Below are 57671 nucleotides of genomic sequence, written 5' to 3'. Positions count from 1 at the left end.
CTTCACGTCATCAGGAATCGGGATCGATTCCACCACCGACCAGGTCAGTGGCGAGCGGCCCGGTTGCGAGTTCTCGATCAGGTTCTTCCGCTCCTCAATGGCTGAGCGCGTCCAGGCCTCGCCGATCGGAACCTGATGCAGCGCCGTTACCACGTCGGTCGCGCCGGCCTGACGGATATCGTCGAGCGATACGGGATCGTTGGGTCCGTACCACCGCCATCCCTGCAGCATCATGCGGAAGCTCCTGAAGTGAGAACGGCCATCAAGCGGTCAGCACGACCTTGACGCTCTGCGAGCGGTCGAGCGCGAGCCGCACCGCATCAGGCGCGACCGCGAGCGGGCGTTGCGCCGTCACCAGCGAAAGCACGTCCACGCTGCCGTCGGCGATCAGTTCGACCGCCGTGAAGAATTCCGTCCCGAAGCGGAACGAGCCGCGAAGGTCGATCTCCTTGGCCATCACCGCGTTCGCCGGCACCGGAATCTGTCCGCCCGGCAGGTTGCCGACCTGAACCACGACGCCGCCGCGCCTGACCGCACTGATCGCGCTGGCCAAGCCCGCGCCGCGGTGCCCGAGACTTCGAACGCGACATCGAACGGCTGCGCGGCAGCCTGCGCTTTCAGGGCCTCTCCGCCGCCGGAGATATCGACGACATGATTGGCCCCCAATCTCGTGGCGAACGCCAACGGCGCCGCCGCGATATCGACGACGGTTGTCTCTGCGATCCCGGCGCGCTGCGCCGCCAGCATGGTCAACAGACCGATCGGGCCGGCGCCGAACAGCACCGCGCGCTTGCCGGTCACGTCCCCGGCGCGGGCGACGGCATGCAGGCAGACTGCGAGCGGCTCGGCGAGCGCCGCCGCCTGATAGGTCACGTGGTCCGGAATCTTCACGCATTGCGCCGGGATGGCGTCGAAGTAAGAGGCAAAGCCGCCCTGCATATGCGGGGTCTTCGAGGCCGATCCCATGAAGAAGATGTTTTCGCAGAGATTGGGCCGATTCTCGCGGCACGGCTTGCAATGGCCGCACCAGCGCGACGGGTTGACGGCGACGCGATCGCCGACCTTCACGTCGGGCGCCGAGCCTGCGATCTCGACCACCTCACCCGCAATCTCATGGCCGAGCACCAGCGGCGAGGTCACGACAAAATCGCCGGTGCGGGCATGGCGATAGTAATGCATGTCCGAGCCACAGATGCCGCCGGCGCCGAAACGAATGCGCACCATGCCGGAGGGAAGCGGATCGAGCGGCCGCTCGATCATACGCAGATCTTCCGGGCCGAACAGCGTTGCAGCCAAAGCCATCGATGTCATTTTGAGAGTCCCATGTATTTAGGCAGCCAGAGCGTCAGCTCCGGGATGTAGGTGATGGCGACGAGCGCCAACAGGAGCGGCACCAGCCACGGCAGGATCGCCATGGTGGTGCGCTCGACGGACAATTTCGCCACGCGGGCCAGCACGAACAGCACCATGCCGAGCGGCGGGTGCAACAGACCGATCATCAGGTTCAGCGTCATGATCAGGCCGAAATGAATGGGGTCGATGCCAAGCTTCAGCACGATCGGCAAAAGGATCGGCACCAGAATGGTGATCGCGGCGATGGTGTCGATGAAGCAGCCGACGAACAGGATCAGGATGTTCGCCAGCAGCAGGAACACCCACTTGTTCTGGGTGATGCCGAGCATCGCATCCGTCAGCGTCTGCGCCGCCTGCGACACCGTCAAGAGCCAGGCAAAGATCGACGCCGCGGTCACGATGAACAGCACGGATGCCGTGGTCTCGATGGTGTCGAACGTCGCCTTGGCAACGGTCTGCAGCGTCATCGAGCGGTAACGCACGAGCCCGAGGAACAGCGACCAGATCACGGCAGCGACTGCGGCCTCGGTCGGCGTGAACCAGCCGAGCGTCATGCCGCCGATCAGGATCACCGGCGCCATCAGCGCCATCACCGCGGAGAAATCGAAATACCAGTCGAGCGCCAGCAGCGCCACGAGACCGATTCCGACAGCCATGTTCACCGAGAGCCCGGCGACGACCAGCAGCCAAACGACCACCGGGAACGCCAGCACGATGAGGATTTCGATCGCGGCCGAGCCGAGTTGCGGCCAGGAGAACGGCGTATCGCTGCCCCAGCCGTTCTTGTGGGCGAAATAAGCCACGGTCGCCATCATGGCCAACGTCATGAACACGCCCGGAATCACGCCCCCCAGAAACAGCGCGCCGATCGAGACGTTCGCCATCATGCCGTAGATCACGAATGGCAGCGACGGCGGGATGATCGGGCCGAGCGTGGCGGACGCCGCGGTCACGCCGACCGCGAACTCGGTCGAGTAGCCGTGATCCTTCATCGCCTTGATCTCGATGGTGCCGAGCCCCGCGGCGTCCGCAATCGCGGTGCCGGACATGCCGGAAAAGATCACGGAGCCAACGATGTTGACGTGGCCGAGGCCGCCGCGCATCCAGCCCACCAGCGCGACCGCGAATTTGTAGATGCGGCCGGTCACGCCCGCGATGTTCATGAGATTGCCGGCCAGGATGAAGAACGGCACCGCGAGCAGCGGAAAGCTTTCGACACCGGCAATCATGCGCTGCGCCAGCGTGACATCCGGCGTGATGCCTGTGACGAGAATGTAGACCAGCGACGACACCGCCATCGAAAGCGCGACCGGCAGGCCGACCAGCATCAGCAGCAGAAATCCCCCAAGCAGCAGCAGCATGGCGTCAGCCTTCCGTTCCGTCGAATGCGCCGGGTCGCTCCAGGATGGAGTAACCACGCCGCCAGTTCTCGACCGCGATCTGGATCGAGCGCGCGAACATCAGCACGAAGCCGAGCAGCACGGCGTAATACACAAATCCCTTTTGAAACTTGATCGTGGTCATCCGCTCGTCGCCGATGATCTGGATGAACTGCCAGACCAACTTGATCGCATAGCCGAAGAACGCGATCCGGATCAGGTCGATGACCGTCGAGAGCGCGCGCGCCGGCAGATGCGGCAGATAACGAAACAGCAGATCGACCTGGATGTGCCGCGACAGTCGCACGCACATCGCCGAGCCGATAAAGACCACGCCGATCAGGCAATAGGTCGCGATCTCCTCGGTCCAGGCGTAACTGTCGTTGAGCACGTAGCGGGTGAAGAATTGCAGAAACACGGACAGCGCCATGATCCAGAAGATCGCGAGCGCCAGCCAGTCCTCGGCGGCGTATTGGCCGAGATCGGCGCCCTTGGGGACCTCGTCCTCGAAGGTATGGGCGATCTCGTCCGCCGTGATCTGCTTGTGCACTTCAACCATCGACAAGCGCCCTCCCCGAGCTGGCGTATTCGAGGCTTCCGCCGTGCCTGCCGCCGAAATCGCGGCAAGCACGGACGAAGGCCTAGGCGTTTACTTCACCGCTTGGATGCGATCCCAGTCGGACTTGCGGTAGTCGAAGGTCTCGAACTTCGTGGTCTTGATCACGGTGTCGCGGAACTCGTCCTTGTTGACCTCGGTGACCGTCAGCCCCTTCTGCTTGAAGAAGTCGACCAACTTGGCCTCGTTGGCCTTGATCTCCGCCGTAGCCTTTGCCGCCGCTTCCTGGGCGACGTCGGTGAAGATTTTGCGGTCTTCTTCCGAGAGCTTCTTCCAGAGCGCGCCGGCAACAACCGTATTGAGGTGATCGACAATGTGACCAGTCAGCACGATGTGCTTCTGCACCTCGTAGAACTTCTTGGCCTCGATCGTGGTGAGCGGATTTTCCTGGGCTTCCACGGTGCCGTTCTGCAGGGCGAGATAGACCTCGGCAAAGGCGATCGGCGCGGTGTTGGCGCCGCAGGCGCGCGGCATTGCGAGATAGGCCGGCACGTCAGGCACACGCATCTTGAGGCCCTTCATGTCGGCGCAGGCCTTGATCGGCTTGTTCGAAGAGGTGTGACGCACGCCGTAATAGGTCACCGCCACGATGTGATGGCCGCTCTTGTCCTCGTAGCCCTTGGCGAGTTCCTTGAAGACGTCGCTCTTGGTGTAGGCCAGGAGATGATCGGCATCGCGGAAGGTGTAGGGATAATAAGTCACGCCGATCGGGGGAAAGCTCTTGGCCGCAAAGCTCGAGCCGGAAATGATGATGTCGACGGAGCCAAGCGCAAGCCCCTGGTTGATGTCGGTTTCCTTGCCGAGCTGCGAAGCCGGATAGACATCGATCTGGTAGCGCCCGTTGGTCCGCTTGTTGATCTCGCCCGCGGCCCAGACCGACGCGGTGTGGAACGGCTCCGAGGTTTCGTAAACATGGGCCCACTTCAGCTTGGTCTGTGCCAGGCCTGATGTGGTCGCGGCCAGCAGCGCCGCAGCAGACGCCGCGAATGCAATCGTCAATTTTTTCAACACGTGAATTTCCTCCGTCGTTACAATTTGCTTTTGTTACCCAACCGGACCGACATTCTCTCGCCGAACCGTTCGAATTCTCGTTGTTCAGCCGCTGCTTGAGCGGATGCGCGAGGCGGACGAAGCTTCCGCTCCGAAATTTTGCGCAAAGCGGGCCTGCGAACGCGCCAAGTGCTCGCGCATCGCCACGCGGGCAGCATCGGAATCGTGCGCGGCGATGGCATCGCGGATCGCGCGGTGCTCGGCCAGCGCCGCATTCCAGGATTCCGGATTTTCGAAATAATGCGCGAGCTTGGCGAAATACGGATTGAGCCGCTGGTCGAACAGCTCGCCTACCACGCGGACCAGCACAGCGTTGTCGAGACAGCCGGCGACCGCGACATGAAACGCGCGGTCATGGATCATCGAGGCTTCGCCGGGATGCTGCACGGTGGCCATCGCCTCCAGCGAAGCGTCGATGCGCGCGATATCTTCGGCTGTCGCCACCCGCGCCGCCTGTTCGGCGATCGCGCCTTCGAGGAATTCGCGGGCGCGCAAGAGTTCGAATGGACCTTCGATCTCGGCCGCCAATGGCAAAGGCGATGCGAGCGCCGCCGGCTCACTGACATATATTCCGGAGCCGACGCGAATCCGAACCCTGCCCTCGACTTCCAGAGCAATCAGGGCTTCGCGCACCGTCGGCCGCGACACTTTCAACTGTTCGGCAAGATCGCGTTCGGTCGGAAGCCGGCTGCCCACGCGGTATTCGCCGCTGTCGATCAAGGCGCGAAGCTGATCGGCAACCTGGCGATAAAGGCGTCGTGCTTCCACGGCTTCGAGCGGCACGCTCGGCTCTCCCTGACGATCCCCCGAAGTGAATCGAATTTTTCTTGCTTGGTCGGGATAAGGCCAATAAATCGGGACATTGGCCTTACCAATTGACCAAAGATTGATAGATCGAGCCTTCCATGTCAAGCGACACGGCGAAAATCCCGGTTTTCAGCCCGAAAGACGGCAATTTCCGCCTTTCGAACGCCAACCTTCCTCGGCTTCCCGGCCACATCCGGCAACCGGCATATGACCGCTCGCTGATCTCACCAGGCATCGTTCATCTCGGAATTGGCGCGTTCCACCGGGCCCACCAGGCCGTGGTGATCGACGACCTCCTGGCAGGCGGCGCTATGGATTGGGGAATCATCGGAGCCAGCTTGCGCAGCCCGGCGACACGCGATGCCCTCGCCCCGCAGGACGGCCTTTACACGCTGGCCGTTCGCTCCGGCGCGGGCATCGATCACCGCATCATCGGCTCGGTGCTCGCTGTCGACGTCGCCACCGAGAAACCCGACCAGTTGATCGCGCGCCTGGCCAACCCGGCCACGCGTATCGTCTCGCTGACGGTTACCGAGAAGGGCTATTGCCATACGCCGCAGACCGGCGATTTGGACGAGCGTCATCCCGATATCGTTCATGACCTGCAGAATCCGGGCACGCCGCGTTCGGCCATCGGATACCTGGTGGCCGCGCTCGCGCGCAGGCGGATCGCGGGCGAAGCCCCCTTCACTGTTCTTTCCTGTGACAATCTCTCCGCCAATGGCCAAACAGTTGAACGGATCGTGACGCAGTTCGCCGCCTTGCGATCGCGCAATCTCGCGAAATGGATTGAAGCCGAGGTGGCCTTCCCTTCGACCATGGTGGACCGGATCGTGCCGGAGACCACGGAGCTCGACCGGGCGGAGATTTCTTCAGCGCTCGGCATGATCGACGCATGGCCCATTATCACAGAACCGTTCACGCAATGGATCGTTGAAGACCGTTTTCCGGCCGGACGGCCGGACTTTGCGGCTGCGGGCGTGCAACTGGTCTCGGATGTAACGCCGTTCGAACATATGAAGCTGCGGCTGCTCAATGCCAGCCACTCGGCGCTCGCCTATCTCGGATATCTCGCAGGCTTTGAGACCATCGCCGCAACCATGGCCGACCATCGCTTTGTGGCGTTTGTCCGACAGGTGATGCAAGACGCCGCGCCGACGCTGGCGATGCCTGCAGGAACTGATCTGGCAGCCTATAGCGCATCGCTGCTGCAGCGCTTCTCCAATCCCGCCCTGCATCACCGCACCTGGCAGATTGCGATGGACGGATCGCAGAAGCTGCCGCAACGGCTGCTCGCGACCATGCAGGACCGGCTGCGGCTGGGGCTGCCGATCGATACCCACGCGCTCGCGGTGGCCGGCTGGATGCGTTACGTCACCGGCACCGACGAGCGAGGCCGCGCCATCGACGTGCGCGATCCCCTCGCGCGAGAGTTGGCTGATATCGCCGAGCGTGCCGGTCCGGTCGCAGAGCGGCTTGCTCCCGCGCTGTTGGAGGTAAGCTCCATCTTCGGCACGCTCGGGAACGATCCCCGCATGCGCAGCGCCGTCACCGGGGCGCTCGCAAAACTTTACGCACTCGGTGCACGTCAGGCCGTACAGACGTTTCAAGCAGCATGATTGGCAGGTCAGAGCCACCGGATGGCAAGGCCACACCGCGACCGCCGTTCATTTCACAAATTCAGCAGGCTGCGGCGACAACAAGGCCCTGGTGAGTTGGTGACAGGGATCGGCGAGCCCATCGATGACATCGAAATGATGCCGGCCGGGTTCTTCGATCACGCAGGTTTTCGCACCCAGCCCGGTCCAGATGTTGGCGAGGAGCGCGTTCTGGCGGACGAATTCCGGGCGCTCGGCGCTGCCTACCCAGCATGTTAGGCGCGCACTCGGCATCGGCTCCAGCAATGCGGGGCTTTCCACGAGCGCCTCGGCCTCGTCGATCCGAAGGTCCGTGTTCATGGCGGCCTTCATCAGCGGACGAAGGTCATGAACGCCGGAAATGGAGACGGTGTGGCTGATGCGAGCCCTGACATCGTCCGGGAGCGGCGACGTCGCCGAGATCATGCGTGTCACCAGATGCCCGCCGGCGGAATGGCCCGCCAGAAAAAGCGGACCTTCGACCATCGCGGCAGCGCGCTCGACGGCCGCGGCAATCTCGCGCGTGATCTCGCAGATGCGCACGGCCGGGCATAGCGTGTAAGAGGGCATCGCCACCGCATAGCCGCTTTCAACCGATCCACGCGCGAGATGCGACCAAAAGCTCTTGTCGAGCGCCTTCCAGAATCCGCCATGGACGAAGACGACCAGGCCCTTTGGCCGGCCCTCCGGTTCAAAGAGATCGAAGCGGTTTCGTGCGCGCTCGCCATAGCCGACGTCGAGCATCGCGCGGCCGCTGTCTTGAAGTGCGTCGCGATAGGCCTGTGCGGGCTGCACCCACGCCGCCGGCCAGCGTTCGCCGCCCGGAATGTTCGGAGCATTCGCATAGGCGTCGTTCCAGTCGGAAATCTGATGAAAAATCACGCGGTTCGGCTTCCATTCGATCTTGTGGGCCGGGCCGATGTCCGATCGATGCCCGCAGGCAACCAGTCTATACTAGGAAGCGCATCTTCCGCCCCATAAATTTCAAGCTTGAAATAATTGATATCAGCGCGAATAATTCCAGGGGGCGCGGGCCAGGGAATGACATGACCGATTTCACGCGAACAAAATCCCTGTTCGCCATCCCGGATGGCGTGATCTATCTGGACGGCAATTCGCTCGGTCCCCTGCCCGTTGCAGCCGCCGATCGCGTCGGCCGCATGATGTCGGATGAATGGGGCAAGCACCTTATCAAGGGCTGGAACGTCGCCGGGTGGATGACGCAGCCGCGGCGTGTCGGCGACCGCATCGGCCGGTTGATCGGCGCTGCCGACGGGACAGTTGTGGTGGGCGATACGCTGTCGATCAAAGTCTACCAGGCGCTGGCCTCGGCGCTCGAACTCAATCCGTCGCGGCGCGTGATCTTGTCGGACACCGGCAACTTTCCTTCCGATCTCTACATTGCCAGCGGTCTGCTTGAAACGCTCGGCCGTGGCTACGAGTTGAAAGTCGTGGCCCCCGAAGACGTCGAAGGCGCCATCGACGAGACGGTCGCGGTGCTGATGCTGACCGAGGTCGACTATCGCACCGGCCGGCTGCACGACATGAGCGCGCTGACGCGCAGGGCGCATGCCGCCGGCGCCTTGACGGTCTGGGATCTGGCGCATTCCGCGGGCGCGATTCCGGTCGACTTGGAAGGAACCGAAGCCGATTTCGCCGTCGGCTGCACCTACAAATATCTCAATGCCGGTCCTGGCGCGCCAGCCTTCATCTATGTTGCGCCGAAGCACGCCGATACGGCGCGGCCAGCGCTTTCCGGTTGGATGGGTCATCATGCGCCCTTTGCCTTTGACCTCGACTATCGGGCCGGGCCGGGCATTGAGCGAATGCGAGTGGGTACGCCTCCGATCATTGCGATGGCCGCGCTCGACGCCGCCCTCGACGTCTGGGACGGCGTCAGCATGACCGACGTGCGCGATGCATCGATCGCGCTCGCCGACCTGTTCATCCGCGAAGTCGAACGACGTTGTCCCGAGCTGACGCTGGCTTCGCCGCGGAACGGAAAGCGGCGCGGCAGCCAGGTTTCATTTCGTCACCCGGATGGCTACGCGATCATGCAGGCGCTGATCGCGCGCGACGTGATAGGCGACTTCCGCGCGCCGGACATGATGCGCTTCGGCTTTACGCCGCTCTACATCGGAGAAGCCGAGGTTCGCGCGGCAGTCGACGTCCTCGCCGACGTCTTGACCAATCGCCGCTGGGATACCGCGGACTATCGCAAAAAGGCGCTCGTTACATGACTGGCAAGCCCGACGACTCCTCGCATGAGGCAGCCCAGATGTCGTTCGACGGGCGCATGTCCTACAGCGATTATCTGCATCTGGAACGCGTTCTGGACGCGCAAGAGCCGCTCTCGGACGCGCATGACGAACTGCTGTTCATCATCCAGCACCAGACTTCCGAACTCTGGATGAAGCTGGCCATCCACGAAATCCGTTCCGCCATCAAGGCGATCCGCCACGACCAGTTGCATCCTGCCTTCAAGATGCTGTCGCGCGTCGCCCGGATCTTCGAGCAGCTCAATACCGCCTGGGACGTGTTGCGGACGATGACACCCAGCGAATACACCGAGTTTCGCGATCAGCTCGGGCAGTCCTCGGGTTTTCAGTCGTACCAGTACCGCGCGATCGAGTTTCTCGCCGGCAATCGCAATTTGGCGCTGCTTGGCCCGCATGCCCACCGCGCCGACATCATGGCCAAGCTCGAGGAAATTCTCGCTGAGCCGGGCCTCTATGACGAGGCGTTGCTGCTGCTGGCGCGCAATGGTTTCGACATCGGCGAAGACGCGCGCCGAACCGACTGGCGCGTCACGCGCACGCCAAACGACGAGGTTTTGAAGGCCTGGAAGACTATCTATGCGTCGCCAGCGAAACACTGGATGCTCTACGAGCTTGCGGAAAAGCTGGTCGATTTCGAAGACTATTTCCGCCGCTGGCGCTTCAACCACGTCACGACCGTCGAACGCATCATCGGCCTGAAGCGCGGGACCGGCGGCACGTCGGGCGTCTTCTACTTGCGCAAGATGCTCGAAGTCGAACTTTTTCCGGAACTCTGGAGGCTGAGAACAGAGCTTTAAGACGACACCCGATAAGAAGGTTTCAGCGCGGCACCACCGCCGTCGCTTCGATCTCGACGCGGGCTTCCTTCTCGACCAGGCGCACTACCTGCACCAGCGCCATCGCCGGATAGTGCGCGCCGAAAATCTCGCGGTAGACGCGGCCGAGTTCTTTCAGGCTCGCGAGATACTCCTCGATGTCGACGACATACCAGGTCAGGCGCACCAGATGCTCAGGTCCGGCGCCGCCCTCGGCTAGAATCTCGGCGATGTTGGATAGCGTCTGGCGCACCTGCGCGACGAAATCGGGCTCCAGGCGGCCCTGCGTATCCCAGCCGATCACGCCGCCGGTCACCACGAGCCGGCCGTCGGCCGCTATGCCGTTGGCGTAGCCTTTCGGCATCGGCCAGCCGCTCGGCTGCAGCACTTGCGGGCCCGGCGGCGAGGTGTCGGTCGTGGGATGAGGCACCACGCTCAGTGTGGGGCCTTTGGGGGCGGTCACCGGCTTTTCTCCATCAGGTTAGAAATTATTCCGCGGCAACGCTTGGCGACGCCGGGCCGGCCGCAGCCATCTGCCTCAGCGCAAAGCGCCTCAGCTTGCCGGTCTCGGTCTTCGGCAGTTGCGCGACATATTCGATCGCACGCGGATATTTATAGGGTGCAATCGTCTGCTTGACGTGATCCTGCAAGGCCTGCGTCAGCGCAGCGTCGGCAGCAGCGCCGCCGGCCAGAACCACGTAAGCCTTGACGATCATGCCCCGCGCCTCGTCGGGCGCGCCGACCACGCCGCATTCGGCGACGGCGGGATGCGACAGCAGCGCCGCTTCGACCTCGGGGCCTGCGATGTTGTAGCCGGAGGAGACGATCATGTCGTCCGAGCGGGCGACAAAGGACAATCGGCCATTCGCGTCGCGGACAAAGGTATCGCCCGTCAGATTCCAGCCGTCGCGCACATAGTTCGACTGCCTTGCGTCGGCGAGATAGCGGCAGCCGGTCGGCCCGCGCACCGCGAGCTTGCCGATGGTGCCGGGCGGCAATTCGTTCATGTCGTCGTCGACGATTTTTGCCTCGTAGCCCGTCACGGGATGTCCAGTCGTCCCTGCCACCGCATCGCCGATCCGGTTAGTAATGAAAATGTGCAGCAATTCCGTGGAGCCGATGCCGTCAAGAATGGTCTTGCCGGTCTTGCGGGTCCAGCCTTCGAACACCGGCGCCGGCAATGTCTCGCCGGCGGAAACCGCCAGCCGCAGCGACGACAGGTCGGCGCCATTATCCATCGCCGCCATCATCGCGCGATACGCGGTCGGCGAGGTGAAGCAGATCGTCGCCTTGTAGGTCTCGATGATCTTGACCATCTCGGGCGGCGACGCGTTTTCCAATAGCGTCGCCGTTGCGCCGAAGCGCAGGGGGAAGATTGCCAGCCCTCCGAGCCCGAAGGTAAAGGCCAGCGGCGGCGAGCCGACGAAAACGTCGTCCTCTGTAACGTTGAGCACTTCCCTGGCATAGCCGTCCGCAATGATCATGAGGTCGCGATGGAAATGCATCGTCGCCTTCGGCTCGCCCGTCGTGCCCGAGGTAAATCCCAACAGGGCGACGTCGTCGCGCCCTGTCTTCACCGCGTTGAACCGGACCGGCTTGTTCAGCGCCACCCGGTCGAGCTCGGCATCATGGTTGGACGTGCCGTCGAAATTCACCACCTGCTTCAGGAAGCGGCTGGTCTTCGCGCACGCGACCAGTTCATCGGCGATGCGGCTATCGGTCAGCGCCAGCGCAATCTCCGCCTTGTCGACGATCTTGCTCAATTCACCGGCGCGCAGCATCGGCATGGTGTTGACGACGACGGCGCCTGCTTTTGTGGCCGCGAGCCACGCCGCGACCAACGCCGGGTTGTTGCCGGAGCGGATCAGGACGCGGTTGCCGGGCTTGACGCCGTAGTTCTCCACCAGCGCATGCGCGAGGCGGTTGGACCAGTCAGCCAGTTCCTTGTAGGTGCGCTGGCGGCCGTTGCCGATCAGTGCGATCCGATCGCCCCAGCCTTCTTCGACGACCCGATCGGTCAGTTCGACTGCGGCGTTGAGATATTCGGGATACTGAAATTCCGGCCGATCGAGCAGCAGATCCGGCCATTGCTCTGATGGCGGCAGATTTCGCCGCGTAAAATCGTCGACGTGCCCCGACGGGCCGAGAGACCGGCCAAGGGTCCGGCTGGGAGTGTTACCTGACATTTTTAATCTCCCCTCGCTTCCATCCATGAAAGGCTCGAGATCAATATCGAGGACGCCCGGCAACGCCGTCTCACAAATCATTTTAGGCTTAAAACAATTTTTCGCAAGGGTGGAATCAAGGGTGGAATCGCGTATTCCCACGGTAGAGATTAACGGCCGCGCGCCCCCTGCCGGGAACTCGCCCCATCAGGCGACCCGGTAGTCCGGCGCCGCGGCGAGGAAGCGGCCGTAGGCGGCGGCATCGGGCGGGGTAAATTTCTCCACCAGCGGATTGCGCCTTCGTCCGGATACGCCGATGTCGGCGAGCAATTCGTCAAAATGCTTGAAGTGATAGGGCGCGACGCACAGCCCGCCATAGACGCCGGCGGCCGGCCGCTCGACGCGCTTGAAACGCAGCATCATCTCGATGTTGTCGCGCATTTCCTTGGGCGTCGGCTGACGGATGAGCTGGCCGTCGGCATAGCGCACGAGCCAGTTCGCGGCGAGGTCTGCGCACAGCACTGTGCAGAAGCTGGAGTTGAAGCCGACGAATCCCATTTCGGGCAGGTCCGGGTTGGCAATCAGCCGATAGAGCCGATACTGCCCGTCGGGATCGATCAGTCTGTCCCGGTAAGCCTGCGGCAGGAACGGCACACCCAGTTTGTAGCCGATCGCGAGCACGGCCACATCGGCCTGGACGCGCTGCCCGCCGGTCATCACGATCGTATTGCCATCATAGCGCTCAAAACTGCCTCTGATAGCCTTGATGCGCTTGTCCGCGACCATCGCAAAGAATCCCGGTGTCGCGATCGGCACCGAGCAGTTGACGCCGTCTTCGATCCGCTCTTTCGGCACCATGTCGCATTTGCCGAGCTTGAGCTGAATTTTCAGAAGGCTCTCCAGCCCGCGCCAGTTGGCCCAGACGAGCGGCTTTGCCACCGCATGCGCGAACTGTGACATCGCGCCGATGCCCCAGCTCCGGAACATCTCCTCCTGCGCGCGGATGTAGAGAATGCGTTTGAAATTGACCAAGCCGCCGATGAAATAGGGAATCCGCCACACCGGCTCGCGGTACACCAGCGTCACTTCGGCCGCCCCGGAATTGACCGCGTTGACGGCGATATCGGTCGCCGACTTCGAGCCGCCGAGCACGACGATCCTGCGGCCTTTGGCAATCGCCGGGTCGTTGTATTGCGAGGAATGCAGAATGCGCCCGCCCTGCGCCTTGAAGGCGTCTTCGCCCGGCAGGCTGAGTATCTGCGGCTCATTGAACTGCCCGGTGCATACCGCGACGAAATCGAAGTCTTCATGACTGACGCCGCCGTCCGGCCCACGCAGATCGAGCCGCCAGCCCGGCGCAGAGTCGGGCCGACGATCCATTTGCACCACGGTCGTGTTGAAGCGGATCGCGCCGAGGAGATCGTTGTCCTTTGCGTATTCGGTCAGGTAGGCGTGGACCTGCGGACCCTTCGGCCATTCCGGATAGGAATCCGGCATGGCCTTGTCGGTGTAGCGGTATAAATCCTTCGGGCTCTGCGTTTGCACCTCGGGATAGGACCGCGCCGGTTCCCAGACGCCGCCAAGATCGCCGCTGCGCTCGACGAGCGTGATCTGATGTCCGCGCGCGGCGAAGGCTTTTGCGGCCGCAAGTCCGGATACGCCGGCGCCAATGACGCAGACTTTCTTTCGGCTGACCATGACGACGTCTCCAGCGAGGATGAGTTCAGGGAGCTATTCGTTGGCCTCGGGCGGCAAAAAGTTCACCTCATGCTGCGCCGAGATCCGGACCACCTCTTCGGGGTCGGTCAGATTGTGAAGCTGGTTGAACAGCGCTTCGAGCTTCTGCATCGGCGACACCCAGAACAGCGCGCGGGCCGGCTTGTCTGATTTGTTGAAGTAGCCATGCGGGATGCCGCGTGGCATCCGAACCAGGTCTCCGGCCTTGGCCTGCACCCAGACGCCGTCGAGCTTGAGATCGAGAACGCCCTCCTGCACCAGGATGAATTCATCCTGCGTCGGGTGAACGTGCACCGGCACGAATTGTCCGGGCTCGCTGTTGGTCTCGAAGGCGAAGGTTGAATCAGTCACGGCCTTGGGGAAGTAGACCTGACCGAGAATATTCCAGGTCTTGCCGCCGTAGCCGGTGCCGTTCTTGGTGATGCCTTTTTCGAGCGCGGCCATGTCGCCCTCCTCTCGCGGTTGGTGTGGTTGCGATGTCCGAAAAATAGTTCGTGCAGGCTGGATCGAGCCGAAGCGGCCGTCTAGCCGGAAAACGAATCCGGCCGGCTTCGCGCGAAATTTTTCAGATTGCTGCGGCGCAGAATGACGAGCAGACCGCGTTGCCTTCCGACCAGGCACCCACGACTACCAAATCGCCTTTCCAACCACGGCTCCGAGAGATATTATAGGCTTCAAATAATGCGGAGGGCCGGATCGTGGAGACGGGCACCAGCATTGTCAGGCATGACCCGACCGTCCGGCTGGCGGCGTTCAACCGCGTTTCGACCGGCAGCGTCGATGACGCTGCCGCCGCGATCGGCCGGATATTCTGCCCGCATCGACTGATGCCCGAGCGCGGGACATCAGCCGAATTCTTCGCGCTGCATAACAGCGCCGTCTTTGGCGGATTTTCCATCAACTACGTCGCCTATGGCGGGTCGGTGTTGATCGACCCCGGCTGCCTCGAGCGTTTCTTCCTGTTGCAAATTCCCGTGCACGGCTCGGCACGGATCCAGACGGCCTCGTGCGACATCGCAACCGCTCCCGGCGCCAGCGCCTCGCTGTTGTCGCCGACGATCCCGACGCGAATGACTTGGCGGAGCAATTGCGCCCAGATCATTCTGCTGGTCGACCGCCGCCTGATAGAGCAACGGGCCGCGGCATTATCGGGGCGGCCGGCAGGCGCGGTCGAGTTCGAGCACGCGGTCGACCTCTCCTCCGCAGCCGGCCGCGCGCTTCAGTCGCAGATTTTGGAGGTCGTCGATCTTGCCGAGCACCTCGGACCGCGAAGGCCACTTTCGCCGATAACAGCAGCCAGTATACGCGAGGCGTTGTTGGGTGCTTTGCTCCACGGTCAGCATCACAGCGCCAGCGACGCGATCGACCGGTTTGGCGGACGGGCCGAAACGCTGCCACAATCGTTGCGACGGGCGCGCGAGTTCTTATACGCGCACGCGGACGAGCCGCTCGATCTCGTGCGCCTTGCTGCAGCCGCAGGCACGGGCATCCGTGCGCTACAGCTCGGCTTCCGGCGGCATTTCGGCACATCGATTTCCGAGATGCTGCGCGACATCCGCCTCGCGCACCTCAACGTCAGACTGGCCGTCGCCTCCCCTAACGACAGCATCACCGATATCGCATTCGAGCTCGGCTTTACACACCTAAGCAGGATGGCAAGCGCCTATCGCGCCAAGTTCGGCGAAACGCCGTCAGCGACCATGCGCGGGATCAACTAGCGCCCGGCGACTCCTGCGCGATTGTTGTATTCGACCTCGTAGTCCACTTCGGCGCTCAACGGGTCACACTTCCGGTGTCAACTTCAGTCGCCCCGCGCTCTCGCGGATTTCTGCGCCGAAGTTTTGGTCTTGGCCAAGAGGCGCATCAGCTCGCGGACGTCCTTCGGTGTCAGGTCTCCAAAAATATCGGCGATCCATAACTCGTGTTCCGCCGCCATTTTGCGGAATTCGGCACGACCGGCCTTGGTCAGGCGGATCACCTGCACGCGGCGATCGACCTCCGAGGTGCGGCGGTCGAGATGCCCGGATTCGACCAGGCGCTCGACGAGGCCAGTGACGTTGCCATTCGAAACCATCATCCGCTTGGAGACATCGGACAGCGTCATGCCCTCCGGCACCTTGTCGAGCTGGGCCATCAGGTCGAACCGCGGCAGCGTGACGTCGAAGCGCTCGCGCAAGCGGCTGCGTACCTCGCCCTCGATCAAGGTCGTGCAGGTCAGGAGGCGAAGCCACAGCCTGAGTTCGTCGCCATGATGCTCCGGGAGTTCGACGGCCTTGGTCTCTGAATCGAGAGTCATGATCCTATCTTGTCTGCATTTTAACTTTCGGCGAGCTCGAACAGAGCTCAGCTTGGGATCATTGCCCAGATTTCTTTAAGTTTCAAGCAATTGGCGCATGGCTTGCATGGAGGCGTTGCGCTTGCGGGTGCCGTCGCCGTCAGAATAAGCTGCACCCCGAGCATTTGATGTAGCGTAGGTTTTGGCTGCAGGGCCGCCGAACGGAGGAATAATCATGAAGCAGTCGTTGAAACTGACAGGGCTTGCCGTTTTGCTGGGGTTTGCCGCCGCTCCGGCCGCAGCGCAGGAGAAGATCAAGATCGGCGTGATTACGACCTTGTCCGGCCCGGCGGCCGTACTCGGCCAGCAATCCCGCGACGGCTTCCAGCTCGCAGTCAAGGATCTCGGCGGCAAGATGGCCGGCAAGGACGTCGAGGTGATCGTCGTCGACGACGAACTCAAGCCCGATGGCGCCGTGACCAAGGCCAAGGGCCTGCTCGAGCGCGAGACGGTGGATTTCGTCGTCGGGCCGATCTTCTCCAACATCCTGCAGGCCATTCACCGGCCAGTGACGGGGAACAAGACGTTCCTGATCAGCCCGAACGCGGGACCGTCGAGCTATGCCGGCAAGGAGTGCAGCCCGTTCTTCTACGTGACCTCTTACCAGAACGACCAGGTTCACGAGATCCTCGGCAAGGTCGCCCAGGACCGCGGCTACAAGCGCATGTACGTGCTGGTGCCGAACTATCAGGCCGGCAAGGATTCGGCGGCCGGATTCAAGCTCGACTACAAGGGCGAGATCGTCGAGGAGAGCTATACACCGCTCGGCACGCTGGATTTCCAGGTCGAGCTGACCAAGATCGCCTCCTCCAAGGTCGATGCGCTGTTTACCTTCATGCCGGGCGGCATGGGCGTCGGCCTCGTCAAGCAGTACCGGCAGGCCGGCCTCGCCGACAAGATCCCGGTGCTGTCGGCGTTCACGGTCGACGAATCGACCCTGCCCGCGCAGCAGGATGCCGCCGTCGGCATGTTCGGCGGCGCCAACTGGGCGCCGAACATGGACAATCCCCACAGCAAAAAATTCGTCGCTGCTTACGAGGCTGCCTATAACAGCGTGCCCGGCACCTACGCGATGCAGGGCTATGATACGGCCATGCTGATCGACAGCGCGGTGAAGGCGGTGAAGGGCGATCTGAAGAACAAGGACGCGGTCTCGGCCGCGCTGAAGAAGGCCGAGTTCACTTCGCTGCGCGGCGACTTCAAGTTCAACGTGAATGGCTATCCGATCCAGAATTTCTATCTGACCAAGGTCGCCAAGCGTCCGGACGGCAAATTCCAGACCGAGATCGTCGAGAAGGTGTTTTCCAACTACGGCGATCGCTATGCCAAGGATTGCACGGCCGCGAAATAACAATCGAGAGGGAGCGACACTATGAAGACTGAAATCGCCGGCATTACCCGCGCCAACGAGGGAATCCAGGGAATTTCCTGGAGCATCCTCGGTCAGACCTATGTGCCGAAGAGCATCACCGAGCATTCCTTCTCCTGGCATGCGACGTTGCCGCCCGAGACTTTTGTGCCGCCGCACATCCATCCCGATCAGGACGAGTATCTCTACATCCTGGAAGGGCAGCTCGACTTCTTTCTCGACGGCGCCGATACGCAGGCGACACCCGGCGATCTGGTTCGCCTGCCGATGGGCAAGCCGCACGGCATCTTCAACAAGTCGGGACGGACCGCGAAGACGCTGTTCTGGGTCTCGCCGACACGGCGGCTCTACGACCTGTTCTGGGCGATCCACAACATGAAGGAGCAGAAGCCGGACGCGGTGGTGGCGCTGGCGGCCGAGCACAACATCCACTTCCTGCCGCCGCCTCCGGGGGCGTGAGTTACGCCCGCACCGCCGCGAGCCCGACCTGCGGCGCGGCGAAGCCGGCCTTCGACGCATAGCCGCGCACGATCGCTTCGCGCTGGGCGTGGCTCAACACCTTTTCGATATCGGTAAAGCCGTCCGGCGCCAGTTGCTCGACGGCGTCGATCACGCCCTCGGGGCCGCCGCGGCGGTTCGCGCGCACGATCTCCGCCGTCATCGGCAGGCGCTTCTTCTCATAGGCAACCAGCGCCTGGCGCGGATGTTCGGCGCGCGCCAGTTCATCGGCCAGTGCCCGCGCGTCGAGGATCGCTTGCGAGGCGCCATTCGATCCGACTGGATACATCGGATGCGCGGCGTCGCCGAGCAGCGTCACCCGGCCCCAGGTCCAGTACGGCAAGGGATCGCGGTCGCAGCACGGATATTCGTAAAATTCCGGCGTCGCCGAGATCAGGCTACGCACGTCGACATATGGCACCTTGAAGCGCTCGACATGCGGCATCAGCTCCTCGCGCTTGCCGGGCCGCGACCAATCCTCGCGGCGCGGCGGCGGCGAATTGCCGTCACCGATCTTCACCAGCACCGCCCAGTTGGTCAGCCGGCTCGATGGACTTGAGCCTTCCGCAATCGGATAGACCACGACCTTGGCATTCAAGCCGCCGGCCACGATCATCGAGCGGCCGGTCAGGAACGCCGGCCAGTCGCGCGCGCCGCGCCACAGCATCAAGCCGTTCCAGCACGGCGGTCCCTCGTCCGGAAACAGCATCTCGCGCACGCGCGAATGAATGCCGTCGGCGCCGACCAAAATATCGCCGCGCGCGGTTTCGACGTGGGAGCCGGTGCGGTCGAAGAAGTGCGCGACCACGCCGCCTTCATGCTGGGCAAACGCGCCGAGGCGGCAACCGGTGTGGATCGCCTCGTTGCCGAGCCGTTCCTCGACGGCGCGATGAATCACGCTTTGCAGGCGGCCGCGGTGGACCGAGAATTGCGGCACGTCGTGTCCGGCATCGAGGCCGCGCGGTTCGCGCCAGACCTCCTGGCCGTGGCGGCTGAGATAGTACAGTTGATCGGTACGAACAGCGGTAGCGTCGAGCCGGTCCAACAGGCCGAGGGCGGTTAGTTCTCTGATCGCATGCGGCAGTGTGTTGATGCCGACGCCGAGTTCGCGGATGGTGTCGGACTGCTCGAACACTTCGCAATCGATGCCGCGGGCGCGCAGCATCAGCGCGGTGGTAAGGCCTCCGATGCCGCCTCCGACGATGATCGCTTTCATGCGCGTAACTCCACTCTATTCTTCGACCTCTCTCCGCTGGCGCGGGGCGAGGGAACGATAGAGCCTGCCATCCGGCCTATTCGGCCGCAAGCGGCTTTGTCGCCTCGGCTTTCAGCTCGGCGCGGGTTTTCGGTTTAGCCTTAACCTTGAGGTCCTCGAAATCCTGCCGGTCGCGTACGCTGTTGCGGAAAATCTGTTCCTTGCCGGGCAGATATTGCGGCGGACAGGCAATGTCGGCGCCATACCAGGCCGCAGCCCGCATCGTGAAGAACGGATCGACCAGATGCGGCCGGGCGAGCGCGACGAGATCGGCGCGACCGGCGGCCAGAATCGTGTTCACCTGGTCTGCGGTGGTGATGTTCCCGACGCACATGGTCGCGACGCGGGCCTCGTTCCGGACCTGATCGGAGAACGGCGTCTGGAACATCCGGCCATAGATCGGCTGCGCGTCGCGCACGGTCTGGCCCGTCGAGACATCGACGAGATCGACGCCGGCTTCGGCGAAGGCGCGCGCGATCGCGACCGCGTCATCGCCGGTGATGCCGCCCGCGGCCCAGTCGGTCGCCGAGATGCGAACCGACATCGGCTTGTGCGCCGGCCACGCCGCGCGCATCGCCTCGAACACTTCGAGCGGATAGCGCAGCCGGTTGGCGAGCGTGCCGCCATATTTGTCGGTGCGCTGGTTGGTCAGCGGCGAGATGAAGCTCGCCAGCAGATAGCCATGGGCGCAGTGCAGCTCCAGCATGTCAAAACCGCAGGCCACGCCGCGCAACGTGGCCGCCACGAACTCTTCCTTGACGCGGCCCATCGCGGCGCGATCCATTTCGCGCGGCACCTGGCTGTCGGGGAAGTAAGGCAATGGTGACGCCGAGATCGTATCCCAGCCGCCCTCTTCCAGCGGCCGGTCCATCCCCTCCCACATCAATTTGGTTGCGCCCTTGCGGCCGGCATGACCGAGCTGCAGGCAGATCTTGGCGGCCGAATTGGCGTGGACGAAATCGACGATGCGCGTCCAGGCGGTCTGCTGCTCGTCGTTCCATAGACCAGTGCAGCCGGGCGTGATGCGCGCGTCGCGGCCGACGCAAGTCATCTCGGTGAAGATCAGTCCCGCGCCGCCGATGGCGCGCGAGCCGTAATGCACCAGGTGGAAATCGCCGGGCACGCCGTCTTTCGCCGAATACATGCACATCGGCGACACCACCGCGCGGTTCCTCACTTCCATCTCCCGCAGCCTGAGCGGCTGGAACATCGGCGCCGTCGGCTTGTCGAGGTCGACATCGAATCCTTTGGCGCGAACCTGCTTCGCAAACGCCTTGTCGACTTCGCGGACGAACTCCGGCGCGCGCAGCGTGAGGTTATCGTAGGTGATCGCCTTGGCGCGGGTCATGACGCCGAACGCGAACTGCACGGGATCGAAATCCCAGAAGCGGTCGACGTGCTCGAACCAGACCAGCGACACGTCGGCGGCGTGCTGGATCTTCTCGACCTCCTCGCGCCGCCCCTGCTCATAGGTCTGCAACGCGGCGTCGACGGTCGGCGCCTGCGCCATGGCGTCGGCGAGCGCAATCGCGTCTTCCATCGCGAGCTTGGTGCCCGAGCCGATCGAGAAATGCGCGGTCGCCTTGGCGTCGCCAAGCAGCACCATGTTGTCCTTGATCCAGCGCTGGCTGCGGATCATCGGAAAATTGCGCCACATCGAGCGGTTGATCAGTAGCGGATGGCCGTCGAGGAACCAGCCGAAGATTTCGGCCATGCGATCGGCGGACTCACGTTCGCTGAGGCCTTCGAGGCCGGCGCGGTGGAAGGTTTCGGCGTCGGTCTCGAAGATCCACGTCGAGCGGCCGGCTTCATACTGATAGGCGTGCGCGATGAACGGGCCCCACTCTGTCTCCTGGAAGATGAAGGTGAAGGCGTCGAGCGGCCGGGTCGAGCCCATCCAGGCGAATTTGTTGGAGCGCAGGTCGATCTGCGGCTGGAAATGCTCGATGTGCTTGTCGCGGAAGCGGCTGTTGATGCCGTCGGCGAGCACGATGAGATCGGTGTCGGCGAAACGGGCTTCGTCGTCGATATCGATTTCGAACAGCAATGTGACCCCGAGTTCGCGGGCGCGCTCCTGCAGGATCAACAGCAGCGTGCGACGCGAGCAGCCGCAAAAGCCGTTGCCGCCGACGCGGTGGACGGTGCCGCGGAAATGCACGGCGATGTCGTCCCAATAGGCGAATTCCTGGGTGATGCGGCGGTAGCTCGGCGGATCGTACTTTTCGAAATTGTCCAGCGTGGCATCGGAGAACACGACGCCGAAGCCGAAGGTGTCGTCGGCGCGGTTGCGCTCATAGACGGTGATCTCGGCCTGCGGCCGCTGTTTCTTCAAGAGGATCGCGGCATAGAGACCGGCCGGTCCGCCGCCGATAATCGCGATCTTCATCTACCGCCTCCGAAACAGGCTGTCGGGCTAGTTCCAAATTACTTTAAGCCTAAAGTAATTTCGGAGCAAGCCCCTGTTACCACCTCTCCGCCCTCATCCTGAGGAGCGGCCTTTAGGCCGCGTCTCGAAGGATGGGCCACGGGGCTGCATGGTTCGAGACGGCGCTAACGCGCCTCCTCACCATGAGGGGATGAATGGGCCTCAATTCCCCTGAAACACCGGGGTTCGCTTGTTCGAGAACGCCTCGAACGCCCTCGCGAAATCTTCCGTGGTCATGCAGAGCGCTTGCGCCACCGCCTCGGCCTCGATCGCTTCCTCCACCGACATTGCCCATTCCATCGCCAGCATACGCTTGGTCACGGTGTTGGCGAAGGTGGGTCCTTCCGAAATCTGCTTGGCCAGAAGCTGCGCCTGCGGCAGCACCGCGTCCGGCGTAACGATGCGGCTGAAGAAGCCCCAGCGCTCGCCCTCCTCCGCGGTCATGAAGCGGCCGGTGTAGAGCAGTTCCGACGCCCGTGATTGCCCGATGATGCGCGGCAGGATCGCGCAGGCGCCCATGTCGCAACCGGCGAGCCCGACCTTGTTGAACAGGAAGGCGACCTTGGCGCCGGTGGCGGCCAGGCGCAGATCCGAGGCCATGGCCATGATCGCGCCCGCGCCGGCGCAGATGCCCTCGACGGCGGCAACGATCGGCTGCGGGCAGGCCCGCATCGCTTTCACCAGGTCGCCGGTCATGCGGGTAAAGGCGGTCAGTCCCTTGGTGTCCATCTGGATCAAGGGGCCGATGATCTCGAACACGTCGCCGCCGGACGAGAAGTTGCCGCCCGCGCCTGTGACGACGATGGTTTTGACTTCGTCATCCATCGCGCAGGCGCGGAAGAAATCGGTGAGCTCGCGGTAGCTTTCGAAGGTCAGCGGATTCTTTCGCTCAGGACGATTGAGCGTCACCGTGGCGACGCGATCCACGACCGCCAGCACAAAATGTTTCGGCGAATAGTCGGCCAGCGGCAGCGTGACGGGGTTGGCAGGCTTGCTCATGGGATCTCCCTGAATTGCATTGTCGTTGACCGCTTAGACCTCGCCACCGGCAACCGCGATGGCCTGTCCAGTGATGGCGCCTGCGCCCTCGCCACAGAGCCAGAGCACGGTATCAGCCACTTCCGACGGCGCCACGAGACGTCCCTGCGGATTGTGCTTTGACAACTCCGCGATCGCCTGCTCGCGGCTGCGGCCGGTCTTCTTGATGATGTTGTCGATCGAGCCTTCCAGCAGATCGGTCTCGGTGAAGCCGGGACACACGGCATTCACGGTAACGCCGCTCTTGGCCGTCTCCAGCGCCAGCGAACGGACAAGGCCGATCACCGCGTGTTTCGCCGCGCTGTAGGCGCTGACATAAGCGTAGCCCTTGAGGCCCGCGGTGGAAGCCACCGCAACGATCCGGCCGCGGCGGCGCTCGATCATTCCCGGCAATACGGCTTGCGTGGCGTGGACCACGCCCATGAAATTGACGTCAATCATCCGCTGGAACAGCGTCGCGTCGGAGCGGCCGAACGGCGCGGACTCCGCCGCGCCGGCATTGGCAATGAGGATATCGATCGGCTGCCGCGCGGCGGCTTCCGCAACGGCCGACTTGACGGAAGCCTGGTCGGCGACATCAGCGACGGCTGCAAACCGCGCTGCGCCGGACGCAACCGCTTCATCCAATGTCGCGCGGTTGCGCCCGAGCACCGTTACCGTTGCACCAGCTTTCGACAGCGCCGCCGATATCGCAAGGCCGATGCCCCGCCCGCCGCCGGTGACGAGCGCATGGGAGGAACGCGACAATTGGGACATCGGTCAAGCCTCCAGGATCAGGGTTCAGCATATATTTTAAACTTCAAGCTTTTGCAAGGAAGGGGCGCGCATTCGTTGCGGCGGTCCGGTTGTCCCTGCGAACGCAGGGACCCATACTCCGCGGCGGAAATTATTTGGGTGCGCTGGTCGACGGCTTTCTTCAACAACGCAAGCCGGTGGTTATGGGTCCCTGCGTTCGCTCTAGGGCATGCACACTTGTTGCGCCGCAAATACTCATGAAAAGCCAAGGGTTTTTGCACTTCTCAAGTGTTGCGACGTAGTTTTGCTGCGCGCGCTCTCCACCCCACCGAAGCGCTGGATTCCGATCTTGCGCGAAAACGCCAGCCTCGATTCCAAAATTTCGATGAGCTCGCATCTTCGATTCTAAAATTGCATATGAAGCCTGAATCGCACTGCAACATGTGTGCATCCACTAGTGCGTTCGCTGGGACGACGATGGATGATGGGCACGTCGTTGACGCTCCTTTGCCAACCCTACGGCAGCTAAGCGCTATATAATCCCGTCTCTTCGCAGCGCTGCAATCGCGTCGGCGTCGTAACCGATGTCGGCCAGCACGCGATCGGTGTGCTCGCCGAGCGTCGGCGGGCGCGCGACGATTTCGCCTGGGGTCTCCGAAAGCCGCACCGCGGCGCGCGCCACTGGCGCGGGGTTCGGCAAGCCGGGATAATCGACATCCTGCATGAAACCAGTGGCGCGGATGTGCGGATGCTCCAGCGCCTGTTGCGGGCTCAGCACGGGACCTGCCGGAATCATCGCCTGGCCGAGCGTATCGATGGCTTGCTGCGTGGTGCGCTCGGCGCACCAGCGCGCCATTCGCTCACTGATAATGGGACCGTGATCGCCTCGCTTGATGTCGTCGGCGAAGCGGGGATCGCTGAGCCAATGATCCTCGCCCATCAATCTGGCCCAGCGGATGAACAGCGGATGGCCGGTGACCTGGCACAGCACCCAGCCGTCTTTGGTGCGGTAGATATCGGCGGGCGCCGCGGTCTGGCCGAGATTGCCCGTGGGCACGCGGTTGGCTGATATCACCGCCTGCTCGATCAGCATTGCGTTGGTGAAAGACAGCGCGGTCGCGAGCAGCGCGCCCTCGACGATCTGCCCGCGGCCGGATTTGCCGCGCTCGATCAGCGCGGCGAGCGTGCCGAAGGCGCAATGCAGCGCGGTGCCGAAGTCGATCCAGTTCACCGCGGCCCGGTACGGCGGATCGCCCTTGCCCGTCATGAAGACCGCGCCCGACATCACCTGGCCAACGCCGTCAAAGCCGACGCGATCCGACCATGGTCCCGGCCCGCCGAAAGCGGTCGCGGTCGTCAGGATGATGTCCGGCTTGATCGCCTTCAGCGAGTCATAGTCGAGCTTCATCGCGCGCAGCGTCTGCGGCGGCAGGTTGGCGACGACGACGTCTGATGTCGCAACCAGTCGGCGCATCACCTCCTGGCCTTGCGGCTTCATCGGATCGAGCGTGATGCATTTCTTGTTGCGGTTGACCTGCAGGAACAACGCGCCCTCGCCGCCTTCGCCGACCGGCGCCACGAAACGGTCCTCGCTGCCGTCGCGCTTTTCCACCCGGATGACTTCCGCACCGAACTCCGCCAGCAATGTCGCGCAATACGGCCCCGCGATATAGCGCCCGAAATCGAGGACACGAATGCCCTCCAGAACTCCCCCCATCGGTCTTTTTCCTTGTCTGACTGCTCGATTGTCACGAGCCTTCTATCATGTTGATGAATGAATGGGACGGCCATACAATCACTGATCCCTTTCGAACGGAACATCCCTAAATGACCCCGACTGCACAACGGCCCTATCGCGGCGTCTTCCCCGTCGCTCCGACCATCTTCGACGATCAGGGGGAGCTCGATCTCGAAGGCCAGCGGCGCTGCATCGATTTCATGATCGACGCCGGCTCGAACGGCCTGTGCATTCTGGCCAATTTCTCCGAGCAGTTCGTCCTCACCGATGCCGAGCGCGAAAAGGTGATGGTCGCGGTGCTGGAGCACATCGCCGGCCGCGTGCCGGTGATCGTGACGACGACGCATTTCGGTTCACGCATCTGCGCCGAGCGCAGCCGCCAGGCCCAGGACGCGGGCGCGGCGATGGTAATGATCATGCCGCCGTACCACGGCGCCACTTTCCGCGTGCCGGAAAAGGCTATTTTCGAGTTCTATCGCACCGTCTCCGACGCCATCGACATTCCCATCATGATCCAGGATGCGCCCGTTGCCGGGACGCCGCTTTCGGTCGACCTGCTGGCGCGCATGGCGCGGGAAATTCCGAATATCCGCTATTTCAAGATCGAGGTGCCGATGGCGGCGGCGAAGCTTCGCGATCTGATCGCGGCCGGCGGCGACAGCATCGAAGGTCCCTGGGACGGCGAGGAAGCGATCACGCTGATGGCCGATCTCGACGCCGGGGCGACCGGCGCCATGACGGGGGGCGGCTACCCTGATGGCATCCGGCAGATCATCGATCCCTATCTCGCAGGCCGCCGCGAGGAAGCGATGGCAGCCTATGCGCGCTGGCTGCCGCTGATCAATTACGAGAACCGCCAGTGCGGCTTGCAGGCCGCCAAGATCCTGATGAAGGAAGGCGGCGTGATCGGTTCGGACGCGGTTCGTCATCCGCTGCAAAGGGTTCACCCGGCGGCGCGCGCCGGTCTCATCGAAATCGCCCGCCAGCTCGATCCCGTGGTGTTGCGCTGGGGGCGGTAGATCGCCACCGTCAGCCGGCACCGCTCTTCGGCACTGTATAGCCGCCTGCTCATCACGACTTGATCGAGGAACGTCGCCGCTTCCTGCGCATTGAGGCGTAGAGACGCGGGACGGTTCGTCATGAGCCATGTGAGTTGCAGGCACGACACGAAGCCTGAGCCAGCCAACGGACAGCCGGATGCTTCAGGAGCTCCAGGCGATCGGGGCCGCGGCCGCCGTGCGGTGTCTCCGTGGCAGATTCCCTGGAGAGGGTGGAAGGATATCCTGATCAGGACCTATCAGCAGGTCGGCGAAGACCGGCTGCTCGCCGTTGCCGCAGGTGTCGTTTTCTATGGCCTGCTTGCCCTTTTCCCGGCAGTCACCGCCCTCGTCTCGTCCTACGCGCTGTTCGCCAAGGCAAGTACGATCAACGATCACATGACGATGCTTGCGGGCATCCTGCCAGAGGGCGCGCTCGGCATCGTCAGAGATCAGGTCAATCGCGTACTGGCCAAGGGCGAGGTCACGCTGGGGCTGGCGTTTCTGTTCTCTTTCCTGCTTGCCGTATGGAGCGCCAATGGCGGCATCAAGGCTATCATCGATGCGCTCAATGTGGTCTATGACGAGGACGAGAAGCGCGGCTTCTTCAAGCTCAATGCGGTTTCCCTCGCACTCACCTTTGGCGGACTGGTGGCGGTGCTTCTCACCATCGGTTCCGTGGTCGCGCTTCCGATCGTTCTGTCCACGATCGGGCTCGGAGCCGTCACCGATGCGCTGTTTCGATTCGGACGCTGGCCTGTCCTGGTCCTGATGATGCTGTTTGGCCTCGCGGTGCTCTACCGGTTCGGACCAAGCCGCCGCTCGCCGCAATGGCGCTGGCTGAGCGTCGGCAGCGTGGTTGCAACGCTGGCATGGCTTGCGGGATCGGCCTTGCTGTCGTTCTACCTTTCCAATTATGCAAACTACGACGCGACGTACGGCTCGCTCGGGGCCGCGATCGGCTTGATGATGTGGATGTGGATGTCCACGATCGTCGTGTTGCTCGGTGCCGAACTCAATGCGGAGATCGAGCATCAGACCGCAGCCGACAGCACGGAGGGCGGAAACAAGCCGTTGGGCCAGCGTGGGGCGAAGATGGCCGACACGGTCGGAGAAGCGAAATCATAGGCGCAGAAGCGCAATGTTCCTGTTTTTCTCGAACAGGCTGGGATGTCTTGGCTCGCTGTTATTTTCGGCTGCCGTGACCGTCGGCCTGCTTTTTGCGCTCGGCGTTCTGCGTTTTTGATCGCTAAAATTGCGCAGCGCTGAACTGGAAATCAGAGTTGAAGCCATTACATCAAGTGCCCGCTCACATTGATTCCCGCCGTGAAGAAATACCTCGTCATTTTCCTTCTGCTCATGCTCGTTCCCATGGCTGTTTCCGCCGTGAAATACCTGCTCGGCGACAGGCGCGCGAACTGGCAAACGGCGGACCGTTCAAGCGCCGGGCTTCTTGCCAAAGCTTCCGAACACACCGATGCCGTGATCAGGGTGTTCGCGGCACGAACCGTACGCTGGCGCGGGATATTCGCGGTTCACACCTGGATCGTCGTGAAGGAGCGCGGGGCCAGCCGTTACAGCCGCTACGATTACACGGCCTGGGGTGAACCGATCCGGATCGACGGATTCCAGGCCGACGGGCGCTGGTTCGGCGAGATTCCCGAAACGGTCGTCAGCCTCGATGGTCCGAAAGCGGAAGCGCTGATTCCCAAAATCCGCTCGGTCATCGAGACTTACAAGTTTCGGGCCAATGGAGATTACAGCGCCTGGCCGGGTCCGAACTCCAACACGTTCATCCAGGCGATACTGGATGCCGTTCCGGAGCTTGAAGCGGTGTTGCCGCCGACGGCGATCGGCAAGGATTATCCTTACCACGGCAATTGGGCCGGCTTCACGCCGTCGCGGACCGGCGTGTTTGCTTCGCTCGGAGGTTATCTTGGGCTGACGATCGGATGGGTCGAAGGCATCGAACTCAATCTTTTCGGAGGCGTTCTCGGCTTCGATATCCGCCGCCCCGCATTGAAACTGCCGGGCGTCGGCCGGCTCGGGCTGCCGCTTGGCCCGTGACACAATATTTGTCACTGGACGAGATGGGATTGATTTCAATCGATAGGGAACCTTCGTTTCGATCAAACGTCGAAAATCGGGAGCATCGACATGACCGACGAACAGACCTTTGCATCACTGCTCGGCAAGGCCGCGATTGCGGTTTGGGGTGACATGCCCCGGGACATTCAGGAGGCGCTGTTCGAAACCGCGATGCGCAACCGCTCCGAGTTGCGTCACGATCTGGCCGTGCTGCTGCATGAGCGCCACCCCAGAACGCAGCACCCGGCCAAACCCGACTGAGCAAACCCACCTGACTCACACCTCTATTCCGGAAACGCAACATCCGCGATGACGGGAAGATGGTCCGAATAGGAGCGCGCCTTGCGATCGGTCCAGGCCGAACGGATCACGAGATCGGGCGAGGCGTAGATTCGGTCGAGTCGCATCATCGGCAGGCGCGCTGGAAATGTCCGTAACCGCGTTCGGACCGGGCAAATCCGCGCCAGCACGCCCCGCACCGATTTCACCCAGAACCAGTCATTGAAATCGCCGAGCACGAGCGTCCGCGTCGGCTGCACCAGCCCGGCCAGGGCATGCGCCTGGGCGTGCCTTTCATGGATGCTGAGGCCGAGATGTGTGGCGATGACCCTCACCTCGCCATGATCAGACAAAATGCGTGCGGCAATGGCCCTGCGGGGCTCCCGCTCCTGATACGAGACGTCGGAAATTTTCGGGGGCTCGGCGAACGGCCAGCGACTCAACAGCACCTGTCCGTAGTCGCCGTCCTCGGTGACGATCGATCGCGCATCGACGCTGTGGTCGCCGACGGCTTTCGCCAGAAGGGCAAAGGGATCGTCGGTTCTCCCGCGCGAATCGACCTCCTGCAGGGCCACGATATCAGGCGACCAGCGGCGAATGACGGAACAGACGCCATCCAAATCAAACCCGGGATTGAGGTGGAAGATGCCGTGAACGTTCCACGTCATGATGCGAACCGTAGCCATCACGTTCTTCGCCCCGCCAGCCAGGTCACCAGGAACTGCACGCCAAGGCACAGCGCAATCCAGGCGAGGATCGCCAGCGCCAGCAGCAGCACATTGATCCAGGAGGCGTTTCGCGCCAGATCCGCGATCTGCGCGCCAAGCGCGGCCATGACTGCGATTCCCGGCGCCATGCCGAGCACGGTGCCGAGCACAAAATCGCGCAGGCTCAATTTACTGGCGCCCGCCACCACATTCACGATCGAGAACGGAGCGATCGGCACCATCCGGATCATAGCGACCGCCATGACCCCTTTGCCGATAATGCTGCTCTGAACCCGGGCGGCCCGGCGCCCGAGCAGCCGCTGCAAGCGCGCTTGGCCCAGCACGCGGCCGATCGAGAACAGCGTGAGCGCGCTGAGCAGCACGCCGGCGCTCGCGCTCAAGAAACCCATCCACGGCCCGAGAGCAGCCGATGTTGCGGCGATCAGTACCAGCACCGGAAAAACCACCAGCCCGCCGACGACGAAGGCGGCAATCGCAAACAGCGGCGCGAATTGCGACCGTGCGGGGTGCGAGATGATCGAGGAGACGAAGCCGACATCGGCGAAATCGCGCAGCGATGTGTACTGCCAGGCCAGCGCCAGGCCGGCGAGCGCCGCAGCGAGGCCGGATACGGCCAAAATGGTTCTTGCCGTCCACATGCGATTGGCGGCGCGGTCGAGGTGAAGCGGTTCCCTGGGATCGGCTACCGGCTGCACCATGACCGCCACGCCGCCGACCGACGCGGCCGGATCGATCGGCTGCAACGATTTCGGGACGTCGTCCTCCGCCAGGCGGTCGAGAAATCCGAACAGGTCGGCTTCGTGGCGTTCGATTTCGCGTTCATCGACGCCGCAGAAATGCCCGATCAGACTACGGCGAAGCCAGGCGAGATATTCACAATGCGCGTCGGAAGTGGCCTCGAAGGCCAGGTCGCATTCGGTGTCCGCCCCCATCGAACGATTGTTGAGGTTGGCCGATCCCACGCGCAGGACGCGATCGTCGACGATCATCACCTTGCTGTGCACCATGACCGCGGCCGCCTGCTCGGCATCGCGCGTCGATGGATAGACAAAGCGGACCCGGTCCATGACGCCTGCCGATACGAACCGGGCGATAAATCCGCCGCGCCCGCTCTGCATGGCCTGCGATTCGAACCAGGACGAATGCATCTTCGGCATGACGATCAGGACGCGAAGCTGCGGCACGTCCAGCAACCGCTGCGCCAGGAGGCGCGCGATGTCGGTGGCGCTGGTGAACTGGTTTTCGATATAGATGAAGCGGTCGGCCGCATTGATGGACGCTTCGAACAGCCGCGCGACTTCGTTCACGCCGCCACTGCGTGCGGTGGCTATCTCGGTCCGGGCGATGCCCACCGTCATTCCCCGGCACTGCACCGGGACCGAGGCCGGCCAGCGCTCGCCCTTGGTCGCTGCGGGTCTTTCGACCGTGCAGCCGGCGGCGTGCCATCTGTTCTCCGCCACTTCCGTCAGACTGGCCGCAGCTTCGCCATCCACCATGCACTGCACGTCGTGAAACGGCGGATAGGGTTTGCCGTCGGGATCGGTACGAAGCGGATGATGCGCCTCATGCGCACTGGTGTCCCAGCGCCGGATCGTCAGGTCGAGACCGCCGACGAAGCCAAGCGCACCGTCAATGACGGCGATCTTCTGATGCTGCGCTGAGCCTAAGGGAAGGCTGGAGTCGAAACAAAAGCGCAGCCGGTCCGACGCGTGCGCCGTGAACTTGGCGGCCGAATTCCACTCCCGCTCCGCGGCATAGAGGGCCGGGAAATTCCAGATAAGGATGTTGATCCGCAGATCGGGCTTCGCCTTTAGCAGCGCTTTCAGAAACGCACCGAGCTCTTGCGGATAGCCGTCGTCGGCGTACCCGGAGGGCCCGACAAACCGGGTCTGGCTGTGGATGTCCCAGCCGATGATGTACACCTGCCGGGTTGCGAGCAGCAGCGCTTCCCGCAAAGCGGCGAAATATGCGGCCGCATCATTGAGGATTGTCAGCCGCCCTGCCTTGCACCTTCTCCAGACGGTTTCGCCAGGAATGAGGATGGATGAGCTTTGCAGCAGACGGCACCTCGGCAACAGGATGAGAAAACCCGTTCGGGATCACGAACGAATGTTCGCCCGACGCCAATCCAACGATCTGCAGCCGCGACAGTTCCAGCCAGGCGGAACTTGCCTCCGTCCCGCCGCCTTCGGCGCGCCGTTGAATCACCAGACACGCGCGTCAGCGACGATTGCGCCTATCGGTGAGATCCGGGGGCGTAGTGTTCCGGCCCGTGCTGGAGACGCTTTCTTCCTCAACCACCGGTTCGATGTAGGTGCTGTGCAGCGAGATCGGCGACTTGAAGCCGTCGAACATGATGCGGACAGTGCTGCGATAGCGGCCGGAGCCGATGGTCACCCCTTCCCGACCGGCGAACTTTGGGCATCGCGCCGCCCCGAGTGCGCTCATCCTGACGCGTGTCCGTTCAGGCAACGGAGTCCGGTGATCGGGTGGCTGTTTGGGCAATCGCATCCTTGGGCCAAGCGCCTTCGCCGGTTCATCTATCCGCCGGAGAGGAAATACGTTCGGTCTCGAATGCATGGCGAGAAATCCACCGGCGCACCATGCGCCGGCAGTCGATGATTGCCGGCCGCAAGCCGAGCAATACCCCGGCTGGGCCGGCATCTCGCGCTATTGCGGAGGCCGGCTTGGTCAGAATGACGCCACACGTTCGCCAACAACATGCACGCATGCGATCAGTCGCGGCATCTTGCGATATTCAACCATCGACACAGGCTGTGCTTTGGAGATTTGAAAATGCAGATGAGGCCGGGACGACGGCCCGACGTCGCCGGGTCGAGCCTAGGCGACTTTGGTAGGAAGGCCTTGCGGCTGCGCACCGCCGCAGACATGCGCGAGGCCGACAACGATACCATCGTACCTGCTTCGTCAGGGCAGGCGTACGTATCGAAAGATATATCAGCCAGGTTGCGAGGTACGGCTTTTTGCAGTCGAGGAATGAGAAAACACGCTTTAATGACCAGTTTTTGACGACATTCGGTCACATTCGGGCTGCTTGGCATCCCCCGTTAACGAGGGTAAAGTTTCTTTTGAACAATTAAGATACAGAGTGAACTAATTCACAGTAACTATGAGCGGTTCTGAAGGAATCTAGTATTAAAATCCGGGGGCGCGTTATGTCAGTCCCACGCAAGAAGACTGTATTTATTGTAGACGCAATGGCCTTTCGACGAGCTCGAGCAGAGAGCTTCTTAAGTTCCTGGGCCAGCAACGAACAGGTCGAACTGATTTCGCTCGATCCCGATGAGGCGCACAGAAGGCTTATCGAGCGGAGCGAATGCGAGATGCTGATTTACAGCGTCGGCACCTCCTCTCCCCACGAGGTCTTCACCGAGATACAGGTGTTGCATACCCTTCGCCGGGAAGCGGCACTCGCCATCATCTCCGACGATGAACATCCCGCCACCGTTGTCGCGGCGATCCGTTGCGGAGCCCGGGGCTACTTCAGCAATTCCATGGCACCCGAGCTTGCGTTGCACGCCCTTTCATTCGTCCTCCATGGCGGCACCTACTTTCCGGCGACCGCCATACTGGCCAGCCAGACCTTCAGCCCGCCGGAGCCTGAACAACAGACGCAGGCGCCCCCTCTCGGGCCAGAGGACGGTCCTTACGACCAGCAAGGGCCCCTCTTCGACGGTAAGGCGGTAAGCGTGCAGCGCGACCATGGCCTAAACGGCGCGCGGAACGCGCCCGAGTTTACCGAGCGGCAGTGCGCGGTGCTCGCTTGCCTCTGCCAAGGCGATCCCAACAAGGTGATCGGTCGCAAGCTCGGCATGACCGAAACGACGGTGAAAGTCCATGTCCGCGAAATCATGCGCAAGCTGGGCGTGAGCAACCGGACCCAAGTCGCGATCGCCGGGGCGCGCGTCTCCTTCGACAGTCCCGTCGCACTGATTACTCCGGATTCAGCCATGACGGTCAGGTCATCCATATCTCACTAGCGATTGATTTTCGGCATTGCGCCGGTTGCCATTTCATCGCTCCTGCCGGAACTCGCGGCAATTTCTCGATCTGTCGGCCAGCGCATCCTCGCTACGGGAAGCGGCGGCATCCTATTGCAATGCCACAATATATGATTATCGTCATATAACAGCGATCGAACAGGAGGACCCCGCAATGGCCGCAAGCCCCGATCCCGTCGTCATCCTTTCCGCCGCCCGCACGCCGCTTGGCCGGTTCATGGGCGAATTGTCCCCCTTCAGCGCGCACAGGCTCGGCGCTCACGTGATCGGCGCGGCGCTGGAACGGGCGAAACTCGCGCCGGAGCGGATTGAGGAGGTGTTCATGGGCAACGTGCTGCCGGCCGGACAGGGCCAGGCGCCGGCACGCCAAGCTGCGCGCGGCGCCGGACTGCCTGACGCCACCGGCGCCACCACGGTCAACAAGGTGTGCGGCTCCGGCATGAAGGCGACGATGCTGGCGCACGATATCATCAATGCCGGTTCGGCCTCGATCGTGCTATCCGGCGGCATGGAGAGCATGTCGAACGCGCCCTATCTGCTGGCCAAGGCGCGCGGCGGCTATCGCGCCGGGCACAACCGGATCATCGATCACATGCTGATGGACGGGCTGGAAGACGCCTACGAAACCGGCCGCTCGATGGGCGACTTCGGCGAGGCTACCGCGGAGGCCTATCAGTTCACCCGCAACGACCAGGACGCCTACGCGATGGAGACCTTGACCCGCGCCCGCAAGGCGGTCGAGGGCGGCGCGTTCAGGGCCGAGATCGCGCCGATCACATTGTCCGAGAAGGCGGGTCCGCGCGTCATCGCCAATGACGAGCATCCGCTCAAGGTGGATCCGGCCAAGATTCCCGGATTGAAGCCCGCGTTCCGCGGTAACGGCACCATCACGCCGGCCGCCTCTTCCGCGAATGCCGACGGCGCCGCCGCGCTGGTTCTGGCCAAGCGCTCGCTCGCCGATCGCGACGGGCTACCAGTGCTCGCCGAAATCAAGGGTCACGCCACCCACAGCCAGGAGCCGCAATGGTTCACCACCGCGCCGATCCCGGCGATCCGCAAGCTGCTCGACAAGGTCGGATGGACCGTCTCCGACGTCGACCTGTTCGAGATCAACGAAGCGTTCGCGGTGGTGGCGATGGCGGCGCAGAAGGATCTCGGCATCGCGAGAGAAAAACTCAACGTCAATGGAGGCGCCTGCGCGCTAGGCCACCCGATCGGCGCCACCGGCGCGCGTCTGATCGTGACGCTGCTGCATGCGCTGGAAGCGCGGAACTTAAAGCGCGGTGTCGCTGCGCTCTGCATCGGCGGCGGAGAAGCGACCGCGATCGCCGTCGAGCGCGCCGCGCGCTGATCGGGCCGTCGGAAGGACTGCGAGCGGCGCGAAGGGTGTCGCTCGCCGTTTTCGGGGCCACCTTCAAGCTGCCAGGGCGGCATGTCTCAAGCGCCTTGTCGCCGCACGCCTGACCTTTTCGAAGGCCAAAGCTTCGATCTGCCGCACGCGCTCGCCGGAAATCGACAGTTCACGCCCGAGCTCTTCCAGGCTCGGCGGATCCTCGCGAAGCCGCCGGGCCTCGAACACGCGGCGCTCCCGCACCGTCAGCACATCAAGGGCCGAATGGAGCGCCCTCGCCCGTTGCCCGCCCTCATCCTGTTCGACGATCATCGCCTCCGCGTTCGGCGAAGGGTCGACCAGCCTCGCTTCCCATTCGGTAGGCCCGTCTTCATCGACGGATGCATTCAGGGAAAGGTCGCCCGTCAGACGGCTGCTCATCTCGATCACATCGCGAACGGGGACCGCGAGCTCCCGCGCGACGGCCTCGGCCACCTCCGGCGTAAGGCCCGTCCTGTCGCCTCCGAACTTGCGCATGGCGCGCCTGAGGCCAAAGAACAGCTTCCGTTGAGCTGCCGTCGTCCCGATCTTGACCAGCGAGCGCGACCGCAGAATGTAATCGTGGATCGCGGCCTTGATCCACCACAAGGCGTAGGTGGAGAACCTGGCGCCACGGCCCGGCTCGAAATGCGAGGCCGCGATGACAAGGCCGAGATTGGCTTCCCCGATCAGATCGGCAAGCGGCAGGTCGTATCGCTGGTAGCGGCGCGCGACCTTGGCCGCGAGCCGGAGATGGCTGGTGACGAGCGCATCGGTAGCGCTTCGGTCTCGGTGCTGCTGCCAGCGCCGGGCAAGCTGCTGCTCGCGCGTCGGTTCAAGCAGAGCGTATCGCCTGATGAGTGCGGCATATTCATCGACGATATCTCGCGATCTGTCGACAGTCAGCGGCTCGCGCCTGTCTGACAGTATCGTCGTGCTGTGGGCGTTCATGGGTGGCTCCAATCCATCGGGTCCGGCAGAGAGACCCTAGGGACGGCACCGCGATGCCGCCATTAAATTGGAATTGAGGAATCTAAATTCGCTGTTAGCGTCCGTGCCGCTCTGGTCTCGATTTCAAAATCGCACGATTTCGCTCGAGGCTCGCGAAACCTCGATCGATGAGCATTCGCGCGCTCGTGCGAATTCGAAACGACCGCTCCCTCTGCAAACGCTTTGCAAGACGGCTCAAGACCAGTTGAGCTTTGTAAAAGGCAATTTAGTGGGACGAGGTCGCGCCCGCCCTACATCTCCGTCATGCATCCGCTGCCTGGATGCAGCCTCAAGCGAGCAGTTCGCATTCGAAAAGAACACGCGCCCGTTGCGGCATGTGACTGCGCATGCGCGTCCAGCGAACTGCCGCGTAGATGATACGGAGAAAGACAATGACCTCGATCAAGACCATCGCTGTCGCAGGATTGCTGTCCATGGTGGCCGCAGCGCCTGCCTTCGCGCAAGAAGCCATCCAGGAGCCGGGCAGTTTTGCATTTTTCTATCCGAATCTGGACGTGCTGAATGGCGGTGCACCCACGCCGGCCTACCGGATGGAAGGGCTGCCGCCCTCGGTGATGCAAGCCTATAACGAAAGGGAAAGCGGCATGGCCGGCCCCAGCGTCTGGCAGCATCGGCGTGTACACCACGCATCCCGCGCCGAGCATGATGACCGCCGGCATGGGTGACGTTGGCGGACCTATGTCCGGCCACCTTGCTCATCGGGGCAAACGATCTCCACCCGGCCTCCCGGGCCGGCGTGGATGATCAGGCGAAAGCCGTGCAGCTTCACGATTGCCGAGACCAGGTTGAGTCCAAGGCCGATGCCCGGCGTGTTACGAATCTTGTCCGAGCGATAGAACCGGCGCAACACGGCTTCGTGCTCCAGCGCGCTGATCCCCGGACCCGTATCTGTCACACGCAAGATGGTTTCGCCCTCACCGCGCAGCAGCGCAAGCTCGACCCTGCCGCTCCGGGGCGTGAACTTGATGGCATTGTCGACGAGATTGGCCACCGCCTCCAGCAGCAGGTCGCGATCGCCGCGCACGGAGAATTTGTCGGCTATGTTCACGCTCAGCGCGATCTGCTTGTCTTCGGCGATCGGCTCGTACATGTCGCAGACCTCGCGCAGCATGTCGCCGAGCGCAACGTCGCCGAAGGCGGACGAGCGGCGGCTGTTCTCGATCTCGGCGAGCCGCAACAGCGCCGTGACGATCGACAGCGACTGGTCGATGCCGGCGATGGCCTTGTCGACAACTTCCTGGAGTTGCTCCAGGGTCGTCGCGTTGGTACGGCCGCGCTCGAGCGTCAGACGAGCGCGCGTCAGCGGCGTTCGCAAATCGTGGGCGATGTCGTTGCCGACGCCGGCCAGCGCGTTGATCGTGGTCTCCAACTCATCGAGCATGCCGTTGACGATGGCGGCGAGCCGCGAGAACGGTTCATCGACGTTCTTGTGCGGCAGCCGCTCGCGTAGATCTCCGGCGATGATGCGCTGGACCCGGAAGTTGACCTCCTCGACCCGCCTGCGGGCACGCGCGCTCAGCCAGGCGCCGGCCAACAACCAGAGACAGAACGCAGGCAACAGGCCAAGCGCCAGCGCCGCTCCGACGACCCTGAAGACTTCCGCCGTTTCGTCGACGTTTCGCCCGACCAGCAATATGTCGCCGTTCTCGAGGCGCCGCGCGACGGTTCTAACGGATGTCGCACCGGCTTCCTTGTCATCAAGGCGCACCAGCGGCATGCTCCGCGCCGGTGCCCCGATGTCGAGCCCGTCCGGCAGGGCTGCGACGTTGCCGGCCAGCCGATTCCCGTTCGCGTCGAACACGCCGGAGAACTGAACGCCGCGGGAATCCTGCCCGAGATGATCATTGAGCGCACCGATCAGACGCTCGCGCGGCAATCCGGCAAAGAAGCCGATCTGCGTCGTGATCATGCGATCGGATCGCGCGATCAGGTAGTCGTCGATCCTGATGTAGATGAAACCGAACAAAACCGTGACGAAGATCGCGAACAGGCCCGCCAGCACGGTGGTCCAGTGGAACGTCTTCGAGCGAATGAACTGCAACTGAAGCTTCCCGGCCTGCCGTTCGATCACCTTGCCGGCCCAACGGCGCGGGCGCCCGGCAAGGCCGCCAAAAGTCGGTCAAGGCACGGCACGAAGAATGAATCCTGCGCCGCGGACATTTTGAATCATCGGGGCGTCGCCCGGACCGTCGACCTTGTGCCGCACGCGGCCCATATGAACGTCGACCAGGTTGGTGGCGGGGACGAACTTGTAATTCCAGACCTCTTCGAGCAGCATCGCGCGCGTCAAGAGCTGGTCGCTCCGCCGCATCATGTATTCGAGCAGGCGAAACTCGCGCGGCAAGAGATCGATCCTGCGCTCGCCGCGTTTTGCCGTCCGCTCGATCAGGTCGAGCTCGAGTTGCCCCACCCGCAAGTTGGTTTCCCGCGTTTCCGGCGGGCGGCGCAGCAACGCCTCTATGCGCGCGACGAGTTCGACGATCGCAAACGGCTTGGTGAGATAGTCGTCACCCCCCATCCGCAATCCGCGCACGCGGTCATCGACCGCGCCAAGTGCGCTCAGCACCAGCACCGGCGTGCGCACCTGATCTTTCCGCAAGGACTCGATGACGGTGAGGCCATCCATTCCCGGCAGCAGGCGGTCGACGATCATGGCGTCCGGACGCAGGTCGCGCGCCTTGGCAAGGCCATCGAGCCCGTCGGGCGACCATTCCACCTCGAAGCCACGATCGGCCAGTTCGGCCGTGATTTCCCCCGCCGTCTCGCCGTCGTCTTCTATGAGGAGAACCTTCGTCATCTGATCGATCCGATTGCTATCAAGATACCCTCTCGACGCCAGGTGGCAATGATACGCCGGGCAGCCAATAATGCCATGGCGACGCGCACAAGTCTCACGGTTCAGGGGAGCCAGACAGCGCCGCGATCCCTACAATATCCTGCAGGCGCCATCCGCCAGGCGGCCATTCCGCCGCCTCGGTACAAGCACGGCCGGCCCGCCCGAAACAGTTAGCCGCCGGCGGCCCGTTGCGCCAATAAATAGCAATTTAATGAATCGGCGGGCCTGCATTGCCCGATCAGCCGGCACGATGTCGGATAGGTGAGACCCACATCACCTTCACGTCGAGTTGAGAGCGCGTGAAGCGATATTCGCTTTGGACGACGGCAGGCCAGCCGCACGTCACAGGAAGAAGCCGGCCTGGCTTCCCACCTATGGAGAACACCCATGCGCAACCTGAAACTTCTGTCGGCTGTGTTACTCACCACAGCCACCTTCGCCACTCCGGTACTGGCCGCCAACACGCGGCATGTCGTAACCGATGCCAATGGCCGCGTGATGTCGACGATGCATCGCGACGTAGGCGATAGCTGCGTCCGCGCTCCGCGCGTCGGCGCTTATGCCACGGCACCGTGGACCAACGCGGCGCCTTGCGAACCCAACACGGGTTACTGATCCGCTTGCATTACGACCCAACAATGAACATGCCGGGCTGGCGGGACATCCCGCTGGCCCGTCTTCTGCCCGCGCGCCAACGTGTTCTCCTTTGACGCATATCCGCGGCTGCTCCAGTTCGTGAATGCCAAGGCGGCGAAGACTAACGCCGAATTTAATGGATGCCTTGTGCATCGCACCTACCTGTCAGCCATCCGACATTTCGCTCGCGCGGCCCGTTGAAGTTCGCTCGCGACGAGCATCTGACTGAAAGGAGTCTCACGATGAAACGCATGCTCACGATACTGGCAACGGCTCTTCTCGCTTCGAGTCTGGTCGCGGGCGCGGCCGAGGCCCGCGGTGGCGGCGGTGGCGGCCACGGCGGAGGTTTTGGCGGCGGCTTCGGTGGCGGCGGCCATATGGGCGGTGGCTTCGGTGGCGGTGGTCACATGGGCGGCTTTGGCGGCGGAGGCCACATCGGAGGCTTTGGTGGCGGCGCCCATATCGGCGGCATAGGCGTCGGCGAACATCTGGGAGGTCTCGGCGGTGGCCACATCGGCGCGCATGGTTTCGGACTCCACCAGCACGCCGTGCATCGTTTCGACAGGTACGGGCCGGCATACGGCTACGGGTACTACGGTTATCCCGATTGCTATGACTGGTACTATCTGCACCCCTACAGCCCCTTGCCGCTGAGCTGTAGCTGAACCCGCCGCGCAGGACCTGCGCGCAGGCTGTCGGTTCGGAGGACGTTTTCCTGCTTTCTTCAAACGTCCTCCGGACCGATCCCCCAATAGCCCGAAGGATATCGCGTGGACCTCGCGCCACGCGTTCTCGTGTCGGTTGAACGGTACTGGAGAGCAACATGATACGCTTCCTGATGATCACAGCAGCCTCTGCCTTGCTGTGCGGCCCGGCCTTTGCGCAGCAGGCCGCGGTGATGCCGACACCTTCGCTCTCGGCCACGTCGCCGCTCGGCATGGTGCCAAGCGCGCCAGTCGGCGGCACCGGCATCCCCTTGGGCGCAACGGAAATCGCCTCACCCGGCGTGAGTCCCGCGCCGGCCGACCAGACCGGCACAATCGGCAGCACCGTGTGCTCGACGATCGGCACGGCACCGTCGACGATGTTCGGATCGGCTGCGACCTTCGACGGCGGCGGCGTGGCGGTCGGGACGGTCACACCGCAGAACACGATGTCCGCGATGCCGATGGCGGGAGCGCCAAATTCGTCAGGAATGTCGTCATCGGGTATTCCGCCGACATCGGCCCTGATCGACACCTCGGGTACATCGAGCATGTGCGGCGCCGGCTCGGGCAGTCTAGCAGCATCATCGACGCCGATGTCTCCGGTGGCGCCGGGCGGCGTGGCGCGCACTGGCATTCCGATGGGCTCGACCGAGCTCGGCAATCTTGGGATTAGCTCCGCCGCGATAGTGCCAACCATCACCGTCGGACCCACCATCGGCACCATCGCGCCGACGGTCCCGACGGTGCCCGCCGTCACGCTGCCGACACCGAACACGACGGCCGTCGCCGCGCCCACCGGCGCCATCACAGGGATACCGAACATCACAGGGGCGCCGAACACGATACCAGGCCTATCAACCGCCGCCACGATGTTCCGTTGAGCGGAAACCCACGCGCGAGAAGCAGCCATGAAAATGAAATTTGCAATACCTGCAGTCCTTTTCGGTGCCGTCGCCGCCGGCGGCCTGCTCTACTTCACGCAGGCCAATGCGTTCAGAGCTGCTGTCGCGGCCGCGCCGTCACCTCCGGTTCCGGTCGTGGCCGGCGTGGTTGCGCAGCATGACGTGCCGATCTATCAAAACGGCGTCGGCACCGTGATCGCGTACAACACCGATGTCGTGCGAGCCCAGATCCAGGGCCAGCTCATCAGCATCAATTTCACCGAAGGGCAGACCGTCCATACCGGCGACCTGCTCGCGCAAATCGATCCGCGTCCCTATCAGGCCCAGATCGACCAGTTTGAGGGCAATCTGGAGCGTGACCAGGCCCAGCTCACCAATGCCCGCGCCAATCTCGCGCGTTACAACCAACTCGGCGACAAGGGCTGGGCTACGCCGCAACTGATCGAAACCCAGAAGGCGCAGGTCGGCCAGTTGGAGGCCGCGATCAAGACCGACCAGGCGCTGATCGAGGCGGCCAAGGTGCAACTTAGCTACACGCGGCTGACTTCGCCGATCGACGGCGTGGTCGGCATTCGCCAGATCGACGTCGGCAACATCATCAGCCCGACGACGGCCAACGGGCTCGTCGTCGTGACCCAGCTCGATCCCATCTCGCTGATCTTCACGCTGCCGGAAGGCGTGCTGCCGCAGATCCTCAAGCAACAGCAAGCGACCAAGACGCCGCTTCCCGTCCTCGCCTATAATCAGGATGACACCCTGCAGCTAGGCCGGGGCGAGCTCGCGCTGGTCAACAACGAGATCCTGCAGACGACCGGCTCGATCCAGCTCAAGGCAACCTTTCCCAACAAATCTCGTGAGCTGTGGCCGGGTGAATTGGTCAATGCGCGGCTGCTCGTCACGACCCGACATAACGGGCTGACCGTCCCCGCTTCGGTCGTGCAGCAGGGTCCGAACGGCGCCTATGCCTATGTCATCAAGCCCGACAGCACGGTAGCGATGCGCCCCGTCAAGGTCGCACAGATCACCGACGGCGAGGCGCTGATCGATACCGGCCTGAAGGCCGGCGAGCAGGTCGTCGTTGACGGACAATACCGGCTGCAGCCGGGCACACATGTCACGCTGCTACATGGCGAAGCAGCCGAGGAAGCAGCGGCACAGCAAGCACAACAGGCGACGATCCCATGAACATATCCGCGCCCTTCATTCACCGGCCGATCGCAACGGCGCTCCTGATGGTCGGCCTTCTGGTCGGCGGCCTCATCGCCTACCCGCTGCTGCCGGTCGCGGCGTTACCGAACGTCAATTATCCGACGCTGCAGGTGACGGCGCAGTTGCCGGGCGCGGACCCGCAGACCATGGCGGCGTCGGTAGCGACGCCGCTCGAACTCCAGTTCGGACAGATTCCGGGTCTCCTCCAGATGACGTCGGCGAGCGCCCTCGGCTTCACCCAGATCACGCTACAGTTCGATCTGAACCGCCAGATCGACGGAACGGTCAGCGACACGCTGTCGGCGATCAACGCCGCGAGTCCGTTTCTACCGCCGGGCATCCCCTACCCGCCCACCATCCGCAAGGTCAATCCGGCGGACACGCCAATCCTGGTGCTCGGTCTCACATCGGACAGCCTGCCGCTGACCACAGTGGATGCGTACGCGGAAAACATTCTGCTGCAGAAGATATCGCAGATTCCGGGCGTCGGCCTCGTCGGCATCGGCGGCCAGCAGAAGCCCGCCGTGCGCGTGCAGCTCGATCCGCAGGCGCTTGCCGCGCGCGGCATCAATCTCGAGGACGTCCGCACGGCGCTCGGCCAGGCCAATGTCGATTTGCCGAAAGGCACGCTCAACAGCCCACGCCAGACCTATACGCTGAACACCAACGATCAGCTCTTGAAGGCGGAGGACTACGCCAATCTCGTGATCGCCTACCGGAACGGCTCGCCGGTCCGAATCCGCGACGTCGGTCGCGCCGTCAGCGCGCCGGAAAACGACCTGATCGCCGGCTGGTACAACAACCGGCGCGCGGTCATCCTGGCGATCCAGCGCCAGCCCGGTGCCAACGTCATCGACACCGTCGAGCGGATCAAGGCAGAGATGCCGGTGCTGCAGGCCTCGATCCCGCCCGCGATCAAGGTCAACGTCATCTCCGACCGCACCGATACGGTCCGCGCATCCATCCACGACGTTCAGTTCACGCTGATGCTGACGGTTGCGCTGGTGGTGATGGTGATATTCATCTTCCTGAGAAACTTCTGGGCGACGGTCATCCCGGCGGTCACCGTTCCATTGTCGCTGATCGGCACGCTCGCTGTCCTCTACGAGCTCGGCTACAGCCTCGACAACCTGTCGCTGATGGCGCTGTCGATCGCCGTCGGCTTCGTGGTCGACGACGCCGTGGTCGTGATCGAGAACATCGTGCGGCACATGGAAGGTGGCGCCACGCCATTCGAGGCGGCGCTGAAGGGCGCCGGCGAGATCGGATTCACCATCATGTCGATCACGCTGTCACTGATCGCGGTCTTCATTCCGCTGTTCCTGATGGGCGGATATGTCGGGCTGCTGTTCCGCGAATTTGCCGTCACCGTCAGCGTCGCCCTGGTGCTGTCGCTCCTGATCTCGCTGACCTTGACGCCGATGATGTGCGCGCGGCTGCTCAAGCCGGAAAACAGGACGCACGGACGGTTGTTCCGCATCCTCGAAAGTGGCTTCGGTTCACTACTCGGAGCCTACGAGGCCGGTCTCAAGATCGTGCTTCGTCACCGCTTCATCACCCTGTTGACGATGTTTGCGACCATCGGGCTGACCGGCTATCTCTACGTCGTCATTCCCAAAGGCTTCTTTCCGCAGCAGGACACCGGGCTGATCATCGGTCTATCCGAAGCCGCGCAGGATATTTCCTATTCTGCGATGACCGAGCGCCAGCAGGCGCTGCTCAATGCCATCACGCGGGATCCGGCCGTCGCATCCGTCGGCTCGGCGATCGGCGCCGGCGGCGGCAACACCACGGTCAACAATGGCCGCATCTATATTGCGCTCAAGCCCTACAAGCAGCGCGATAGCATGGAAACGGTGCTCGCCCGCCTGCGTACCAACCTGGCCAAGATTCAGGGCATCACGCTCTATATGCAGGCCGCGCAGGACATCACCATCGGCGGACGCGTCTCGAAAACCCAGTATCAGTACACGCTGGGCGATGCCGATCCCGGTGAGCTGAATCACTGGGCTGCGCTGTTCCTCGACAGGATCAAGAAGGTCCCCGGCATCACCGACGTCGCGACCGACCAGCTCAATTCCGGCCCCCTGCTCGACATCTCCATCAAGCGCGAGGTGGCTTCGAGCTACGGCATCCTGCCCTTCACCATCGACAACACGCTCGATGACGCCTTTGGCCAGCGCATCGTATCGACGATGTACACGACCCTGAACCAGTACCACGTCATCATGGAGGTCAATCCAAAATTCCAGTACTCGCCCGAGGCGTTGACTGGAATCTATGTCAAATCCTCAGCCGGCCAGGAGGTGCCGCTATCGACGCTGGTCGACAGTGTGGTCAAGGTCGCCCCGCTCGTGGTCAATCACCAGGGACAGTTTCCGTCGGTGACGATCTCCTTCAACCTGCTCCCCGGCACGGCGATCGGCCAGGCGACAAGCGCCATCCAGAATATCGAGAAGCAGCTCGGCAAACCGCTTTCGCTGCAGACCAGCTTCCAGGGCAACGCACAGGCGTTCGGCGATTCCCTATCGACAACGCCGATCCTGATCGTGGCGGCGCTGTTCGTGATCTATCTTATCCTCGGCATCTTGTATGAGAGCCTGATCCATCCCATTACCATCATCTCGACGCTGCCGTCGGCGGGGCTCGGAGCACTATTGTTGTTGATGGCGGTTCACCTCGATCTCAGCGTAATCGCGATCGTCGGCATTATCCTGCTGATCGGCATCGTCAAGAAGAACGGCATCATGCTGGTCGATTTCGCCCTGCATGTCGGCCAACAGGAGCGATTGTCGGCGGAAGACGCCATCTATCGCGCCTGCGTCATGCGATTCCGGCCGATCCTCATGACCACGATGGCAGCCATGCTTGCTGGCGTTCCCATGATGCTCGGCACCGGCGCGGGCTCCGAGATACGTCAGCCGCTGGGCTACGCCATCGTCGGAGGACTGGCCGTGTCGCAGCTTCTCACGCTGTATACGACGCCGGTGGTCTACATCTACCTCGACCGGCTGCAAACCTGGCTGTTCGGCAAGAGGAAGCCGGCGATTGACGAGGGCGCCAACCTGACGCCGGCGGAATGACGGGAGTTCCGGCGGCTCACTGAGACACGATGAGAACGATCAACTGTCAGGCCCTCTTCGGGTGTAGGGTCACAACCGAGCGCGAAGCTGCCTGTGCGCTCATCACCTCCTCAATGGCGGCCAGCAGCGCCGCCTGGTCGAACGGCTTGGAGATGCGCGGCAAGTGAGGCTGCGTCGAGCCGAGCAGTTCGGCATACCCTGTGCAGAGCACCACGGGCGTGCCGGGACGCTCGGCGGCCACTGCCTCGGCAAGCAGCAACCCGTTCATCCCCGGCATGGCGTAATCGGTCACCACGATGTCAATCTTCGGCATTCGGCGCAGAAGCTGGACTGCCTCCTCGCCGGAGCGCGCCTCGATCACGGCGTGGCCGAGATCGTCGAGCATCGCAGCGACACTGTCGAGGACGAGAAGATCATCGTCGACGACCAGCACGGAAAGGGGGCGGCTGCCGCGGGGCGCGGAACGCGACGGCTCCGCCGCATGGGGCACCGGCAGCTTTTCGTCCTGAGAGGCGGGCAGCCAGATCTCGGCCGTGGTCCCTTCGCCGATGCGGCTCTTCAGCCGCAACACGCCTCCGGACTGTTCGGCCAACCCTTTCACCATCGAGAGGCCGAGACCGGTTCCCTTACCGACGCCCTTGGTCGTAAAGAACGGCTCCTGCGCATGCTTGAGCGTCTCCTCGTCCATGCCGCATCCGGTGTCGCTCACCGAGAGCGCGACGTATCGTCCCTCGGCAAGGCCATCGATGGCATGCTCTTCGCGGGCAGCGATGCTGATGACCCCGCCACTGGCCGCGATCGCATCGCGCGCATTGACGGCGAGGTTGAGGATCGCGAGCTCGAGCTGGTTGGCATCGACCTTCACCTTCGAAAGCTCGATCGGAAAACGGGTCTCGACCCGGATGGCTGGATCAAACTTCAGGAGAGCCGCCATTCCGCGCACCAGCTCCGGGACATCCACGACGACGGGCTTGAGGTCCTGCTTGCGCGCGAACGCCAGCATACGCTGGGTCAGCGAGGCGCCGCGCAGCGCACCTTGAATCGCGTTATCGAGCAGCCGGTGAATCCGGGGATCTTCTGGCTGGAGGCGCTTCTTCGCCAGTTCGAGGCTGCCCAGGATCACGGCGAGTATGTTGTTGAAGTCGTGGGCGACGCCGCCGGTAAGCTGTCCGACAGTCTCCATCTTCTGCGATATCACGAGCGCATCGCGCGTGCGCTCCAGCGCTTCCTGGGCTCGGCGCCGCTCCGTCACGTCGCGCACGATCTTGGCGAAACCGATTGCCTCGCCACGCTCGTTTTGCACCACGCGTATCGTCTCCTCGGCCCAGAAGCGGCTGCCATCCTTGCGGACGCGCCAGCCCTCGCCTTCTGACTTGCCTTCCCGCTTTGCGTCGTGAAGCTCGGCATCGGGGACTCCGGACGCGCGGTCTTCCTCGGTGTGAAGGATGGCGTAGTGGGTACCTATGATCTCGTCGCCGTAGCCGATCAGCCGGCGCGCGCCGAGATTCCAGTTCGCCACCCGCCCTTCGGGGTCGAGCATGAAGATGGCGTGGTCGGCCACCCCCTCCACCAGCAGGCGAAATTTCTCCTCGCTTCGCCTGAGTGCCTCGGCTTCGCGATCGGCACGTTCTGCCGAGGCGCGGTCGTACACGGCCGCGGCGAGCCCGATGACGAGGACGATGATCGTGGTGCCGGCGACCAGGAACGCGAGCGGCGCTTGCCCAACCGCGCCGTGGACTGCGCGGCCAAGAATGGCATCCGTGGCAACGAAGGAGGAGCCCCGCATGGCCGCGTAGTGCATCCCGGAGATCGCCAGGCCCATGACGGCGCCCGCCGATATGCGCTCGAGCACGCTCGTAGTGCGAAAGGCGAGCCACAGCGCAATGATGGACGCGCCGATCGCAATGGCGATGGAAAGCACAACCCAGAGGGGATCGTAGTGGATCGAAGCCGCCATCCGCATGGCCCCCATGCCGGTGTAATGCATGCCGGAGATCGCGAGCCCCATTCCGATGCCGGAAATGATGAGCGTGTTCGACCGCTGACTAACGACGACGAACGCGGCTGCAGCGACCAAAATGGGAAGGGCAAGCGAGAGGAGCGTGAGGAGCGGATCGTAGGAAATTTCGACGCCGGGCAGGCTGAACGCCAGCATGGCGACGAAATGCATGGACCAGATGCCGCCACCCATGGCGACGGCTGCAGCCCCAAGCCAGCCCAGGCTGGCGGAACCGGAGGCAGCTCGCATGCGAGTCGCGAGATCCAGTGCCGTGTAGGAAGAAAGCGCGGCGATCAGGACTGACAGCGCGACAAGAACGGGGTCATGGGTGCCTGGATGGTGATGCATTCCGTTGATGTCGCAAGGGAAGCATCTCAATAGCACCGTTCTTGCGGCCGTGCATTGTTCCCGCGCCGAATGGCAATTGAGGGTGCCGAACTCGGCAGAGCGCCTGCCCGGGACCGGAGGGATCAAACCTCCGAATGGCGGAATCGAAATCAGCCAAATTATCAAATGATTTCAAGGCGTTCTTGGAAAAAGCTCAAGACGGCCGTAGCCTTTCAATAGCTTGGCAGCCGTTTCCAAATAGAACCAGTCCCCACAGAGGATCGGTCCCGGCAACATCAGGGAGCGACTGCGCTGAATGGCCTGCGCGCGAATCAAATGTTGGTGGCCCGTGGGGCGGCCCGGCACCCGTCGATAGATCGTCGTTCAGCCGTGATACGCAAACAGCTCGATTGGGTCGTTGAAGCCTCGCACCGGATATTCCCCGACGCGTTCGAGATCGAAATCGTTTTCGACGAAATCAGCGAACGCGCGGGACAGCAGCACCGTTTTTCCCAACTGTTTGGTGAGGGCTTCCAGACGCGAGGCCATGTTGACCGCAGGACCGATGACCGTGAAGTCGAGCCGGCTGCGCGACCCGATATTGCCGTACATGACATCACCGACGTGGACGCCGATGCCGTAATTCAGCGGCTCACGGCCGGTTTCGCCGTTTTTTTCGTTGAGGGCAAGCATGGCCTGACGGGCTTCCGCCACGGCATGCAGCAGATTTGCACAGGCCGATGGCTGGCTCAGCGGAAAAATGGCAAGCAGGCCGTCGCCGATGAATTTCAGTATTTCCCCGCCATGTCGCGCAATCGGCTCCGACATCGCATCGAAATAGCCGTTCAGGAGATCAATGACGTCATCGCGCGGCCAGTTGTCGGAGATCCTGGTGAAATCACGCAGATCGCAGATCATGATGGCAGCGCGTACCGTCGTCCCGCTGCCCCGCCTGGTGGCGCCGGCTAGAATGAGCTCGCTGGCATGCGACCCGACATAGGTTTCGAGCAGCGTTCGCGCCAACCGGTTCTTGACACGGATTTCGCTGACCAGCGCTAGAACCGGCAACAGTTCTAACAGGCTGGCGATATGCGCATCGTCGAAACCTCCTGGCCGGTCGGTTGCAAAGGTCACGATATGCCGCTTACCGAGCGTATGATACAGCGGCCACGCCACATAATCAGTCAGGCCTTTCGCCCGCATCTCGTCAAAGACGGCATGCTTGCGGCCCAGTGACGGGTCCCGTTCGAGATTTTCGCGCACCTCGGAGGCACCGTCATGGACTTCGTTGGCGGGACTGCCGATGTATTCGGATCGCTCCCTGACGTCGTAGTCGACCCTCGCAATCTCCGCCTCGCGCATCCCGTCGGCCCACATGATCCGTGCGCCAAGCCATTGCGGATGGTGGATCAGGATATGAAGCGACGCCCGCTTGACCGGTATGCCTGCTCGCTGGAGCCGGATACACAGCTCAGCGAAAATATTGTCAATGAAGCGCTCATCACGCGTGCCGTTTGTCAGCCAGTGCAAGACGTCCCGGTCAGAACACGCGGTAACGGGATCGATTTTTGGCGGCGCGTTCATATCTTGCTCCTGAGCAGTGACCTGGATCGACGGTACAGGATATGTCGTGTCCTCGCGCGACCTCGTCAACGGAGCCCGCCGCAATCTGCTTGTGCGCATCGGGTTGCCGGCGAGTTGTCGCGTATCCGGCGCGAGAGGGCGCCGCGGTCGTGCCGGGCTTGCGCTTTGAGCCCTAACTGGAGCTGGAGGGATCGAACCTCCGAATGGCGGAATCAAAATCCGCTTGATTATTCAACGATCTCAAAGCGCATTTGGAAGAAATTCAAAAAATGCGCCCTAGCAATTTCAATAGCTTGGCACTCGTTTCCAAATGGGAGAAGCAGTCCTTCGTTGGGCAACTCAGCTCCAAGAATGATCATCAAGATCTCTGGTCGCTCAGGCCAAGCTCCTTTCCGGGCACGCGTCCAGACATCAAGACGCGGGTCCCTAATGCTTCCTGCGGAACACGCTGCTTCGAAGTAAACAAGGTGGTGACGAGCCCTCGCATGTTAGGTGAGCTTCCAGAGCCGCTGGCACGCCACCAGAACAAAACTACGAAACTCTTATGTGGTTGAAATTGCAATATAATCTAGACTGCAGCCGGAGGCCATAAGCGCGTACCGCGTAGCGGTAGGTTCAAATCGTGGCCTGATGATCGTGCAGGGGCATGTGGGTCCGCGGAGCAAACCACCATTGAGTACGCAAACCGAGATTTTCCGGCGCCTCGTACGCGACCATATGCGACCGCCGCCTGTTCGTGTTGCACCGAGCACGACGGTGGGCGAGGTCGTAAGCCTGATGACGGCGACGCCCGCGTCCTGTGCTGTCGTCATCGATGCTGCGGGCCGCCCCAGGGGCATCGTGACGGAACAGGACGTCGTGCGCCGGATCGCGTGGCGCACGGAGCCCGATCAAGGCGTCGAGTCGGTGATGACGGCGCCGGTCGTCGTGACGGGGGCCGACGACTACCTTTTCCAGGCCGTCGCCTTGATGCGCCGTAGCAAGCTTCGGCATGTCCCCGTCGTGGACTGGAGCGGAGCGATGATCGGCATGCTCGCCTTGGACGAAGCGCTCGCCTCTTTGTCGAGCGAGAGCATGTCGCTCATCGAGCAGCTCACGCACGAGGAGAGCGTCGAGGGCCTGCACCTCATAAGGAAGGCACAGGCCCAGCTTGCCAGCGCACTGTTGGACAACAACGTTTCGGCGCCGGAGGTGCAGTCGCTGCTCACGGAAATCAACAACGATATCCACCGGCGTGTCTTGAGGCTGGTCGAAGCGGCGATGCGCGACGACGGCTGGGGGGAGCCTCCTGCGCGGTTCGCTCTCATTATCATGGGGTCGGGCGGGCGCGGCGAAAACTTTCTGGCGCCCGACCAGGACAACGGCTTCATCCTCGCTGACGACGTCGTCGGCCAGGGCAAGCGTGCGGACGCATATTTTCTGGAGCTTGCCGAGCGCATGACGCGGATGCTTGACGCGGTCGGTTTTCGCCTCTGCGTCGGCGATGTCATGGCCACCAATCCCGTCTGGCGCAAGCGCCTGTCGGATTGGCGCCGGCAGATCGACAACTGGATCAGGCGGCGCGAGTCCGAGATGCTGTTGAACTGCGATATCTTCTTCGATTTCCGTCATGCGTTCGGCGATCCCGCACTCTCAAGCGAGCTCCGCGCCCACGTCACCGCAGTAACGTCGGAGTCCCCTCAGTTCCTCCGACACCTGTTCGCCATCGAAGCCGAGCACAAGGTGGCACTCGGCTGGTTCGGACGCTTGCGCAAGGAGTACCATGGGGAGTATCGGCAGGGTGTGGTGAACCTGAAGCTTCGTGGAACGCTTCCGCTCGTGGAAGGTACGCGGCTGCTTGCGCTTAAAGCCGGCATTCCGGCCACGTCGACTCTCACCCGGCTTGACTGCCTCAAGGAGAAGGGAGCCATCAGCGCTGGAGACCATGAGGATCTTGCCGACGCCTTCAGGCATATGACCCGTCTCTTGCTGCGCCAGCAGCTGAAGGACTTCAAGGCCGGGCGCAAGATCACCAACTATGTCCCTGTGGCTGATCTCTCACAACGCGAAAACAAACATCTCGTGGCGTCTTTCCGCGCCATCGAAAACCTGCGTGCAACACTGAATATGGAATTCGCGGAACGCTCGCTCTAGCTGGCGAGCAACTCGCCACGTTGCGGTCAAGTGACTTCGCGAGCGGCCGTGGCCGGGTGGGAGAGCTCGGCCGAAGAGGCGGCCGAAGGGATGCGGACGAAAAAAGTCGCACCCTTGCCGAGTTCGCTCTCGACCCAGATGGTGCCCCCGAAGCGCTCAAGGATATGCAAACTGATCGGCAGCCCCAGACCGGTGCCCTGCGGCTTGCCGATCAATGTGTCGCCCGCCTGGCGGAACCGCTCGAAAATCTTCTTGTGATCCTCCCTGGCGATGCCGACACCATTGTCATGCACGCTGATCAGGACGGACCCCGCTTCTTCTGCTCGCCCCACAATGGTTATCAAACCATTGTCCTTGTCGCAGAACTTGACCGCATTCGAAATCAGATTGACGAGCACTTGCGTGATCCGATCGGCGTCAACGAGAATCCTCGGCAGATCCTCGGCCACGCGGCACTCAAGCTTGATGCGGGGGTTCTTGGCGAACAGGCCGGCCGTTGCGGCGAGCGCGTTGTCGATCACCTTCCTTGGCTCGATCCTAGCCAGTTGCCAGTCCGTCTGGCCCGCCTGCATCTTGGCGAGATCGAGGATGTCGTTGACAAGCCTGGTCAGCCGCTCGGTTTCCTGAACGATAGTACCGAGAAACATCTTGCGCTGCTCGACGGGAATGTCCGGATTGTCGTGCACGATCTCACTGAAGGAGCGGATCGAGGTGAGCGGTGTCCTGAACTCATGGCTGATCGTCGAGACGAAGTCGTCTTTCATCTTGTCGAGCTCCTTGAGCCGCTCGTTAGCGGCCCTGAGCTCGGCCGTCGCCGCCTCGAGCTGCTGCGACTTCTCCTCCAGTTGACGGCTGTAGACAACGAGTTGAGAAGCCTCATCGAGGATCTGCATGACCTCATCGATGTCGTGCATCTCCTCCCTCAACACTGAGGCGATCATAATCCGCGCGGAGGCCGCGCCAATGGCGCCGGCGAGTTGCCGCTCCGCGTAATGCACGATGTCCGCGTCCGCCGCATGCGCATCGTCGAGCCGGCGCTCTCGGTCGCGCTCGAAGCGCTGGAAGGCTTGATCCGTCAAGGTCTCACCGATGAAGCGATTGGAGAGGCGACGGAGGTCGCCAATAGTGGCCCTGCCGCGCCAAATGCGCGCGCCCTCGGACGGCTGCTTGAAGATGTCCACGAACTGTACGGCCTGGCTGCGCTCGATCATGGTCTGCGTCGTCATAAGCGATACAGCGGCATAAAGTCCGATATTGATCACCATGGTCCAGAACAGGGCGTGCGCGATGGGATCGAGGCCGGAAAGCCCGAGCAACGCATAGGGACTGAACAGCGCAAGCCCCCATGGGCCGTCCTGCACGAAGCTCTCCGAGATCCACCCCGATCGTGCGAACGAAGGCAGCAGCAGGGTGTAGATCCACACCAGGAACCCGGCGCTCATTCCAGCCATAGCGCCGAGGCGGGTCGCTCCCTTCCACAGGATGCCGCCGAGGATAGCGGGCGCGAACTGTGCGGCAGCGACGAATGACATCAGCCCGATGGAGACGAGCGCGTAGGATTCGCCGATCAACCGGACATACGCATAGCCGAGCAGGATCACGAAGATGATGGCGCTGCGGCGGATGGCGAGCATGAGGCCAGACAGATCCTTGCGCTCCGAGAGATGCAGTCGGCCGAAGCGCAACAGCAGGGGCATGACGAGATCGTTCGACACCATGGTGGCCAGGGCAATGGTTTCGACAATGATCATGCCCGTTGCCGCGGAGAGGCCGCCGATGAATGCGAACAACGCGATGGTCCAAAAATGCTCGGCCATCGGCACGGTCAACACGAAGGTGTCGGTATCGACCGTATTTCCGGGAAAGTGGAGGAGCCCGCCAAAAGCGATCGGCAAGACGAAAATGTTGATGAGCAACATGTAGACCGGGAACAGCCAGATGGCCTTCTTGATGTGGCGCTCATCCACATTCTCGACCACCAGCACCTGAAACTGGCGCGGCAGCAAGACAATGGCTGCCATCGAGACCAGCGTCAGCGAAATCCAGCTCGTGTACCCGCCGGCTGCCTCGAGCGTAAAGAGACGCGCGAGGGCTGGGTCGGTGGCCGCGCGCGAGAACACTTCGCCGAAGCCGCCATAGATGCCGAAGGTGACGAATAGCCCAACCGCCAGGAAAGCGAACAGCTTGACCACCGACTCGAAGGCAATCGCCGCCACCATGCCTTCATGACGCTCGCTGGCGTCGATGTGCCGCGTGCCAAACAGGATGGCAAATGCGGCCATGATCACCGCGACGTAGAGCGCTGTGTCCTGCAGGACCGGAGTCGAGCCAAGCTTGGCCGGCATCACGATGTCCGGGTAGTGCTGGAGCACGGCGAAGCTCGTCGAGATCGCCTTCAGCTGCAGCGAGATGTACGGCATGATGCCGACGACCGCGATGATGGTCACCAGTCCGCCCAGAAAGGAACTCTTGCCATAGCGCGAGGCAACGAAGTCGGCGATCGAGGTAATGCGATTGACCTTGCTGATGCGTATGATCTTGCGGATCAGAAACCAGCCAAGGATGAAGGTCAGCGTCGGGCCAAGATAGATGGGCAGGAAACTGACGCCGGAGGACGCGGCCCGTCCGACGCTGCCGTAGAAGGTCCAGGCTGTGGCGTACACGGCAATGGACAGCGCAAAGATGTAGGGGCTCGCGATAATGCTCCGACCCTGGTCCGCGCGGCGGTCGCCATAGTAGGCGATGGCGAACAGGATCGAGAGATACAGGAAGGAGACCGTGACTATGACGTACCCGCCCAGCATGGCTCAGGCTCGCGGTCTGCGGTTGGGACCCTGGTCGGAATTCGGGCCAGGCTCGCTTTCGGCAATCTCCTCGTCGGGGTCCGGCCGCTCGACGATCAAGCCCGTGAGGGCGATCAGCGACGCCCATGATAAAAATAAATAGAGGTAAAGCGACGGTATCCCGCCCACTAAGGTGGCCTTGTCGAAGGCGCCGATCAGCGGCGGTGTGAGCAGAAGCAAACCGAACAGGAACAAGCCGATCAAGCGCTCGCCGGTCAATCCTCGCCTTGGCATGGTATCACCTCGATGTGCGCTTCGCTGCGTCCTTGCCGCGACAGCGCGGAATCATATGAGTTGCGCCTGCTGACGGCGATGCTCCATCATCCGGCTGGAAATCCTGGCAGCCTGACCGAGCGTCTCGATCCCGCGGGCTCTCAACAGATCCAGGAGCTTTACGAAGATCGCGGCCGTGGTCATGGCGTCGCCGATTGCGGTGTGCCTGCGAATGACCTCGACACCCAGTCGTTCAGCAGTGGCAGTCAGCGAAAAATCGGACACATCCGGCTGCAGATACACGGACAGAAGCAGAGCATCGAGCACCGGGTTGTCAAATTTGACGCCTGCCTGCTCGGCCCCGTTCTCGAGGAATTTCATGTCGAAGGCGGCGTTGTAAGCGACGAGCACGGATTCACCGATGAAGGACTTGAATTGCGGCAAGACGACTTGTGCTGGGGGCTTGTCGCGTACCATGTCGGTGGTGATGCCGTGAATTCGCGTCGTGCTGGCGGGGATATCGCGACTCGGATTGACCAGTCGCTCGAACGTCTCGCCCGTCAGAATGCGGCCATTAACCACACGAACTGCTCCGATCGAGATCAGCTCATCACCCTCGTCGGGCCTTACGCCGGTGGTCTCGGTGTCGAATACGACCAGGTCGAGCTTGCGCAACGGCGTGTCCCTGATTGCCTCAGTCGGAAGAGCAAACAGGTCGAAGTCGTATAGCTCCGGCATCGGCACAACGCGGTCCCGGCGTTCCCGGGCGGGCGGCTCTACGGCCTTCCTCAGCGGCAATCTGAGGCACGTGCGCCCCTCCGGCAGCACCTGGCTCCATAGCTCGCTGCCATGCTGCTCCACGATCTCGCGGACTGTGCGGTTGCCGATCGTACCCTTCAGCGGCTCGGCCAGCCAGACTTCGATGATCGCCGAGGCGAGCGGCGCGCCGTCCCAAACCACCTCGACGTAGACGTATTTGTCTTGCACCACGGCGCCGATATCGAAGGCGGCTTTCGCCGTGTGCCTGGCAACGGCGCGGATCAGATGCTCGAGCGCCAGCACCAGCGAGTGACTGTCGGCATGAATCCAGACCGGCACGCCCACGGGCGTGACCTGGATGCCGTCGGCGTCTGCCAAATGCCTGCGGACGGCGCGGAACAGATCCAACGAGTAAATGTCGGCCAACTGCCACTGACCCGTCGCAAGGCGTTCGTAACGCTGCGCAACGTCGGTAAAGCTCCGATTGAGCGCTTCGACCTCCTTGCCAACGACGTCTTGAAAGACGCGGCGCTCGCTCGCTTCGAGCTCCCCCGCCAGCATCTCGGTCGCGGCGCGCAAGCTTGCAAGCGGCCGTCGCCATTCCATGGCGACCTCGCGCAGAAGCGCATCGCGCTGGGCCACGTTTTCGAGTTCGGCGCCGACATCGGCAAAGGTCAACACGTAGCCTGAGGCACGGCCCGAAGGTTCGCGCACCAGGCTGAGCCTCGCCTGCAGCAAAGTCGCAAGGTCGACCGACGCACAGACGAAGCGGCGCGTCGTGGAATCGAGCGTCGATTCTCCGGTGGACCGGGCTTCATCGCCGGCTGCGTCCTCTGACCGTTGCAGGAGCAGCTCAAGCGTCAATAGCACGGGCTCTCGCGTCAGCACGCCAAACAATGAGCGGGCAAGTCCAAGCGTATCGCGCGCGTTGAGTATCCGGGCGGCGGCTTGGTTGTAGAGGAGTATGCGGTGCTCGAGATTGCAGACGATCACACCTTCGGAGAGATCGAGCAGGATGGCCTCGAGCCGGCTCTTCTGTTCCTCCGCACGCCGCGTGGCAGCATCCACGGCCTCCTGTGTCTCGCCACGCGCGGCTCGGAGCGCGCCGAGTATTTTTTCGACCGCCGTTGCAAGCCCATCGAGCAAGTGGCCGCGATCGACCGCGAGCGGTCGATCGACGCGTATCTGCGACTGCATCAGCAGTTCCCGCTTCAGAGCGGCCAGAGGCTTGAGGAGCTTGACATGCAGCAGCGCCCAAGCCAGTCCAACCAAAGCGGCGACGACGGCAAATGCGATGGACATGTAAGCGCCGACCGCTCCGCCACCTTGCACCGCCTGCCACAGCGCAACGCCGGACACAGCGAAGGCGGCAAGCGCCAATGCTGCGAGGAGGATTGGTATCGCAACGGCAGCCTGCATCGCACGCCCTTGTTGCCCGGTTACTTGGCCGGCCCGATCCAAGCGGTGACCCGTTCAACGACCTCGCGCGTCGAGAACGGTTTGGTGATGTAGTCGTCGGCGCCCAGCGCCAAGCCCTTTTCGCGTTCGATGTCGCGGCCCTTGGCTGTCAGCAGGATGACACGCACCGCCCGCCACTCTGGATTGGCCCGGATGGCCTCGCACACGTCGAAACCGTTGCGCTTCGGCATCATGACGTCGAGGAGCACGAGATCCGGCCGCGCCTTGGCTATCTCCGCGAGCGCCTCCTCGCCATCGCGGGCGAGGCGAACTTCGTAGCCGGCCTTCTTCATCAGGAACTCGAGGGACAGCAGGATGTTGGCCTCGTCGTCGACCACGAGCACGCTTTGCGGCATTGCATCCTCCAGAGGTCGCCTTGCTCGACCGCGCGAGAGCGCGGCAAGCGAAAAGTGCGCTCTGCCCAATTCCGCGCCACCTACCTAGAGCATGATCCCGAAGAGCTTCCCCTCGACGTGGTCGGGGGTGGGTACCGGTTTGCCGAAAGGATCATGCTCAATCAAAAACCTGGGGGTGCGATCGCGAGTCCATCTATTCCCGTCCGCTCTAGCGCAGCAGGTACATGGCGACGACAGCCACAGCTGCTCCGATCGCAGCCCATGTGAACTTGGCACCGAGGCCTTCGATGGGATTCCACTCGAAGTAGCGCTCTTTGTTTTCTTGCCAGATATCCCTTTTCATCGGTTCCTCCGTTTTGCTCTCGCCCTCCCAAAACCTCAGCCGAGCCCGCCCGATGACACAGCGACCCGCCGATCGTGCAGCAAGTCAAACTGCTGGCCACCAAGGTCGCGCGAACTGACTTTACATCCTCCGCCCCTTCTTGTCCTTGCCCACTCTTTTTCGAATCCTGGACATCCGGCAGGAATGCTGCGGTGCCGGGCGTGCGAGGCGGCCGCATGGCTTTGACCTTCGTTGGACCGGGCAAGTCGCACCTGCAGGAAGGCTTACAGGAGGGCTTATTTCCACCGGTTGCTGCACCGCGAGAACGCCTGCGCCTTCGAAACGCGGGCCAGCCGTGCTTCATCTTTGGCAGAGAGCGGCTTCGACAGCCCGATCGTGTCAGGGCCGGCGCCTATGAACACCGTCATGGAGCGAGAAGAAAAATTGGCGCCCCCTAGAGATCCGCGATAACACAATGAATTCAATGCCTTACGGGATTGTTTGGCTAAGAAATGCCTCATTGCGTTTCAAGGCGTTTT

The 57671-nt window shown here is 62.8% G+C and carries 48 protein-coding genes and 1 pseudogene (1 of these 49 running past the window's edge); 19 read left to right on the top strand and 30 right to left on the bottom strand.

All coding sequences use genetic code 11. The features are described 5' to 3' along the window. The 6 genes and pseudogenes from uxuA to V1278_RS14000 all read right to left on the bottom strand — a co-directional run. Nucleotides 1-231: the 5' portion of a mannonate dehydratase gene (gene uxuA, locus V1278_RS14025; RefSeq protein WP_334384171.1), read on the bottom strand. 960 nt of this gene lie to the left of the window's left edge; only the first 231 of its 1191 coding nucleotides appear in the window; it begins with the start codon at nucleotides 229-231; its stop codon lies off the left edge, out of view. 31 nt (nucleotides 232-262) lie between these two features. After that, a pseudogene (locus V1278_RS14020) lies at nucleotides 263-1311 on the bottom strand (L-idonate 5-dehydrogenase). Next, the gene (locus tag V1278_RS14015) at nucleotides 1308-2714 is read right to left on the bottom strand and encodes a TRAP transporter large permease (protein ID WP_028347458.1); all 1407 of its coding nucleotides are present in this window, start codon (nucleotides 2712-2714) and stop codon (nucleotides 1308-1310) included. The pseudogene V1278_RS14020 and the gene V1278_RS14015 overlap by 4 nt, the downstream one beginning before the upstream one ends. A 4-nt stretch (nucleotides 2715-2718) precedes the next feature. Beyond that, a complete protein-coding gene (locus V1278_RS14010) occupies nucleotides 2719-3297 on the bottom strand; it encodes a TRAP transporter small permease (RefSeq protein WP_334364071.1) in 579 nt (192 codons plus the stop codon). Nucleotides 3298-3381: 84 nt separating this feature from the next. Next, nucleotides 3382-4359, bottom strand: a complete 978-nt coding sequence (locus tag V1278_RS14005; RefSeq protein WP_334364072.1) for a sialic acid TRAP transporter substrate-binding protein SiaP — start codon at nucleotides 4357-4359, stop codon at nucleotides 3382-3384. 84 nt (nucleotides 4360-4443) lie between these two features. Next, a complete protein-coding gene (locus V1278_RS14000) occupies nucleotides 4444-5181 on the bottom strand; it encodes a FadR/GntR family transcriptional regulator (RefSeq protein WP_334381147.1) in 738 nt (245 codons plus the stop codon). Between the two features lie 122 nt (nucleotides 5182-5303). On the opposite strand from V1278_RS14000, the gene V1278_RS13995 reads away from it, so the two are divergent. Continuing rightward, a complete protein-coding gene (locus V1278_RS13995; RefSeq protein WP_334381146.1) occupies nucleotides 5304-6824 on the top strand; it encodes a mannitol dehydrogenase family protein in 1521 nt (506 codons plus the stop codon). A 48-nt stretch (nucleotides 6825-6872) separates the two neighbouring features. On the opposite strand, the gene V1278_RS13990 is transcribed toward V1278_RS13995, so the two are convergent. Beyond that, a complete protein-coding gene (locus tag V1278_RS13990; RefSeq protein ID WP_334381145.1) occupies nucleotides 6873-7724 on the bottom strand; it encodes an alpha/beta hydrolase in 852 nt (283 codons plus the stop codon). Between the two features lie 164 nt (nucleotides 7725-7888). Here V1278_RS13990 and kynU point away from each other — a divergent pair, with 164 nt between their 5' ends. Together kynU and kynA are read left to right on the top strand one after the other, a co-directional pair. Continuing rightward, nucleotides 7889-9082, top strand: coding sequence for a kynureninase (gene kynU / locus V1278_RS13985; RefSeq protein ID WP_334381144.1), 1194 nt, complete (start codon nucleotides 7889-7891; stop codon nucleotides 9080-9082). Then, entirely contained in the window at nucleotides 9079-9918 is an 840-nt protein-coding gene (kynA, locus tag V1278_RS13980) for a tryptophan 2,3-dioxygenase (RefSeq protein WP_334364077.1), read from the top strand. The genes kynU and kynA overlap by 4 nt, the downstream gene beginning before the upstream one ends. Before the next feature lie 22 nt (nucleotides 9919-9940). Here kynA and V1278_RS13975 read toward each other — a convergent pair whose 3' ends face one another. From V1278_RS13975 to V1278_RS13960, 4 genes are all read right to left on the bottom strand, one after another. Next, complete coding sequence (locus V1278_RS13975) at nucleotides 9941-10399, bottom strand: RidA family protein (protein WP_442893659.1); 459 nt, start codon at nucleotides 10397-10399, stop codon at nucleotides 9941-9943. Nucleotides 10400-10424: 25 nt separating this feature from the next. Continuing rightward, nucleotides 10425-12122: a benzoate-CoA ligase family protein gene (locus V1278_RS13970; protein WP_334381143.1), complete on the bottom strand. Its 1698-nt coding sequence runs from the start codon at nucleotides 12120-12122 to the stop codon at nucleotides 10425-10427. Between the two features lie 186 nt (nucleotides 12123-12308). Further along, the gene (locus V1278_RS13965) at nucleotides 12309-13799 is read right to left on the bottom strand and encodes a flavin-containing monooxygenase (protein ID WP_334381142.1); all 1491 of its coding nucleotides are present in this window, start codon (nucleotides 13797-13799) and stop codon (nucleotides 12309-12311) included. Between the two features lie 33 nt (nucleotides 13800-13832). Continuing rightward, nucleotides 13833-14282 carry a cupin domain-containing protein gene (locus V1278_RS13960; protein ID WP_334364080.1) on the bottom strand — a complete coding sequence of 150 codons (450 nt, stop codon included), beginning with the start codon at nucleotides 14280-14282 and terminating at the stop codon, nucleotides 13833-13835. Nucleotides 14283-14536: 254 nt separating this feature from the next. Here V1278_RS13960 and V1278_RS13955 point away from each other — a divergent pair, with 254 nt between their 5' ends. Next, nucleotides 14537-15556, top strand: coding sequence for an AraC family transcriptional regulator (locus tag V1278_RS13955; protein ID WP_334381141.1), 1020 nt, complete (start codon nucleotides 14537-14539; stop codon nucleotides 15554-15556). Between the two features lie 83 nt (nucleotides 15557-15639). Here the strand turns inward: V1278_RS13955 and V1278_RS13950 are convergent, their stop codons facing one another. Continuing rightward, entirely contained in the window at nucleotides 15640-16134 is a 495-nt protein-coding gene (locus V1278_RS13950) for a MarR family winged helix-turn-helix transcriptional regulator (protein ID WP_028347469.1), read from the bottom strand. A 214-nt stretch (nucleotides 16135-16348) separates the two neighbouring features. On the opposite strand from V1278_RS13950, the gene V1278_RS13945 reads away from it, so the two are divergent. Together V1278_RS13945 and V1278_RS13940 are read left to right on the top strand one after the other, a co-directional pair. Beyond that, the gene (locus tag V1278_RS13945; protein ID WP_334381140.1) at nucleotides 16349-17524 is read left to right on the top strand and encodes an ABC transporter substrate-binding protein; all 1176 of its coding nucleotides are present in this window, start codon (nucleotides 16349-16351) and stop codon (nucleotides 17522-17524) included. Nucleotides 17525-17545: 21 nt separating this feature from the next. Then, on the top strand, nucleotides 17546-18001 hold the full coding sequence (locus tag V1278_RS13940; protein ID WP_334381139.1) for a cupin domain-containing protein: 456 nt from the start codon (nucleotides 17546-17548) through the stop codon (nucleotides 17999-18001). Between the two features lies 1 nt (nucleotide 18002). Here the strand turns inward: V1278_RS13940 and V1278_RS13935 are convergent, their stop codons facing one another. The 5 genes from V1278_RS13935 to V1278_RS13915 form a co-directional block, all read right to left on the bottom strand. Then, entirely contained in the window at nucleotides 18003-19256 is a 1254-nt protein-coding gene (locus V1278_RS13935; RefSeq protein ID WP_334381137.1) for a flavin-dependent oxidoreductase, read from the bottom strand. 76 nt (nucleotides 19257-19332) lie between these two features. Then, a complete protein-coding gene (locus V1278_RS13930; protein ID WP_334381136.1) occupies nucleotides 19333-21681 on the bottom strand; it encodes a bifunctional salicylyl-CoA 5-hydroxylase/oxidoreductase in 2349 nt (782 codons plus the stop codon). Nucleotides 21682-21882: 201 nt separating this feature from the next. Further along, entirely contained in the window at nucleotides 21883-22719 is an 837-nt protein-coding gene (locus V1278_RS13925) for an enoyl-CoA hydratase family protein (RefSeq protein ID WP_334381134.1), read from the bottom strand. Between the two features lie 33 nt (nucleotides 22720-22752). Continuing rightward, on the bottom strand, nucleotides 22753-23514 hold the full coding sequence (locus tag V1278_RS13920; RefSeq protein WP_334364087.1) for an SDR family NAD(P)-dependent oxidoreductase: 762 nt from the start codon (nucleotides 23512-23514) through the stop codon (nucleotides 22753-22755). Nucleotides 23515-24025: 511 nt separating this feature from the next. Beyond that, nucleotides 24026-25210 (bottom strand): CaiB/BaiF CoA transferase family protein, encoded by a 1185-nt coding sequence (locus V1278_RS13915; protein WP_334381133.1) that lies wholly within the window; start codon nucleotides 25208-25210, stop codon nucleotides 24026-24028. A 110-nt stretch (nucleotides 25211-25320) separates the two neighbouring features. Between V1278_RS13915 and V1278_RS13910 the strand changes: the two genes are divergently transcribed. The 4 genes from V1278_RS13910 to V1278_RS13895 all read left to right on the top strand — a co-directional run bounded on the left by V1278_RS13910 (nucleotide 25321) and on the right by V1278_RS13895 (nucleotide 28617). Next, the gene (locus tag V1278_RS13910; protein WP_334381132.1) at nucleotides 25321-26250 is read left to right on the top strand and encodes a dihydrodipicolinate synthase family protein; all 930 of its coding nucleotides are present in this window, start codon (nucleotides 25321-25323) and stop codon (nucleotides 26248-26250) included. 120 nt (nucleotides 26251-26370) lie between these two features. Then, complete coding sequence (locus V1278_RS13905; protein WP_334381131.1) at nucleotides 26371-27396, top strand: YihY/virulence factor BrkB family protein; 1026 nt, start codon at nucleotides 26371-26373, stop codon at nucleotides 27394-27396. A gap of 243 nt (nucleotides 27397-27639) precedes the next feature. Further along, nucleotides 27640-28335, top strand: coding sequence for a DUF3750 domain-containing protein (locus tag V1278_RS13900; RefSeq protein ID WP_334381130.1), 696 nt, complete (start codon nucleotides 27640-27642; stop codon nucleotides 28333-28335). A 90-nt stretch (nucleotides 28336-28425) separates the two neighbouring features. Further along, nucleotides 28426-28617 (top strand): hypothetical protein, encoded by a 192-nt coding sequence (locus V1278_RS13895; RefSeq protein WP_028347481.1) that lies wholly within the window; start codon nucleotides 28426-28428, stop codon nucleotides 28615-28617. A gap of 23 nt (nucleotides 28618-28640) precedes the next feature. On the opposite strand, the gene V1278_RS13890 is transcribed toward V1278_RS13895, so the two are convergent. From V1278_RS13890 to V1278_RS13880, 3 genes are all read right to left on the bottom strand, one after another. Continuing rightward, entirely contained in the window at nucleotides 28641-29321 is a 681-nt protein-coding gene (locus tag V1278_RS13890; protein ID WP_334381129.1) for an endonuclease/exonuclease/phosphatase family protein, read from the bottom strand. After that, nucleotides 29321-31318, bottom strand: coding sequence for a VTT domain-containing protein (locus tag V1278_RS13885; RefSeq protein WP_334381128.1), 1998 nt, complete (start codon nucleotides 31316-31318; stop codon nucleotides 29321-29323). The genes V1278_RS13890 and V1278_RS13885 overlap by 1 nt, the downstream gene beginning before the upstream one ends. A gap of 265 nt (nucleotides 31319-31583) precedes the next feature. Beyond that, complete coding sequence (locus V1278_RS13880; protein ID WP_334381127.1) at nucleotides 31584-31811, bottom strand: hypothetical protein; 228 nt, start codon at nucleotides 31809-31811, stop codon at nucleotides 31584-31586. Nucleotides 31812-32581: 770 nt separating this feature from the next. Between V1278_RS13880 and V1278_RS13875 the strand changes: the two genes are divergently transcribed. Both V1278_RS13875 and V1278_RS13870 read left to right on the top strand, forming a co-directional pair. Further along, entirely contained in the window at nucleotides 32582-33364 is a 783-nt protein-coding gene (locus tag V1278_RS13875) for a response regulator transcription factor (protein ID WP_334364096.1), read from the top strand. Between the two features lie 175 nt (nucleotides 33365-33539). Beyond that, nucleotides 33540-34736 (top strand): acetyl-CoA C-acyltransferase, encoded by a 1197-nt coding sequence (locus V1278_RS13870; protein WP_334381126.1) that lies wholly within the window; start codon nucleotides 33540-33542, stop codon nucleotides 34734-34736. Between the two features lie 63 nt (nucleotides 34737-34799). Here V1278_RS13870 and V1278_RS13865 read toward each other — a convergent pair whose 3' ends face one another. Continuing rightward, nucleotides 34800-35705: an RNA polymerase factor sigma-32 gene (locus tag V1278_RS13865; RefSeq protein ID WP_334381125.1), complete on the bottom strand. Its 906-nt coding sequence runs from the start codon at nucleotides 35703-35705 to the stop codon at nucleotides 34800-34802. A gap of 431 nt (nucleotides 35706-36136) precedes the next feature. Between V1278_RS13865 and V1278_RS13860 the strand changes: the two genes are divergently transcribed. Further along, nucleotides 36137-36430 (top strand): hypothetical protein, encoded by a 294-nt coding sequence (locus V1278_RS13860; RefSeq protein ID WP_334381124.1) that lies wholly within the window; start codon nucleotides 36137-36139, stop codon nucleotides 36428-36430. Between the two features lie 11 nt (nucleotides 36431-36441). Here V1278_RS13860 and V1278_RS13855 read toward each other — a convergent pair whose 3' ends face one another. Next, a complete protein-coding gene (locus V1278_RS13855) occupies nucleotides 36442-37806 on the bottom strand; it encodes a sensor histidine kinase (RefSeq protein ID WP_334381123.1) in 1365 nt (454 codons plus the stop codon). A 78-nt stretch (nucleotides 37807-37884) separates the two neighbouring features. Beyond that, nucleotides 37885-38562, bottom strand: coding sequence for a response regulator transcription factor (locus V1278_RS13850; protein WP_334381122.1), 678 nt, complete (start codon nucleotides 38560-38562; stop codon nucleotides 37885-37887). A gap of 426 nt (nucleotides 38563-38988) precedes the next feature. Here V1278_RS13850 and V1278_RS13845 point away from each other — a divergent pair, with 426 nt between their 5' ends. The 5 genes from V1278_RS13845 (at nucleotide 38989) to V1278_RS13825 (ending at nucleotide 45138) form a co-directional block, all read left to right on the top strand. Next, nucleotides 38989-39216, top strand: coding sequence for a hypothetical protein (locus V1278_RS13845; protein ID WP_334381121.1), 228 nt, complete (start codon nucleotides 38989-38991; stop codon nucleotides 39214-39216). Between the two features lie 263 nt (nucleotides 39217-39479). Beyond that, on the top strand, nucleotides 39480-39902 hold the full coding sequence (locus tag V1278_RS13840; RefSeq protein ID WP_334381120.1) for a hypothetical protein: 423 nt from the start codon (nucleotides 39480-39482) through the stop codon (nucleotides 39900-39902). Nucleotides 39903-40060: 158 nt separating this feature from the next. Further along, nucleotides 40061-40825, top strand: a complete 765-nt coding sequence (locus V1278_RS13835; RefSeq protein ID WP_334381119.1) for a hypothetical protein — start codon at nucleotides 40061-40063, stop codon at nucleotides 40823-40825. Nucleotides 40826-40852: 27 nt separating this feature from the next. After that, nucleotides 40853-42031, top strand: coding sequence for an efflux RND transporter periplasmic adaptor subunit (locus V1278_RS13830; RefSeq protein WP_334381118.1), 1179 nt, complete (start codon nucleotides 40853-40855; stop codon nucleotides 42029-42031). After that, nucleotides 42028-45138 (top strand): efflux RND transporter permease subunit, encoded by a 3111-nt coding sequence (locus V1278_RS13825; protein WP_334381117.1) that lies wholly within the window; start codon nucleotides 42028-42030, stop codon nucleotides 45136-45138. The genes V1278_RS13830 and V1278_RS13825 overlap by 4 nt, the downstream gene beginning before the upstream one ends. A 46-nt stretch (nucleotides 45139-45184) precedes the next feature. Here the strand turns inward: V1278_RS13825 and V1278_RS13820 are convergent, their stop codons facing one another. Then, the gene (locus tag V1278_RS13820) at nucleotides 45185-47485 is read right to left on the bottom strand and encodes an MHYT domain-containing protein (RefSeq protein WP_334381116.1); all 2301 of its coding nucleotides are present in this window, start codon (nucleotides 47483-47485) and stop codon (nucleotides 45185-45187) included. 363 nt (nucleotides 47486-47848) lie between these two features. After that, complete coding sequence (locus V1278_RS13815; RefSeq protein WP_334381115.1) at nucleotides 47849-49048, bottom strand: adenylate/guanylate cyclase domain-containing protein; 1200 nt, start codon at nucleotides 49046-49048, stop codon at nucleotides 47849-47851. A 630-nt stretch (nucleotides 49049-49678) separates the two neighbouring features. Between V1278_RS13815 and V1278_RS13810 the strand changes: the two genes are divergently transcribed. Next, nucleotides 49679-51181, top strand: coding sequence for a DUF294 nucleotidyltransferase-like domain-containing protein (locus tag V1278_RS13810; RefSeq protein ID WP_334381114.1), 1503 nt, complete (start codon nucleotides 49679-49681; stop codon nucleotides 51179-51181). A gap of 26 nt (nucleotides 51182-51207) precedes the next feature. Here V1278_RS13810 and V1278_RS13805 read toward each other — a convergent pair whose 3' ends face one another. The 5 genes from V1278_RS13805 to V1278_RS13785 all read right to left on the bottom strand — a co-directional run bounded on the left by V1278_RS13805 (nucleotide 51208) and on the right by V1278_RS13785 (nucleotide 57153). Then, nucleotides 51208-53985, bottom strand: a complete 2778-nt coding sequence (locus tag V1278_RS13805; RefSeq protein ID WP_334381113.1) for an ATP-binding protein — start codon at nucleotides 53983-53985, stop codon at nucleotides 51208-51210. Between the two features lie 3 nt (nucleotides 53986-53988). Then, nucleotides 53989-54243 (bottom strand): hypothetical protein, encoded by a 255-nt coding sequence (locus V1278_RS13800; RefSeq protein ID WP_334364110.1) that lies wholly within the window; start codon nucleotides 54241-54243, stop codon nucleotides 53989-53991. A gap of 66 nt (nucleotides 54244-54309) precedes the next feature. Continuing rightward, complete coding sequence (locus tag V1278_RS13795) at nucleotides 54310-56415, bottom strand: 3'-5' exonuclease (RefSeq protein WP_334381112.1); 2106 nt, start codon at nucleotides 56413-56415, stop codon at nucleotides 54310-54312. Nucleotides 56416-56435: 20 nt separating this feature from the next. After that, complete coding sequence (locus V1278_RS13790; RefSeq protein WP_334364112.1) at nucleotides 56436-56810, bottom strand: response regulator transcription factor; 375 nt, start codon at nucleotides 56808-56810, stop codon at nucleotides 56436-56438. 208 nt (nucleotides 56811-57018) lie between these two features. Next, nucleotides 57019-57153 (bottom strand): hypothetical protein, encoded by a 135-nt coding sequence (locus V1278_RS13785; protein WP_334364113.1) that lies wholly within the window; start codon nucleotides 57151-57153, stop codon nucleotides 57019-57021. Nucleotides 57154-57671: the final 518 nt, after the last annotated feature.

Source organism: Bradyrhizobium sp. AZCC 1577 (genome assembly GCF_036924575.1).
Lineage (GTDB): Bacteria > Pseudomonadota > Alphaproteobacteria > Rhizobiales > Xanthobacteraceae > Bradyrhizobium.
Note: the sequence above shows the minus strand (reverse complement) of the source record. Positions and strands in the feature narration are given on the sequence as shown.

What these genes read in the sequence shown, in the direction of transcription:
- V1278_RS14015 (WP_028347458.1), bottom strand. Translation starts at nt 2,714, where the DNA reads ATGCTGCTGCTGCTTGGGGGATTTCTGCTGCTGATGCTGGTCGGCCTG.
- V1278_RS13995 (WP_334381146.1), top strand. Translation starts at nt 5,304, where the DNA reads ATGTCAAGCGACACGGCGAAAATCCCGGTTTTCAGCCCGAAAGACGGC.
- kynU (WP_334381144.1), top strand. Translation starts at nt 7,889, where the DNA reads ATGACCGATTTCACGCGAACAAAATCCCTGTTCGCCATCCCGGATGGC.
- kynA (WP_334364077.1), top strand. Translation starts at nt 9,079, where the DNA reads ATGACTGGCAAGCCCGACGACTCCTCGCATGAGGCAGCCCAGATGTCG.
- V1278_RS13970 (WP_334381143.1), bottom strand. Translation starts at nt 12,122, where the DNA reads ATGTCAGGTAACACTCCCAGCCGGACCCTTGGCCGGTCTCTCGGCCCG.
- V1278_RS13965 (WP_334381142.1), bottom strand. Translation starts at nt 13,799, where the DNA reads ATGGTCAGCCGAAAGAAAGTCTGCGTCATTGGCGCCGGCGTATCCGGA.
- V1278_RS13960 (WP_334364080.1), bottom strand. Translation starts at nt 14,282, where the DNA reads ATGGCCGCGCTCGAAAAAGGCATCACCAAGAACGGCACCGGCTACGGC.
- V1278_RS13950 (WP_028347469.1), bottom strand. Translation starts at nt 16,134, where the DNA reads ATGACTCTCGATTCAGAGACCAAGGCCGTCGAACTCCCGGAGCATCAT.
- V1278_RS13945 (WP_334381140.1), top strand. Translation starts at nt 16,349, where the DNA reads ATGAAGCAGTCGTTGAAACTGACAGGGCTTGCCGTTTTGCTGGGGTTT.
- V1278_RS13940 (WP_334381139.1), top strand. Translation starts at nt 17,546, where the DNA reads ATGAAGACTGAAATCGCCGGCATTACCCGCGCCAACGAGGGAATCCAG.
- V1278_RS13935 (WP_334381137.1), bottom strand. Translation starts at nt 19,256, where the DNA reads ATGAAAGCGATCATCGTCGGAGGCGGCATCGGAGGCCTTACCACCGCG.
- V1278_RS13930 (WP_334381136.1), bottom strand. Translation starts at nt 21,681, where the DNA reads ATGAAGATCGCGATTATCGGCGGCGGACCGGCCGGTCTCTATGCCGCG.
- V1278_RS13925 (WP_334381134.1), bottom strand. Translation starts at nt 22,719, where the DNA reads ATGAGCAAGCCTGCCAACCCCGTCACGCTGCCGCTGGCCGACTATTCG.
- V1278_RS13920 (WP_334364087.1), bottom strand. Translation starts at nt 23,514, where the DNA reads ATGTCCCAATTGTCGCGTTCCTCCCATGCGCTCGTCACCGGCGGCGGG.
- V1278_RS13915 (WP_334381133.1), bottom strand. Translation starts at nt 25,210, where the DNA reads ATGGGGGGAGTTCTGGAGGGCATTCGTGTCCTCGATTTCGGGCGCTAT.
- V1278_RS13910 (WP_334381132.1), top strand. Translation starts at nt 25,321, where the DNA reads ATGACCCCGACTGCACAACGGCCCTATCGCGGCGTCTTCCCCGTCGCT.
- V1278_RS13905 (WP_334381131.1), top strand. Translation starts at nt 26,371, where the DNA reads ATGAGCCATGTGAGTTGCAGGCACGACACGAAGCCTGAGCCAGCCAAC.
- V1278_RS13900 (WP_334381130.1), top strand. Translation starts at nt 27,640, where the DNA reads ATGGCTGTTTCCGCCGTGAAATACCTGCTCGGCGACAGGCGCGCGAAC.
- V1278_RS13895 (WP_028347481.1), top strand. Translation starts at nt 28,426, where the DNA reads ATGACCGACGAACAGACCTTTGCATCACTGCTCGGCAAGGCCGCGATT.
- V1278_RS13890 (WP_334381129.1), bottom strand. Translation starts at nt 29,321, where the DNA reads ATGGCTACGGTTCGCATCATGACGTGGAACGTTCACGGCATCTTCCAC.
- V1278_RS13880 (WP_334381127.1), bottom strand. Translation starts at nt 31,811, where the DNA reads ATGAGCGCACTCGGGGCGGCGCGATGCCCAAAGTTCGCCGGTCGGGAA.
- V1278_RS13875 (WP_334364096.1), top strand. Translation starts at nt 32,582, where the DNA reads ATGGCCTTTCGACGAGCTCGAGCAGAGAGCTTCTTAAGTTCCTGGGCC.
- V1278_RS13870 (WP_334381126.1), top strand. Translation starts at nt 33,540, where the DNA reads ATGGCCGCAAGCCCCGATCCCGTCGTCATCCTTTCCGCCGCCCGCACG.
- V1278_RS13865 (WP_334381125.1), bottom strand. Translation starts at nt 35,705, where the DNA reads ATGAACGCCCACAGCACGACGATACTGTCAGACAGGCGCGAGCCGCTG.
- V1278_RS13860 (WP_334381124.1), top strand. Translation starts at nt 36,137, where the DNA reads ATGACCTCGATCAAGACCATCGCTGTCGCAGGATTGCTGTCCATGGTG.
- V1278_RS13850 (WP_334381122.1), bottom strand. Translation starts at nt 38,562, where the DNA reads ATGACGAAGGTTCTCCTCATAGAAGACGACGGCGAGACGGCGGGGGAA.
- V1278_RS13845 (WP_334381121.1), top strand. Translation starts at nt 38,989, where the DNA reads ATGCGCAACCTGAAACTTCTGTCGGCTGTGTTACTCACCACAGCCACC.
- V1278_RS13840 (WP_334381120.1), top strand. Translation starts at nt 39,480, where the DNA reads ATGAAACGCATGCTCACGATACTGGCAACGGCTCTTCTCGCTTCGAGT.
- V1278_RS13835 (WP_334381119.1), top strand. Translation starts at nt 40,061, where the DNA reads ATGATACGCTTCCTGATGATCACAGCAGCCTCTGCCTTGCTGTGCGGC.
- V1278_RS13830 (WP_334381118.1), top strand. Translation starts at nt 40,853, where the DNA reads ATGAAAATGAAATTTGCAATACCTGCAGTCCTTTTCGGTGCCGTCGCC.
- V1278_RS13825 (WP_334381117.1), top strand. Translation starts at nt 42,028, where the DNA reads ATGAACATATCCGCGCCCTTCATTCACCGGCCGATCGCAACGGCGCTC.
- V1278_RS13820 (WP_334381116.1), bottom strand. Translation starts at nt 47,485, where the DNA reads ATGCATCACCATCCAGGCACCCATGACCCCGTTCTTGTCGCGCTGTCA.
- V1278_RS13815 (WP_334381115.1), bottom strand. Translation starts at nt 49,048, where the DNA reads ATGAACGCGCCGCCAAAAATCGATCCCGTTACCGCGTGTTCTGACCGG.
- V1278_RS13810 (WP_334381114.1), top strand. Translation starts at nt 49,679, where the DNA reads ATGATCGTGCAGGGGCATGTGGGTCCGCGGAGCAAACCACCATTGAGT.
- V1278_RS13805 (WP_334381113.1), bottom strand. Translation starts at nt 53,985, where the DNA reads ATGCTGGGCGGGTACGTCATAGTCACGGTCTCCTTCCTGTATCTCTCG.
- V1278_RS13795 (WP_334381112.1), bottom strand. Translation starts at nt 56,415, where the DNA reads ATGCAGGCTGCCGTTGCGATACCAATCCTCCTCGCAGCATTGGCGCTT.
- V1278_RS13790 (WP_334364112.1), bottom strand. Translation starts at nt 56,810, where the DNA reads ATGCCGCAAAGCGTGCTCGTGGTCGACGACGAGGCCAACATCCTGCTG.
- V1278_RS13785 (WP_334364113.1), bottom strand. Translation starts at nt 57,153, where the DNA reads ATGAAAAGGGATATCTGGCAAGAAAACAAAGAGCGCTACTTCGAGTGG.